This is a genomic window from Streptomyces sp. NPDC050147 (assembly GCF_040660195.1).
Classification (GTDB): Bacteria; Actinomycetota; Actinomycetes; order Streptomycetales; family Streptomycetaceae; genus Streptomyces.
The window spans coordinates 1-48,709 of the sequence record NZ_JBFALJ010000043.1; the positions used below are offsets into that span (position 1 = coordinate 1).

Below are 48,709 nucleotides of genomic sequence, written 5' to 3' on the forward strand. Positions count from 1 at the left end.
CTTTGTACTCACCCTCTCGGGCTTTCCTCCGGGCGCTTCCCTTCGGTGTTTCTTTTGTCTTGCTGTCTTGCGTTTCCGACTCTATCAGACTCTTTCGTGTCCGATTTCCTCAGTGCCTTTCCGGTTCCCGCTCCGGCCTTTCGGCTTTCGCGTTTCCCTTTCCGGCGAGTCCGACTTTATCAGAAGTTTTCGACCGGTCTTGCCGGCTGGACTTTCCGATTTATCGGGGTGGCTTCTTGGCTTATGAGAATCAAGAAGCAGGCAGATGCTAACTGCCACCGCTGGACTTGTCCAGCTCTAGGCAACTGTTCGAATCTACCTCCCCAGTCCTTCCGTGTCAACGGTTTTTCTGGGGCGTCGAGGACACTAGCAGGTCAGTAGGGGCGGACGCACATCACGCCGCAGTAGGGACCGTGGCGCTGCGTTCCGCGGGGTCCACGTCGCCCGTGGCACCGGCCCGTGCGGCTCTGCCGCCCACCACGTAGACGTAGACGAGGAAGGCCAGTTCAGCGGCGACGCCGATGCTGATGCGGGCCCAGGTGGGCAGGCCCGAGGGGGTGACGAAGCCTTCGATGGCGCCTGAGATGAACAGGACCAGGGCCAGGCCCACCGCCATGCCGAGGGCGGCTCTGCCCTCTTCGGCGAGGGCCGTTCGGCGTGAGCGCGGGCCTGGGTCGATGACCGTCCAGCCGAGGCGCAGGCCCGTGCCGGCGGCTACGAAGACCGCGGTCAGTTCCAGGAGCCCGTGTGGGAGAACCAGACCGAGGAAGGTGTCGAGGCGGTCGGCGGAGGACATCAGGCCGATGCCGACACCGAGGTTCAGCATGTTCTGGAAGAGAATCCAGATGACGGGGAAGCAGAGGAAGGCGCCCAGGACCAGGCACATGGCCGCTGCTTGAGCGTTGTTCGTCCAGACCTGGGCTGCGAACGATGCCGCCGGGTGGCTTGAGTAGTACGTCTCGTACTCGCCGCCTGGGCGGGTGAGCTCGCGCAGTTCGCTGGGGGCCGCGATGGAGGACTGGACCTCGGGGTGGGTGGCGATCCACCAGCTGATGATGGCCGCGAGGACCGTCGAGAGAAGCGCGGTGGGGACCCACCAGTGGCGGGAGCGGTAGACCGCTGCCGGGAAACCGTTGGCCAGGAAGTGCGTGGCGTCGCGCCAGGAGGCTCGGCGAGTGCCTGTCACCGCACTGCGCGCGCGTGCCACGAGGCGGGTGAGGCGGCCGGTGAGCTGTGGGTCCGGGGCGCTGGACTGGATGAGGGAGAGATGGGTGGCGGTGCGTTGGTAGAGGGCGACGAGTTCGTCGGTCTCGGCGCCGTTGAGGCGGCGCTGGCGGCGCAGCAGGGCGTCGAGTCGGTCCCACTCTGCTCGGTGGGCGGACACGAAGACGTCGAGGTCCATCAGGTGGCTGCTCCTCGTACTGCGGCGCGATGCTGCCTCAGCTTGGCAGACTGGCGGTTCCGACGGCAGGGCAGGGAAGGGCGGCTGGCGTGAGTGAGCTTGTGACGGGCGAGGCGGTGGCGCTTGAGCTGCGCCCGGCGAAGCTGCCGAGTCGTGGGCTCGCCGTACTGATCGACTTGGTGGTGGCCTGGGCGGTCTACCTGGCGGTGACGCTGGGAATCGTGGCCTCCACGTCCTCGTTGGACGACGCGGCGGCCGCGGCGGTCGCCGTGGCGGGCTTCGTGCTGATCCTGGTCGGTGGGCCGATCGCGGTGGAGACGCTCAGCCACGGTCGGTCGCTGGGGAAGATGGCGTGCGGGCTGCGGGTGGTGCGGGACGACGGGGGGCCGATTCGTTTCCGGCATGCGTTGGTGCGGGGTGCGGTGGGGGTCGTCGAGATTCTGCTGACGTTCGGGGCCGTCGCGTGCGTCGCTTCGCTGGTGTCGGCGCGGGGGCGGCGGCTCGGCGATGTGTTCGCGGGGACGCTTGTCGTACGGGAGCGGGTGCCGACCGGGCAGACGCCCTTCATTCCTCCGCCGCCGCCTTGGCTTGCGGGGCGGTTCTCCGGGCTCGATCTCTCCGGGGTGCCTGAAGGGCTGTGGCTCGCGATCAGGCAGTACCTGACGCGGATGGGGCAGTTGGATCCGCAGGTGGGGTGGTCGATGGCGGAGCGGCTTGCCGGGGATCTCGCGGAGCGTACGGGGGCTCCGGCTCCGCAGGGTGTTCCGCCGGCGGCGTACCTGGCGGCTGTCGTGCAGGAGCGTCAGGCGCGGGACGCTCGGCGGGCGTTCGGTGGGGGTAGTGGTGGTGCGGCGCCTGCTGCCGGGGTGGCGTACGCAGCGCCGTCTCCTCCAGCCGCCCCCGGCCATTCAGCCTCCCCCGCTCATCCTGCCTCCCCGGCTCATCCGGCTTACCCGGTCCGGCCGACGGGTGTCGCGGTCGGGCAGCAGGCGCCTGATGTGCCGCCGGGCGTACGGCGGGAGGGTGCTGAAGCGGCGCCTCCTCCCGGGAACGGGTTCGTGCCGCCCGCTTAGGGCGGGCGGGGTCAGGCGAACGTCGAGGGCGGGGACTCGAGGTTTTCGAGCTCCATGCCGGGGGCGGAGAGGACGACGTCGCCTGCGATGTGGATGGTGTGCTGCTCGCCCGTGTCCAGGGCTGTGACCTGGTATTCGTCCACGATTAGCGGGCCGTTGTCAGTGGCGTGTGCTTCGCTTTTCAGCAGGGCCCAGGACTGGTCGAGGGTGCGGGGGGCGAGGACCGGGTCGGTGAAGGCGACGAGGCGGACGCGGCTCGCGGGGGAAGCGGGGGTGAGGCGCAGGAGGCGTGTGGTCGCGACGAGGAACGCGGGGGAGGTTCCGGTAAAAGCGTGGGCGGGGGCGTTGTTCTCGGTGGCGTGGGTTCCGGTGGGGTCGGTGCGTACCCATGTGACGCCGTCGATCGCCGCGGCGCGGATCTGCCAGTCCCCCGCGTGCAGTTCGAGGCGAATGGGGCGGCCGAGTGCATCGAGGGCGAGGTCGACGGAGCCGGTGGGCTCGCCCGAGGGGGCGTTCCGCTGGGAGACGTAGCGCCAGCCGGAGGGGCCGGGTGCGCAGTGGAAGTGTTCTTCACCCAGGGGGGTGTGGTCGTGCGGATCGTGAAGCGAATAGTGGCCGCGGGGCATGGGGCTCGGTCCTTGTCGGGGGCGTGTTCTCGTCCGAGGGCCGGGGCGGGCTGTCGGTCGGCCGTGGGCTGGGGCCCGTTGTAGGGGGGCTTGCTCGGTCCGCCCCGGAGCCAAGGTAGGCCAGGCATGATTCTGGGGCGCTTCGGGGCCGGACTCGCTGTGGGGGCACGAGGGGGCCGGGCCTCGGCGGTCGGTGGTGCTGGGCGGGGGCCGTGGGTCGTGGGCCCGGTCCGTCGACCTTCAACCGGGGCCATGGCAAGGGGAGGCTGCCGATCGGACGCTGCCCGCCCAGTCATAGTCAGAGGTGGAGCAGCCGGGGGGCGCCCTGCGGCTGGGCGACTTCGGTTCCAGGTACCTGTGGGTGAGGTGCGAGTCCGCTGGGCCTCGGGTCGGCCAGCCGCGCTGGGCGGGAACTGGGCGGCTTCGGTTCCAGGTACCTGCGGGTGAGGTGCGAGTCTGCTGGGCCTCGGGTCGGCCAGCCGCGCTGGGCGGGAAGTGGAGGCCCTGCCCGGTTGTGCCCGTCGTTGTCGCCACGAGCACAGGCCCCCGCCCGGGTGGGCGAGGGCCTGTGGGTGGAGCTGGACGCCGTAGCCGCGGCGCGGGGGCGGTCAGTAGCGGTAGTGGTCCGGCTTGTACGGGCCCTCTACCTCGACGCCGATGTACGCGGCCTGCTCGGGGCGCAGCGTCGTCAGCTTCACGCCCAGCGCGTCCAGGTGGAGGCGGGCGACCTTCTCGTCCAGGTGCTTGGGGAGGACGTAGACGTCGGTCGGGTACTCCTCCGGCTTGGTGAAGAGCTCGATCTGGGCCAGGGTCTGGTCCGCGAAGGAGTTGGACATCACGAAGGACGGGTGGCCCGTCGCGTTGCCCAGGTTCAGCAGGCGGCCCTCGGACAGGACGATGAGGACCTTGCCGTCGGGGAACGTCCACGTGTGGACCTGCGGCTTGACCTCGTCCTTGACGATGCCGGGGATCTTCGCGAGGCCGGCCATGTCGATCTCGTTGTCGAAGTGGCCGATGTTGCCGACGATCGCCTGGTGCTTCATCTTGGCCATGTCCGAGGCCATGATGATGTCCTTGTTGCCGGTCGTCGTGACGAAGATGTCGACCTTGTCGACGACCTCGTCCAGCGTGGTGACCTGGTAACCGTCCATCGCCGCCTGCAGTGCGCAGATCGGGTCGACCTCGGTGATGATCACGCGCGCGCCCTGGCCGCGCAGCGACTCGGCACAGCCCTTGCCGACATCGCCGTAACCGCAGACCAGCGCGGTCTTGCCGCCGATCAGGACGTCCGTGGCGCGGTTGATGCCGTCGATCAGCGAGTGGCGGCAGCCGTACTTGTTGTCGAACTTCGACTTCGTCACGGCGTCGTTCACGTTGATCGCCGGGAAGAGGAGCGTGCCCTCGCGGTGCATCTCGTACAGGCGGTGGACGCCCGTCGTGGTCTCCTCCGTCACGCCGCGGATCTCCGAGGCGAGCTGGGTCCACTTCTGCGAGCCCTCGGTGATGGTGCGGTTGAGGACCTGCAGGACGACGCGGTGCTCGTCCGACTCGGCGGTGTCCTCGGACGGGACCTTGCCGTCCTTCTCGAACTTGACGCCCTGATGGACGAGCATGGTGGCGTCGCCGCCGTCGTCAAGGATCATGTTCGGGCCGCCGGTGGGGGTGTTCGGCCAGGTCAGCGCCTGCTCCGTGCACCACCAGTACTCCTCGAGGGTCTCGCCCTTCCAGGCGAAGACCGGGATTCCCTGGGGGTTGTCCGGGGTGCCGTTCGGGCCGACGGCGATGGCCGCTGCCGCGTGGTCCTGGGTCGAGAAGATGTTGCAGGAGACCCAGCGGACCTCGGCGCCCAGGGCGACCAGGGTCTCGATGAGGACGGCGGTCTGCACGGTCATGTGCAGCGAGCCCATGATGCGGGCGCCGGCCAGCGGCTGAGTGGCGGCGAACTCCTTGCGGATCGACATCAGGCCGGGCATCTCGTGCTCGGCGAGGGTGATCTCCTTGCGGCCGAACTCGGCCAGGGAGAGATCGGCGACCTTGAAGTCCTGGCCGTTGATGAGAGTCGTCATTGGCGAGCTGCTCCTCGTGGGGTTGATCGAGGGTGGGTGGACATGGCTGACCTGCGACGACGGCACAGAGAAGCACCGGCGCACAGCAGCGCAGTCCGTCGGAGGCCCTCTCTCCCTCGGCCGGCGCCCGTAGAGGCACCGCCCGACCGCCATCAGCAGCGACGTCTGGCTCGGTCACAAAGCTACACCGATTGGCCCAGCGAGCCCCAGCCCGCCTTCCCGGGGGCGGAACGGGTCGGGGAGGCGCGAGCAGGGACAAGGGCGAGGCTGCAGACCTGCCCGTTCAGGTTCTTCGCGCTTTTGAACCTGTGCTCGCGTGTTGCAGGATGCCTTGAGATCGGGAACATTTGCGCGATCTTGTTTGACGAAGGTGTTAGGAGATCCACGTGACCCACCCGGCCGATCCCCCCATGGGCGGGAGCAGCGGCGAGCGCAAGAAGCTCAAGCTGCTCGCCGTGACCGCCTGTCCGACCGGTATCGCCCACACGTACATGGCGGCGGAGAAGCTCTCGCAGGCGGCGGAGAGCCTCGGCATCGAGATGAAGGTGGAGACGCAGGGCTCCATCGGTGCCGAGAATGTCTTGACTGACAACGATGTCAGAGAAGCTGACGGCATCATCATCGCGGCGGACAAGGACGTCGACCGCGGCCGCTTCGTGGGCAAGCGCGTGCTGTCCGTCGGGGTGTCCGAAGGAATCAGCCGTCCCGAGCAGTTGATCGAGCAGGTGCGGAGCGCGCCCGTGCACGGCGGAGGCGGTGGCGGCGGGTCCGCCGAGGCGGCTTCCACCGGTGGCGGGGGCGGCAAGGAGCGGAGTCTCGCGTACAAGGCGCTGATGAACGGCGTCTCGTACATGATTCCGTTCGTCGTGGTCGGCGGTCTGCTGATCGCGATCTCGCTGGCGTTGGGCGGTGACGCGACCTCCAAGGGTTACGTGATCCCTGAAGGCACCTTCTGGGCGCATGTCAACGCCATCGGAGTCATCGGCTTCACCCTGATGGTGCCGATCCTCTCGGGTTATATCGCGTATGCCATCGGTGACCGGCCCGCGCTCGTGCCCGGCATGATCGGCGGCTGGATCGCCAACACCGGGGAGCTGTACGACTCCAAGGCGGGGGCCGGTTTCATCGGGGCCATCGTGACCGGCTTCCTCGCCGGTTATCTGGTGCTGTGGATCAAGAAGGTCAAGGTCCCCAAGTTCGTCCAGCCGATCATGCCGATCATCGTGATCCCCATCGTCGCGACGACGGCCCTCGGTCTCTTCTTCATCTACGTCATCGGCAAACCGATCTCGTGGGTCTTCGAGCATCTGACCGACTGGCTCAGCGGCATGACCGGGACCAGCGCGATCCTGCTGGGCGCGATTCTCGGGCTCATGATCGCCTTCGACATGGGCGGGCCGGTCAACAAGACGGCGTTCCTGTTCGGTACGGGCCTCATCGCCACCGGCAACCAGACCGTCATGGGCATGTGTGCCGCGGCGATCCCGGTCATGCCGCTCGGCCAGGGCCTGGCCACGCTGATCCGGCGCCGTCTCTACTCCGAGCAGGAGCGGGAGACCGGCATGGCGGCCCTGTTCATGGGCTTGTTCGGCATCTCGGAAGGTGCGATCCCCTTCGCCGCCGCGCGGCCGGCCCAGGTCATCCCGGCCAACATGCTCGGTGGCGCCGTCGCCGGTGCCATCGCGGGTATGGCGAGCGTCGAGGACGCTGTCCCGCACGGCGGTCCGATCGTGGCCGTGCTCGGCGCGGTCGGCGGCGTGCCGATGTTCTTCCTCGCCATCGCCGTCGGGACCGTGGTCACCGCCCTCACCACGGTCACCCTCGTCGACATCAGCGAGCGCAAGCGGCGCGGCCGACCGGCCGACGGCGTGCCGGGCGGGCCCGAGCCGGTGCTCGCGGGTGTGGGTGTGGGCGCGGGTAGTGGAGCTGTCGGCTCCGGGGCGTCCGCGGCCCCGCCGAAGGCCGTCGGCTCCGAGGCGTCCGCGGCCCCGCAGAAGGCTCCTGTCACGTCTGCCCCGGCGGCAGCCGCGCCCGTCGCCTCCCCCGAGGCCGCCTCCCCCGAGGAGGACGAGGTCCTCTCCGGTTATCTCACCGAGCAGACCGTGAAGGTACGTCTCGACTCCGCCGACAAGGACTCCGCGATCCGCGAGATGGCGAACCTCCTCGCCGCCACCGGCAAGGTGAACGACGTCGAGGAGCTCGTGCGGACCGCTCTGCGCCGCGAGGCCCAGGGCACCACGGGGCTCGGCGAGGAGATCGCCATCCCGCACGCCAAGACCGACGCGGTGACCTCGCCGGTCGTCGGGTTCGCGCGGTCGGCCGAGGGCATCGAGTGGGGCGCCCTCGACGGCACCAAGGCCAAGCTGGTCTTCATGATCTCCGTGCCGGAGGCAGCCGCGGGCGACGAGCACCTGCGGATTCTCGCGCTGCTCTCGCGGAAGCTGATGGACACCGGCTTCCGCGAGCGGCTCGAGGCGGCGCCCGATGAGGCGGCGGTCCTCGAGGTGCTGCGCGAGGTCCGGTAGCCCGTGGTCGAGTTACGCCGATGGGGCCCCGCACCAGCACGGTGCGGGGCCCCATCGGCGTACGAGAGCGTCAGAAGACGAGAACGGCGGAAGGTCAGTGGCCGCCCGGCGTCTTTCCGGGGTTCGTGCCCTCGGCGGCGGCCGTCTCGCTGTAGATGTCCGGCTCCAGGTAGATCACGCGGGCGATCGGGACCGCCGCGCGGATGCGCTCCTCGGCGGCGTTGATCGCGGAGGCCACCTCGGCGGCCGTCTCGTCGTGCCGTACGGCGATCTTGGCTGCGACGAGGAGCTCCTCGGGGCCGAGGTGCAGCGTGCGCATGTGGATGACGCGGCTGACCGTCTCGCCGTCGACGAGCGCGGCCTCGATCTTCCCGACCTCGTCCGTGCCCGCGGCCTCGCCCAGGAGCAGGGACTTGGTCTCCGCGGCCAGGACGATCGCGATCAGGATGAGCAGGATGCCGATGCAGAGGGTGCCGATGCCGTCCCAGACGCCGTCACCCGTGGCGAGCGCGAGGCTGACGCCGACCAGGGCCAGGATCAGACCGACCAGCGCGCCCAGGTCCTCCAGGAGCACGACCGGCAGCTCGGGAGCCTTCGCGCGGCGGACGAACTGCGTCCAGGTGAGGTTGCCGCGCGTGAGGTTCGACTCCTTGATGGCCGTACGGAAGGAGAAGCTCTCGGCGATGATCGCGAACACCAGGACGCCGACCGGCCAGTACCAGTGGTCGATCTCGTGCGGGTGCTTGATCTTCTCGTAGCCCTCGTAGATCGCGAACATGCCGCCGACCGAGAAGAGCACGATGGAGACCAGGAAGGCGTAGATGTAGCGCTCGCGCCCGTATCCGAAGGGGTGTTGCGGGGTCGCCTCGCGCTTCGCCTTCTTGCCGCCGAGGAGCAGCAGCCCCTGGTTGCCCGAGTCCGCGAGCGAGTGCACGCTCTCGGCGAGCATCGAAGACGATCCACTGAAGATGAACGCGACGAACTTCGCCACCGCGATCGCGAGGTTCGCGACGAGTGCCGCGACAATCGCCTTTGTTCCGCCTGACGCGCTCATGTGTGCCCGTTGTCCCTTCGCCTGCGTACGTTCTTGTCCACTGCCGCTTTGCCCGGCCTTTGCGGTGGGTCATTGTTGCAGCACGAGTCGCTGGTGGTGAGTCAGGCCACCACAGTGGCACGGAAGAGCGTGCCGACTCCGGACACTTCGGCCTTTTCGTCGGCGGGGACGAACACGGACTGGCCGGGCGTGAGTTCGCCGGCATCGCCCGCGCGGACGGAGCCCGCGACGCAGAGCAGGATCTGCGGGGTGGCGGCGGTCAGGTCGCGCGGTGCCGCGCCCTCGGGCAGGACGAAGCGGGAGAGGCGGAACTCGTCGATCGGGGTGGCGTAGATTTCTTCGCCGTCGGGTGCGGCCTCAGGGCGCAGGACGCCGGGGTCGGTCGCCTCGAAGCGGACGACGCGCAGGAGTTCGGGTACGTCGACGTGCTTGGGGGTCAGGCCGCAGCGCAGGACGTTGTCCGAGTTCGCCATGATCTCGACGCCGAGGCCGTCGAGGTAGGCGTGCGGGACTCCGGCGCCGAGGAACAGGGCCTCGCCGGGCTGCAGTCGGACGTGGTTCAGGAGCATCGCCGCGATGACGCCGGGGTCGCCCGGGTAGTGGTGCGCGATGCCCGCGTACGGGGTGTAGGCGCCGCCGAGCCGCCGGGCTGCCTCGGTGACCTCGGTGACGGTCGCCGCCATCTCCTCGGGGTCCGCGGTCAGGACGGCTGTCAGGACCTCGCGCAGCGCGCCCTCCTCGGGCTTGGCGTGCAGCAGATCGACGTACGGCTTCAAGGAGTCGACGCCCAGACCGGCCAGCAGATCCGCGGACTCGGCGGGGTCGCGGAAGCCGCAGAGGCCTTCGAACTCCGTGAGGGCGCAGATCAGTTCGGGCTTGTGGTTGGCGTCCTTGTAGTTGCGGTGCGGGGCGTCGATCGGGACGCCGCGCTCCTCCTCGTCCTCGTAGCCCTCCCGCGCCTGTTCCAGGTCGGGGTGCACCTGGAGGGAGAGCGGGGCGCCCGCGGCGAGGAGCTTGAGGAGGAAGGGCAGGCGCGGGCCGAACCTGGCGACGGCCGCCCGGCCGAGCTCGTGCCCCGGGTCCTCGTCGATCACCTCGTCGAGCGGACCGCGCTCGGTGCGCGAGGGCGCGCCGGGGTGGGCGCCCATCCACATCTCGGCCTGCGGTTCACCGGTCGGCTCGACGCCGAGGAGCTCCGCGATGGCGGTGGTGGAACCCCAGGCGTAGGGGCGGATGGTGTTGGTGAGGCGGTCCACGGAGGGGTTCTCCCTTACGTACGTACGTGCGCTCTTGCCTGATGTGGGCTCTTGCGTGAGTCGGCTGACGGCTGCCAGGTCATGACCGGGCTGTGGTCATGATCCGTCCCTCGGGGCGAGCGCCAGGTAAACGGCGGCGAAATCCGTGACGGCGATCAGCTCCGCGAGGGTCTCCAGGTCGTCGCCGCCCTCCGGTTCGAGCTCGCTGATCGCGATGTCGTGGCCGTGGGCGAGTTCGCGGGCCGCGGGCGCGGCGCTGAGGCCCCCGGCGTCCACCGGACGGTCGCGGAGCAGGACGACGCGGGCGCGCAGCTGCTGGGGTTCGTCGACGCGGTCGCGGAAGAAGTCGTCGCCGTCTTCGCTCGGGGCGAGGTTGCCGGCGAGCAGGGCGCCGTGCGCGGGCAGGGCCTCGGGCAGTTCGCCCGCGACCGCGGGGTGTCCGGCGAGCTCGGCGAGGCCGGCGGCGAAACGGCGGCCCACGGGGCCCGCGAGGCCGCCCTCGGTCCAGATCACCGGGAGGGCTTCGGCGAGTTCGGCGGCGAGCGTCTTGGCGGGGTTGCTGTACGTCGCGATGACCGGGCCGCAGCGTTCCGCGACGCTGTCGAGGCGGTCGGCGATCTTCTCCAGGGTCTCGGCCGGTGCGGTGATCAGGCCGGTGCGGTCCAAGAGGATGAGGAGCGGGGTGAGCAGGGCCCAGAGGGTGGCGGGGGCGGAGGCGGCGGCCTCGTCGTCCAAGCGGCGGGCCTCGTACGCCTCGGAGGCGCGTTCTCCGTCGTGCGGGGCTTCGTACTCCCCGTACGGGGAGGTGGCCATCGGGACCGTGAGGCCGTGTGAGCCCTCGACGCCCTCCGCCAGCGGGGAGCGGGCCGGGGCGACGGCCACGACCGTGCAGCCGCGGCGGTAGGCCTGGCCCGCGAGGAGTTCGAGGCCCGGTTCCGTGCCGTCCGGTGTGGCGATGAGCAGCAGGTCCAGGGGGCCCGCCCAGCCGGGGAGCGCCCAGCGCAGGGCGCCTGCCGCGGGGGCCACGCCGGTGGGGGCGAGGCGGATCACGGGGCAGTTCGCCCCCGCGAGGGTGCCGAGCAGATCCGCCACGCAGGTGGCGGCGGTGCCGGGGCCCGCGATCAGGATGGCGCGCGGGCGGCCGTCCGGCTTGAGCTGCGTGAGCCCGGCCTCCGTGGCGTGCCGCACCGCTGTGCGGACGCGGGCGCCTGCCTCTGCGGCACAGCGGAGGAGGCCGCGGCGGTCGGCCACCGCGAGGGCCTCCGGGGCGTCAAGCAGCGATTCGTCGAGCATGGGGTCGGGCCTCCGATTCGCCGGGCGACGGGGCGGGGCGCGCCGCCGCTCGCACTTCTTGTCGTTACGCCGGGGTCCTGCGGGGCTGGCCTTGGGGGGCCTTGCGGGGCTGGCCTTGCGGGGCTTTGTTGTGCCTGCGTGGCTTCTGTCCGGGGTCCTGCGTGCCTTGCGGGGTTTCGTGCGGCCCCTGGCGGGCCCTGCGGGGCTCGCCTCGGACAGGCCTTGCGGAGCCTTACGCGGGGCGGCGGGCCTCGTCGACGAGGAGTACGGGGATGCCGTCGCGGACGGGGTAGGCGAGGCCGCAGTCCTTCGCGTCTGCCGTGCAGACCAGCTCCGTGTCCGCCTCCTTGAGGGGGGCGTGGCAGGCCGGGCAGGCGAGGATCTCCAGGAGGCCGGCTTCGAGCGGCATGGGGTGGGTCCCTTCGAGCGGTTGGGCGAGGAATGTCGCCTGGTCAGCCTACCGCTGGCCCCGGGGCCTGGGCGTGTTTACGGCCGGGGCTTCGCCCCAGGGCCCCTGGGGTGGGGTTGGACCGGGGCTTCGCCCCGGCCCCGGCCCCGGGGTGGGCCGGCGGTCGTTGGTCGTCTGCGGGCCGGTGGGCGTTTGTGCCCACCCGATCCGCCCTGCGGAACGCCTGCCCACAAACGCGCGGGCGGGAGGGGTGGAACGGGTGCCCACGAACGCGCGGGCAGGAGCCGCCGGACGATGACCGCCACCGCCCCGGCCGGGGCGGTGGCACGGTGGAGCGGCTCTCTGCTGTTGCGGTCCGGGACCCGGGTGGGTTCGCGTCGTGGCACTTCGGCCCGCCCGGGACCGGTTGCCGCGGCAGGCCCGAGGCGTGGGTCAGGCGCGGATGATCGACAAGGCTTCGTCCCTCGCCTTTGTCATCGTTGCCGCGTCCCTTGCCTCCACGTTCAGGCGCAGCAGCGGCTCCGTGTTGGAGGCTCGGACGTTGAACCACCAGTCGGTGGACGTCACCGTGAGGCCGTCGAGTTCGTCGACGGTGACGCCCTCCTGGTCGGCGTACTTCGCCTTGATCGCGGCGAGGCGGGCCGTCTGGTCGTCCACCGTGGAGTTGATCTCGCCGGAGCCCGCATAGCGGTCGTACTGCGCGACGAGGGCCGACAAGGTCCCGCCCTGGCCGCCGAGTGCCGCGAGGACGTGGAGCGCGGCCAGCATGCCCGTGTCCGCGTTCCAGAAGTCGCGGAAGTAGTAGTGCGCCGAGTGCTCGCCGCCGAAGATGGCGCCCGTCCTGGCCATCTCCGCCTTGATGAAGGAGTGGCCGACGCGGGTGCGGACCGGCGTGCCGCCGTTCTCGCGCACGACCTCGGGGACCGACCACGAGGTGATGAGGTTGTGGATGACCGTGCCCTTGCCGCCGTTGCGCGCGAGCTCGCGCGAGGCGACCAGGGCGGTGATCGCCGACGGGGAGACGGGGTCGCCGTTCTCGTCGACTACGAAGCAGCGGTCCGCGTCACCGTCGAAGGCGATGCCGAGGTCGGCGCCCTCTGCCCGCACCCGCTCCTGGAGGTCCACGATGTTCTTCGGGTCGAGGGGGTTGGCCTCGTGGTTCGGGAACGTGCCGTCCAGCTCGAAGTACATCGGTACGAGCGTGAGCGGCAGGCCCTCGAAGACCGTCGGGACGGTGTGCCCGCCCATGCCGTTGCCCGCGTCGACGACGACCTTGAGGGGGCGGATGGAGGTCAGGTCCACCAGGCCGCGCAGGTGCGCCGCGTAGTCCTTGAGGGTGTCCCGCTCGGTGAGCGTGCCGGGCGTGGCCACCGGTTCCGGGGCGCCCGTCTGCGACCACCCCTCCACGAGGGCGCGGATGTCGGCGAGGCCGGTGTCCTGGCCGACGGGGGCGGCGCCCGCGCGGCACATCTTGATGCCGTTGTACTGCGCGGGGTTGTGCGAGGCGGTGAACATGGCGCCCGGCAGGTTCAGCGCACCCGACGCGTAGTAGAGCTGGTCCGTGGAGCAGAGGCCGATCTCCGTGACGTCGACGCCGAGCTTCGCGGCCCCGCGCGCGAAGGCGCGGGAGAGGCCGGGCGACGACGGCCGCATGTCGTGTCCGGTCACGATCGCGTCCGCGCCCGTCACCTTCGCGAAGGCCGCACCGAACAGCTCGGCCAGCGACTCGTCCCACTGGTCCGGGACCACCCCGCGCACGTCGTACGCCTTCACGATCTGGGACAGATCAGCAGTCACGGCCAACCCTCTCTGCAGGTTCTGCGAGTTCAGCGGTTTTCGAAAAGTACTCATCAAGACTCATCAAGTACTCGTCGGTCACCCCAAACTACCCGCAACACCTGACAACCAGCTGTGAGCGACGTCAAGCCGTCGTCAGCGCAATGGCAGCGGCTGGCAACGGATGGCTGCGGATGTCAGGCCCGCGTCACGGCAGCATCCAGCCGAGCACCACCGTGCTCTGTCCGACCACGATCAGGCACATCACAAGGAGCAGGGCGAGGCTCCAGGGCAGCACCTTGCGCAGCAGATCGCCCTCCTTGCCCGCGAGTCCGACGGCCGCGCACGCGATCGTCAGGTTCTGCGGGGAGATCATCTTGCCGAGCACTCCGCCCGAGCTGTTGGCGGCGGCGAGCAATTCGGGCGAGAGACCGGACTGCTGAGCCGCCGTCACCTGGAGCGCGCCGAAGAGCGCGTTGGCCGAGGTGTCCGAGCCGGAGACCGCGACGCCGAACCAGCCGAGCACCGGCGACAGGAAGGCGAGCCCCGCGCCCGCCGCCGCCACGAAGTGGCCGATGGTGGCGGCCTGTCCGGACAGGTTCATCACGTACGCGAGGGCGAGCACGGACGTCACGGTGAGGATCGCGAACCGCAGTTCGTGCACGGTCGCCAGCCACTCCCGCACCGCCACGCGCGCGTGCACGCCGATGACGGCGGCGGTGCCCACACCGGCGAGCAGGACGAGCGTTCCGCCCGTCGCCACGAGCGGCAGCGAGAAGAGATTGCCGCCCACCGGGTCCCCGCCGGGATCGGCGACGTTCAGGAAGGGCCAGTCGAAGGTCTGCGTCGCCTTGGCCAGCAGGTCCTTGACCGGCGGGATCTGGGCGACCGAGAAAATGGCGACGATCAGGGCGTACGGGGCGTAGGCGCGCAGGATCTCGGGGCGCGGGTCGTCCTGGTCCAGGTCTTCACTGCGTACGCCGGTGAGGACGGCGACGCGTACGGGTTCCGCGGCGGGTTTGCGCGCGCTGGGCACCGCCATCAGGGCGCCCGCGCCGGCCAGCGCCGCCCCGATGTCGGCCAGCTGGGCGGAGACGTAGTTGGACGCGGCGAACTGCGCGACGGCGAAGGCGAAACCGCAGACCAGGGCGGGCACCCAGGTCTCGCGCAGACCGCGCCGCCCGTCCACCAGGAAGACCAGGAGCAGCGGCACGACCAGGGCGAGCAGCGGCGTCTGGCGGCCGACGACCGTGGCGACGGTGTCCAGCGGAAGCCCGGTGACCTGCGCGAGCGTCACGACGGGGGTGCCCATGGCGCCGAAGGCGACGGGCGCGGTGTTGGCCACCAGAGCGACGACGGCGGCCTTGACGGGGTCGAAGCCGAGCGCCACCAGCATCACCGCGGAAATGGCGACGGGCGCCCCGAAGCCGGCGAGTGCCTCGAGGAGCGCCCCGAAGCAGAAGGCCACGACGAGTGCCTGGATGCGCGGATCGTCCGAGAGCCGTCCGAAGGAGCGGCGCAGGATGTCGAAGTGCCGGGTACGGACCGTCATCCGGTACACCCACAGGGCGTTGACGACGATCCACAGGATGGGGAAAAGCCCGAAGAGGGCTCCTTGCGCTGCGCCGGAGCCGGTCTGGCCGAGCGGCATCCCGTACGCGATCCAGGCGACCAGGGCGGCGACACCGAGGCCGATGAGTCCCGCGAGGTGGGCCTTCATGCGGACGGCGCCGAGCAGGACGAGGACGGTCAGGAGGGGCAGGGTCGCGACGAGGGCGGACAGGCCGAGCGAATCGGCGACGGGCTCCAGTTGCTGCACGTACACGGGCGGCTCCCCCGGTTCCGTTTCCGTATTCCGCGATGCGGAACGTGATCTCTCACGGGTGGGGGAAATGGTCATGTCGCCGCCATGCGCACGTCAATGGGGCGTACAGGGAAACTTGTTCAGCGATGAACGACAGAGGTCTCCGGAGAGGGCCCGTTCAGGAATCCGGTGAGCGCAGCACCCGCAGATGGCCGCGGCGCGCGACCTCCATCGGGTCCGCCCTGCGCGCCCCACCGCCGGCCTCCGCGGCACGCTCCTGCGGGCGGGCCGCCTCACGCACCGCGTTGGCGAGCGCTTCGAGGTCGTCACCGCTGGGGCGGGCCGGACCGGAGGCGTCGGCGAGGCGGACGACCTCCCAGCCGCGGGGCGCGGTGAGGCGCTCGGAGTGCTCGGCACACAGGTCGTAGCAGTGGGGTTCGGCGTAGGTGGCGAGGGGGCCGAGGACCGCGGTCGAGTCGGCGTAGACGTACGTCAGCGTCGCGACGGCGGGACGGCCGCAAGCGGTGCGCGAACAGCGACGTACAGGGCTCACGATGTTGGACGGTACCGCACTCTTGAGCGGGCCGCGACGACTCTCCGCGAGGTCACCCCACCGTGTCGTGCTGTGATCCCCGCCACGGAGCGCTCCCGCGGCGCCCCGCTGACCTGCGGTGACACAAGGGGCCCGGGTGACCGGTGGTGTTGGATCCGGTCACTACTTGGCGCAAATCCCGTCATTCATCGCGAGATCGTCGGTCCTGGAGAGATACGAAATCGGGCCCAACCCTGGTCGGAATGGTCATCGGGCGACATGCCGCGCGGCCGGACGGAAGCAGCGCGGAAGCGGTACGGAAGCCCGGGGGAAGCAGTGCGGAAGCCTGGCTGACGCAGCACGGAAGGCCCGGGGGAAGCAGTACGGCAGCCCGGCGGAAGCTGTGCGAAAACGCCGATGCCGAGGACTACTCTTCGTCAGTGATGGACGACCCCGTACAGCCCCGCACCGCAGACCCGAGGCCCCGCCGCCGCGACCGCCACGGCAGGGGCATGCGCGGCCCCGTGGCGCCGCCCCAGGTGCCGCTGTCCGCCAGCCGTGCCGAGGTCTTCACCGACCTGGTGCAGGACTCCGTGGAACGCCTCGAGCGGCGATGGCCGCAGCTGAGCGAGATCGACTTCCTGGTCCTCGAGGTTCCCGCGCTGGGGCGGGACGGGAGCGCGGGCGAGGACGCCTGGAGCGATGGTGTCGTGCCGCTGGGGGGCACGATCGAGGCCTCCGACGACCGGCCCGCGCGGGTGGTCATCTACCGGCGTCCGGTGGAGATCCGCACCAAGGGGCGCGACGAGCGGGCCGCGCTCGTCCACGAAGTGGTGGTCGAGCAGGTCGCCGAGCTCCTCGGGCTCTCGCCCGAGTCGGTCGACCCGCGGTACGGGGAAGACTGAGGGCTCATCCCCCGCCCCCTCATCCCTCGGCCCCCTCATTCCTCGGCCCCCTCATCCCCCGGCCCCCTCGGCCCGCGGGCCGAGGCCTCGATGGCCTACTTCTGCAGCACCTTCAGATCCTGTTCCGCCTCCGGCACCGACACCGTGCCCCTGTCGTCCGGCAGGGTCTGCACGGTGAACATCGGGATGCCGTCCTCCGGGTCCTCCAACATGCGCGAGGCATGGACGTCGCCCCCGGACACCGGCTCCACCGTGAGCGCGTACGTGCCCTTGAGGCCGCTCGGCACGGGCGCCTGGACCCCGAGGGTCGTGCCGCCCTTGACCGTGTACGTCTTGGTCGTCGGCGAGCCGCCTTCGCTGCCCTCCGACGCCGTGACCCTCACCTTTCCGGTCCTGCCGGGGGCCACGAGGGACAGCGTGGAGCCCTTGGCCCGGTTGTCGGCCACCGTCGCGCGCGTGCCGGCCGCGTTCGTCGCCGGGATGAACGCCGTCTCCTGGTCGGCGCCCTTGCCCCGGGTCACGCGCAGGGCCGCCACCACAGGCGCCGCTTCCTGCGTCGGCGTCAGGATCAGCGAGCCCGCCTCCCCCTTGGTGACGTCGCCGAGATCGACGGCGGTCGTCATGCCGGACTTGACGTGCAGGTTCGCGTGTCCGGCCGGGCTGATCAAACCGGTGGGCGAGGCCAGTTGCACCTTCAGGTCGGCGTCGTCGGCGCCGGGCGCGAAGGCGACCAGACGTACCGAAGTGGCGTCCTTGGGGATGCCGGGCAGGACCACGCGGCTCGCGGGGTCGGCGGACGCGGGCAGCCAGTCGCCGCCGAGCTTGTCGTCCGATGACTGCACGGCGGCCGCGACCCTGCCACTGCGCGCGGTCACGTGCATCGTGATGTTCGTCTGCTCCTTGGGCGCGAGCGTGGACAGCAGGACCGGGACGCTGGAGTGCGGCTGGACCTGGACCGCCTGCCCCACCTCGGCCTTGATGGCGCCGTCCTTGCCGTACAGCTCGATGTCGACCACGGCGGCCGAGTCGTCCGGGTTGGTCAGGTGGACGTAGTCACTGCGGTCCTTGGCGGTGCTGGCGCCCGGGAACCAGAAGTCCGTGCCGGGCGCCGTGCAGTTGGTGCCCTGGAGGCCGCGGCCGCTGCCCACGGCGTACTTGGTGGTCTGCTGGACGGTCCAGCCGGGGGCCAGCCGGCCGTCCGCGGTGCCGAGAAGCGCGGGCGACTCGCCCCCGGACTCCTCGCCGGTGACGGGCTTACCCGGTGTCTTCGATGTCAGGAAGGGCTTGACGGCCTTCTCCTTGCCGTGGGCGCCGCCCTTCGGGGCGTCCGTCAGCTCCTGTGTGGCGGGCAGCAGTTCCGCCTTGCCCGCATCGCCGGAGCCCTCGCCCTTGGGCGTGAACGCCGCGTAAGAGGTCTCGGCGAGGTCGGACGCGCTGGGCACCGGGCAGAGCAGGCTGGTGCGCTCGACGGGCAGCCGCGCGGCGGCTTTCGCGCCGTCGTCGCCGCTGCCGTCGGGCGCGTTGGCCACGGCGAACCCGGTGACCGCGGCGAGCGCGGCAGCGGCGGCGATCAGGGACTGGGTCGTGCGGTTCACTGCTGGCTCCCGTCGGGGCGCTCACTGTCGGTGCCGTGCGGCGGCTGCGGCGGCTGGGGCGGCATCGGGGGCTGCTGCCCGTACGCGGCGTCGTACGACTGCCCGTACTGCTCGCCGCCGCCCTGTGCTCCGTAGGCGTACGGGTCGTACTGACCGCCCTGGTAGGGGTCCTGGTACGCGGGCTGGTCGTACGAACCCGCGGGGTACGGCGCGTCCTCGTACCTCTGCTCGCCCTGGTACGTGCCGTAGTCGGCGCCCGCGTGGGCGGGAGCCTGCCACTCCTCGGGTGACTGCGACTGCTGCTGGGGCACCGCGGCGTAGGCGCCTTCCTCCGCCGGAGGAGGAGGCGGAGTGCCGGCGTCGTCCTGCCCGGCGCCCGCCCGCGCGGCGTCCTGCTGCTCGGCCTGCGCGGCCCGCAGCCTGCGGGCCCTGCGCCCCTCCCCCTCGACCGGCTGCGCCGGGATGACGGGCTCGTCGGGGAGGTCGTCGTCCACGTCACGGCGGCGGCCGGGAAGGGCGAGGACCACCAGGACCACGGCGAGCGCGCCCTGCGCCCACAGCCATCCCGTGTGGCCCACGGGCGTCGCGTGCGTGACGTCCAGTCGGCCGCCGGACGCGGGCAGTTCGAAGCCCTGGGCCCAGCCGTCCAGCGTGGTCGGGGTCAGCGCGCGGCCGTCCAGGGTCGCCGTCCAGCCCTCGTCGACGGCGTCGGCGAGCCGCAGGGTGCGGCCCTCCTCGCCCGCGGGGATGTTCGTGTGCAGTTCGACGGGGCCCGCGGCCACCGGCAGCGGGTCGCCCGTCTCGGGGACGATCGCGGCGCGTGAGACCTGCCGGTCCACGCGCCACAGGGCGCTGCCGTCCTCCTGGCTGAGCCGGGTGAGGCCGGGGGTGGCGTCCAGGGTGCGGCTCATCTGGCGCGGCGCGCCGTCGCGTACGAGGACGTAGCGCACGGCGAAGCCGCCGAGCTGGTCGGCCTGGTCGGCGCCGGACCCCGCGAGGAGCCGGGAGACGATCTTGTCGAGGTGCTGGTTCGAGCCGCCCGCGTCGGCGAGTTCGGCGTCACCCAGGCGGGCGCCCGAGCCGCGGACGAGGGTGTACGACACCTGGGCGGCCGACTCGCTGTCCAGGACGAGCGTGCGGGCCTGGTCCTGCGTGCCGCTCTCCTCGGCGACGAACGCGGGCACCTGCACCGGGTCGCGCCGCTCCAGGGGTCCGTCGGCGCCGCGGATCATCCACCCGGCGGCGACGAGCAACGGCCCGGCGGCCGCCGCGAAGGCGATGAGGACGGCGACCGGCTGACGCCACCCGAAGCTCTGCTCGGCGACACGCGTGCGTGCCCCGTCGGCGCCCAGTGCGGCGGCGGCCAGGAGCGCGAGGCCGTACCCGAGGGTGGCCGGGCCCGCCCACGCCGAGCCGTTCGAGAGCGCGGCGAAGACCAGGGAGACCAGTGCGGCGATCCAGGCGGTGCGGACGGCGAGCTGCCGCTCGGTACGCAGGAGCGCGGCCAGGGCGGCGAGCACGATGCCGATGAGCAGCAGCCCGTCCACGGTTCCGGGACCGCCGGGGCTGCCCCCGAGCAGGTCGAGCCCGGTCGCGGAACCGGTGCCGAATTCGAGCCCCGCCTCGCCGAAGAAGCCGAAGGGCAGCAGCGAGAGGGACCAGGGCGCGAGGATCAGGAGCGGGGTGCCGAGCGCGGCGAGGAAGCGAAGGCCGTACGCCGTGATGTCGCGCCTGCGCACCACGAGGAGCGCGAGGCCGAGCACCAGGGCGATCGGCCACACGATCGGCGTGAACGCGGTGGTGAGCGTCAGGAGCAGGGCGAACGCCCACGTGGCGCGCCAGCTTCCGCGCACGCCCTCCTGGGCGGTCAGACCGCTCGCCGCGATGGCCGCGCGCGCCATGAGCGGCAGCAGGATCGCGAGGACGGCGGTGCCGACGCGCCCGCCCGCGAGCGCGCCCGTGGCGGCCGGCAGGAAGGCGTAGGCGACCGAGGCCCAGGCGCGCAGCAGGCGTGACTCGACCAGGGGCCGCGAGGCGAAGTAGGCGGCGAAGCCGGCCAGCGGCACGGAGCCGACCAGGAGCACCGTGACCGCGAGGCCGGTGGACCCGAACAGCAGGCTGCTGAGACCCGCGACGAGCGCGAGGTAGGGCGGCGCCGACTGCGTGCCGCCGGTGCCGACCGGATGCCAGACGTCGAGATAGCGCGCCCAGAGGGCGGAGGAGTCGCCGGGGGCGGGCAGCAGCGCGCCGCCCGCGAGCGCACCGCTGCCGAGGAGTTCGCGGCAGGCGATGAGCGAGGCGAACAGGAGCACCACGAAGAGCATCGGTCCCGGCTTGCGGGCGAGGCGCTTGAGCCGTGCGAACTGCTCGACCTGAAGGAAGTCCGCGTCGTCTCCACCGGGGCCGGACTCGACGGCTCCGTGCCGCCCCGCGCCGGTGACGGCTTCGGGGTCGGAGCGGCCGACGATGTCGCCGGCGACCTGTTCCACGGTGGCGCGCACGGTGGCGCCCGGCGGCGGGAAGAGAGGCCGCATCTCGGACGGTTCGAGCGCCGACTTGCCGCGCTCCTTGCGGGCGCTGACGATCCGTCCGGGCCGCAGCAGTGTCCCGAGGAGACCGGCGACCTCGTCGACCGCCTGGCCCGGGACCTTGCCGACCAGATACGCCACGGTGCGCAGCAGGGTGCCGAAGACGAGCCGGAAGAGCACCCAGGGCAGCACGGCCGTGCGGGCGTTGACGAGCAGGGTGTAGGCGGCGCCCGCCTTGTCCACGCGGTGCGGCGACGTCGACGTACGCCCCACGCAGTCGACGGTTCGGCGCTCGCGCGAGGAGGCCTCGGCGTGCCGGACGACGGCTTCGGGGGCGACGAGGACGCGGTGGCCCGCGTTCTGGGCGCGCCAGCACAGGTCGACGTCGTCCCGCATGAGCGGAAGGCGCCGGTCGAACCCGCCGAGTTCGTCGAAGACGTCACGCCGGATCAGCATGCCCGCGGTGGACACCGAGAGGACGGGCCGTACGTGGTCGTGCTGGCCCTGGTCCTGTTCGCGGCGGTCGATGCCGGTCCAGCGGCGGCCGCTGTTGGCGATGGAGACGCCGACCTCGAGGAGCTGGCGGCGGTCGTACCAGCCGCGCAGCTTGGGGCCGACGATCGCGACGTCCTTGCCGACCTCGCGTTCGTTCTCCACGACGCGGAGCAGTTCGGCGAGGGCGCCGGGCTCGGGCGCGCAGTCGTCGTGCAGCAGCCACAGCCACTGCTCGGGCTCGCCGTGGGGCAGTTCGGGGAGGTCGTAGGCGTCGTCGCGCCAGCTCCGGCTGACCGGGTCCCAGCCGCTGGGGCGTTTGAGATACGGCAGTTCTTCCGGGGTCAGCACGCCGGCGGTGCGGTTCGCCTCCTCAACGGCGGTGCCGAAGCCGGATCGCCGGGCCAGGTGCAGGACGCGGTCGGGTCCGAGCGCCTCGGTGACCAGGCGGGCGGAGTCGTCCGCGCTGCCGGTGTCCGCGGCCACGGCGTTCTGCACCGGGCGCTCCTGGCCGAGCAGGCCGGCGAGGGCGTCGGGCAGCCAGCGGGCGCCGTCGTGGGTGACGATCACGGCGGTGACGACGTGCCGCGGGAACTCAGGGGCGGCAGCGGCGTCGTGGTGACTGGCTGCCGGATGGCTGTGCACGGACATCGAGGTACGGGCCCCGGTTCGATGGACTGCGGTGGACGCCTGCGCTTCATGGGGGCGCCGGGGCGTCTCGGACGGGGCCCCACACTAACGGCTGGCACCACAACAGCCCGCCGCCTGTGGATAACCCACGGGCAACGGGCTGTTCCTTACGTAGGGGTGTGTGCCGTTTGGTCGGGCGGAACCGGTTGGTGTCCGGCTGGTGTTCAGACGGCGGCCTTCTTCAGACGGCGGCGTTCCCGCTCCGAAAGGCCGCCCCAGATACCGAACCGCTCGTCGTTCGCCAGTGCGTACTCAAGGCATTCCGAGCGAACCTCACAGGCGAGGCAGACCTTCTTGGCCTCTCGCGTGGAGCCGCCCTTCTCGGGGAAGAAGGACTCGGGGTCGGTCTGGGCGCACAGCGCGCGCTCCTGCCAGCCGAGTTCCTCGTCCGCGTCCTCGACCAGCAGTTCCTGAACCAGCTCGGTCATGTGCGCCCCTCGTCTGTCTGTGCGTCCCCGTCGTGCTTGCCGTTACCGATTTCGGCTGAACGACACGAGTGAAATTACAAGTGTGCCGATCCGGGCCAGTCAAGCCGAGATCTGCTATTGGGCCCCTTATTCACCCTGCGGAACCAAGGTAATGCGGAAAGTGTTCAAATCGGCATAAACGTCGTCACTTGCCAGGGGCCCATCCCGAGGCGCCCCGCGACCGCCTTCACCAGGGAAGGACGTCGCGGGGATCAATCCCGTTGCGGCCGGTCCACCGAAGCGAAGGGGATCACATTCGGGTCACGGGAGTGCGCCGGGGTTTACGCGCCGGTTGATGTGTCCCCTGGTGTCCCGTGCATCTGCTGCACAAACCTTTCACCTGAGAGAACAACCGGATGAGGTGAAACATATCTCGCATAGCGGACAGAGAGTTGACAGACAAGGTGTGAGCCGCTGTTCTAGTGGGCATGCTCGCAAACTTGGCTCTCTCGACGACCCGCACCAGCGGGCTCCTCGGTGCTGCCCACGCGCGCTGTCTCTGTTCCTGTTCCAGCTGTTGAGCCGTCCCGCTTCCAGCTGTCGAGCCCGCTCCGGCGCTTCGTCGCCCGAGCCGCTTTCCCTTCTTTGGCCTTGTAGCCCCTTCTGTTCCCTCGCATTTGCTCCTAGCGACTCCTGGCACTCACGTTGAGGAACCACCGCACCATGAACAGCGACAGCGACCTCCAGATCGCCGGCGACATCCTCGAAGTCACCCACCTCCTGCAGCCCACACGCGAGCACCCGGCCACCGTGGCTGAGTTCGCCGGCCTGGCCCGCACCATCGCGGCCGACCGCGCCCAGTGGGCCCACCTCGTCGAGTACGACGCGACGAGCCGCTGGTACCACCGCCTGCGCACGGGGCCCGGTTACGAGGTCTGGCTGCTCTCCTGGGTCCCGGGACAGGGCAGCGGAACGCACGACCACGGCCGCTCCTCCGGCGTACTCACGGTCCTGGAGGGTGAACTGACGGAGCGTACGGAGCGCGGACAGCGCGCGCTCGGCGCCGGGTCCCAGCGCGTGTTCGCGCCCGGTTACGTCCACGACGTCGTCAACGACTCCCTGGAACCGGCCGTCAGCCTGCACATCTACTACCCCGGCCTGACCGACATGCCGATGCACGCGGCGCAGTGCGGCGTACGGGCCACCGCTCCGGCGGCCGGAGATGTCGTGACCGCCTGACGCGCTGTCGTACCTGCCTGACATGCTTGGCCCCATGCGCATTGTGGTCCTGGCCGGCGGTATCGGCGGCGCCCGTTTCCTCCGCGGGCTCAAGAAAGCCGCGCCTGACGCGGACATCACCGTCATCGGCAACACCGGTGACGACATCCACCTGTTCGGGCTGAAGGTCTGCCCCGACCTCGACACCGTGATGTACACCCTCGGCGGCGGCATCAACGAGGAACAGGGCTGGGGGCGTACGGACGAGACGTTCAAGGTCAAGGAAGAGCTCGCCGCGTACGGCGTCGGGCCCGAGTGGTTCGGGCTCGGTGACCGGGACTTCGCCACGCACATCGTGCGGACGCAGATGCTGGCCGCCGGGTTCCCCCTCAGCGCGGTGACACAAGCGCTGTGCGAGCGGTGGCAGCCCGGCGTGCGGCTCATCCCGATGTCGGACGACCGCGTCGAGACGCATGTCGCCGTCACGGTCGACGGCGAGCAGAAGGCCGTGCACTTCCAGGAGTACTGGGTGCGGCTGCGGGCGTCCGTGGACGCGCACGCCGTCGTGCCGGTCGGCGCGGACCAGGCCAAGCCCGCGCCCGGCGTCCTGGAGGCGATCGCCGACGCGGACGTCGTGCTCTTCCCGCCGTCCAACCCCGTGGTGAGCGTCGGGACGATCCTCGCCGTGCCGGGGATCCGCGAGGCCATCGCCGACGCGGGCGTGCCCGTCGTCGGGCTCTCCCCCATCGTCGGGGACGCGCCCGTGCGGGGCATGGCCGACAAGGTGCTCGCGGCGGTCGGCGTGGAGTCGACGGCCGCCGCGGTCGCCGAGCACTACGGAAGCGGGCTGCTCGACGGATGGCTCGTGGACACCGTGGACGCCGGGGTCGTGGAGCGGGTCGAGTCGGCGGGCATCCGGTGCCGGGCGATCCCGCTGATGATGAGCGACGTCGACGCGACCGCCGAGATGGCGCGTGCGGCACTCGCCCTCGCGGAGGAGGTGCGGGCGTGAGCGCTTCCGCGGCCGACGCGGAGGCCGGGGCTTCGCGGTCCTTCCGCGTGTGGGCCGTCCCCGGGCTGCCCGAGGTGCGGCAGGGGGACGACCTCGCCAAGCTGATCGCCGCGGCCGAGCCGGGTCTCGCCGACGGGGACGTGCTCCTCGTCACGTCGAAGATCGTCAGCAAGGCCGAGGGCCGGATCGTCGAGGCGAGCGACCGCGAGGCGGCCATCGACTCCGAGACCGTGCGGGTCGTGGCGCGGCGCGGGACCCTGCGCATCGTCGAGAACCGGCAGGGCCTGGTGATGGCCGCCGCCGGGGTCGACGCCTCCAACACGCCTGCGGGGACCGTGCTGTTGCTGCCCGAGGACGCCGACGCCTCGGCGCGTGCGGTGCGGGACGGACTGCGGGACGCCTTGGGCGTGAACGTCGGCGTCGTGGTCACGGACACCTTCGGGCGCCCTTGGCGGAACGGCCTGACCGATGTGGCCATCGGGGCGGCGGGTGTGCGGGTCCTGGAGGATCTGCGGGGCGGCGTCGACGCGTACGGCAATCCGCTGAGCGCGACGGTCGTGGCCACCGCGGACGAGCTGGCCGCCGCCGGGGATCTGGTCAAGGGGAAGGCCGGGGGGCTGCCGGTCGCTGTGGTGCGTGGGCTTTCGCATGTGGTGGCTGAGGCCGGTGAGACCGTCGAGGGGGCTCGCGCCATGGTGCGCTCCTCGCGTGACGACATGTTCCGGCTCGGGACGTCCGAGGCCGTGCGGGAAGCGGTGACGCAGCGGCGGACCGTGCGGGAGTTCACCGACGAGCCGGTGGACCCCGGGGCCGTGCGGCGGGCCGTGGCGGCCGCGGTGACCGCGCCCGCGCCGCATCACACGACGCCGTGGCGCTTCGTCCTGCTGGAGTCCGAGGAGTCGCGGGTGCGGCTGCTCGACGCGATGCGGGACGCGTGGGTCCTCGACCTGGAGCGGGACGGGAAGTCCGCGGAATCCATCGCCAAGCGGGTGCGGCGAGGAGATGTGCTGCGCAAGGCGCCCTATCTGGTGGTGCCTTGTCTGGTGATGGACGGCTCCCATACGTACGGGGACGCTCGGCGGGACGCCGCTGAGCGGGAGATGTTCGTGGTCGCGGCCGGGGCCGGGGTGCAGAACTTCCTTGTCGCGCTCGCCGGGGAGCGGCTCGGGTCCGCGTGGGTCTCGTCGACGATGTTCTGCCGGGATGTCGTACGGGACGTTCTCGGGCTTCCGCAGTCGTGGGACCCGATGGGGGCGGTGGCCGTCGGGCACGGGGCGGTCGCGCCTGGCGCTCGGGGGGCGCGGGATGGGGGGGACTTCGTGGTCGTGCGGTGAGTTGTCTCGCCCCTGGGCGTTGGGCCGGGGGGTGCGTTTGGGCTCGGGGTCTTGATGCGGCTGCCGGTCCGTTGTGGTTGCTCGCGCCGTTCCTCGCGCCCCTTACCGGGCCGCTGCGGGTTTGTGGGGGCTTGTCGCGCCGTTCCTCGCGCCCCTTACGGGGCCGCTGCGGGTCCTCGTGGTTGCTCGCGCCGTTCCTCGCGCCCCTTACCGGGCCGCTGCGGGTTTGTGGGGGCTTGTCGCGCCGTTCCCCGCGCCCCTTACCGGGCCGCTGCCGGCCCGTTGTGGTTGCTCGCGCCGTTCCTTGCGCCCCTTGCGGGGGCGCTGTCCGTCCGTTCTGGGTGCTCCGCTGGTGGGCTACAGCAGGGCGATGTCCGTTTTGGGCATCTTTGGTTTTCTGCGGGGTGGGGTGTGGCCGCTCAGGAGGATCAGGCGGGCCGCCCTGTGGCGTTGGCCCTCGTAGGGGGCCAGGAGGCGCAGCATCTCCTCGTCGTCCGCCGTGCGGTTGTCCGCCAGCGCGTAGCCGATGATCCCCGGCAGGTGGAGGTCGCCCACCGTGACCGCGTCCGGGGCGCCGTTGCTGCGCTGGATCGTCTCCGCCGACGTCCACGGGCCGATGCCCGGGATCAGTTCCAGGCGGGCCTGGGCCTTGAGCGGAGGCATCTTCGCCGCCTCCTCCAGGCGTGCGGCCACTCGCGCCGCTCGCAGGATCGTCGACGCGCGCTTGTTGTCCACGCCTGCCTTGTGCCACTCCCAGGACGGGATCAGGGTCCAGGTCCTCGGATCCGGCATGACGTGCATGCGGAGCTGGGCGGGGACCGGGCCGGGAGCCGGTACGCCGTACTTGCGGACCAGGAGGCGCCACGCGCGGTACGCCTCGTCCGTCGTGACCTTCTGTTCCAGGATCGACGGGATCAGGGACTCCAGGACCAGGCCCGTGCGGATCAGGCGGAGGCCGGGCCTGCGGTGCGCTGTCGCCGCCAGGAGGCGGTGGCGGGGGGTGAAGTCCTCCGGGGTGTCCGACGCGCCGAGGAGCTGCGGGAGTTGGTCCAGGAGCCAGGTGGCGCCCTCGCCCCACGCTTCCGCCTCCACCGTGCCGCCGCGCGTGGCGACCCTGAGCGTGCCGGGGCCCTCCGGAGTCCGGCTCGCGCGCCAGGCCGAGCCGTCGGGGGTCACGCGGAAGGTGGGGTCCGCGGGCCCCCTGCGCAGGGGGCCCACCGTCAGACCCAGGTTCAGGGGGTAGGGCGGGGTCCAGGTGCGGGTTCTGGCGGCCTGGCGGGGCGTGCTGCCGCGGCCCGTGCCCTGGGGGATCGCCGTTTCGCCGCCGCGCACCGTGGTGCGGGTGGGGGTGGTGCGGGGGGCGAAACGGGATGACATCTGTACGAGGGTAGGGGCTTTTTTCGGCCCTCGATCCCGCACTCTCCCGACTGTGACACTTTGCGGCTCCGCCGCGAGCCGCCGGCGCAGGCCTTGGCCGCCGGCATCACCGACTCCGCCGAGTCCGCCCTCGAACGCCGGACCGGCCGAGAATCACTGGTCCGACGAGAACCGCACCGCCCTCGCCGGCAGCACGGCCCCGCACCACACCCGTACGCCGTCGCGCAGTTCGTTGTCGGCGCCGACGTCCGCGCCGTCGCCGATCACCGCGCCCGCGAGGACCGTGCGTGCGCCCACCCTCGCGCCCGCGCCGATCAGTGAGTCCGTGACGACCGCGTTCGGTTCGATGACCGCGCCCGCGAGGACCGTGCTGCCGTCCACGCGTGCGCCCTCGCCGATCACCGCGTGCTCGCCGACCACCGTGCCGCCGGTGAGCTTCGCGTCCGGGGCGACCGTGGCGGTGGGCAGGACCAGGCGGTCGCCGCAGCGGCCCGGGATCGCCGGGGACGGGGCGCGGCCGAGCACCAGGTCGGCGGAGCCGCGTACGAAGGCCTGGGGCGTGCCCAGGTCCAGCCAGTACGTCGAGTCGACCATGCCTTGGAGGTGGGCCCCGGAGGCGAGCAGATCGGGGAACGTCTCGCGTTCGACCGACACCGGGCGGCCCGCCGGGATCGTGTCGATGACCGAGCGGCGGAAGACGTACGCCCCCGCGTTGATCTGGTCGGTGACGATCTCCTCGGGCGTCTGCGGCTTCTCCAGGAAGGCCTGCACCCTGCCCGTCGCGTCGGTCGGCACGAGGCCGTACGCGCGGGGGTCGTCGACCTTCGTGAGGTGCAGGGAGACATCTGCTCCCGACTCCTCGTGGGTCGCGACCAGGGCACGGATGTCCAGGCCCGTGAGGATGTCGCCGTTGAAGATCAGGACCGGCTCGTCGGGCCCTGAGCGCAGGCGCGATGCCACGTTGCGGATCGCGCCGCCCGTGCCGAGGGGCTCGGTCTCCGTGACGTACTCGATGTGGAGGCCGAGGGCCGAGCCGTCCCCGAAGTACGGCTCGAAGACCTCGGCGAGGTAGGAGGTCGCCAGGACGATGTGGTCCACGCCCGCCGCGCGGGCCCGCGCCAGCTGATGGGTGAGGAACGGGACGCCCGCCGCCGGAACCATCGGCTTGGGTGTGTGCACCGTGAGCGGACGAAGCCGGGTGCCCTTGCCGCCGACCAGGAGGATCGCTTCTGTCACCTGTCGTCTCTGCTTCCTGCTGGGGCCGGCCGAACTTGAGTCGCGGCCGGCCAGTGTATGCAGATGGCTTTGCAGATAGTGCAGTGCGCTGTGCGGGTCGTGCGCTGTGCGGGTCGTGCGGTGTGCGGGTCGTGCGGTGTGCTTCGTGGTACGGGAGCGGTCTCAGCGGCCCTGGTAGCGGGCCGAGTCGGCACGGGCCTTGCCCAGCTTCTGGTACAGGCGACTACCGGGGCATTCCGTGGCGAAACCGTCACGGTGCCCGGAGATCACATGGAGCCGGACGTTGCGGCCTTTCTTGTAGAGGTTCCCTCCCCCGGACCTCAGGTATGTCTTTCCACGCGGGTTCGCGCCGTACAGGCCGAGCTTCCACGCGGTCAGCCGGGCGATGGCCTTCACGGAGGCCGCGGGCGGGCTGGAGGACCCGAAGCTACCGAGGACGGCGATGCCCATGCTGTTGCTGTTGAAACCGCGAGTGTGGGCCCCGAGGACGGGCTTGGCCACACCTCCGGCACGTCCTTCGTAGATGTTTCCGCACTTGTCGACCGCGAAGTTGTAGCCGATGTCACGCCAGCCGCTGCTCTTGACGTGGTAGCGGTAGATGCTCCGCAGCAGGGAGCTCGCCTGCGAGCAGCGGTAGTTGTTGCCGGACGCGCTGTGGTGCACGAAGGCGGCCTTCACGGTCTTCGTGTACGCGAAATTCCTCTCGCGGATCTTTTCGTTCGCGCCCCAGCCCTTGCGCGTGATGATCCGCGGTCGCGGCCCCACGTAGGGCTTGCCCTTCCCCGCAGCCTCGTCCGCGCGGCCGGGGGCGGCGATGAGGGCGGCCTCCGTCTCCTTCTTGCCGAGCTCCGGGATGACGGCGGCGCCGAGCGGGGCGAGGTCCGCGTTGACCGCGGACGCGGCGGCGGCCTCGGCGGTCAGGGCCGGGGAGCGGGGGCCTTCGGGCGTCGTGCCCTGCGGGGGCGGCTCGGCGCCCGGGTCGACGAGTTCGAGACGCAGGCCCCTCGGCAGGGCCTGCCCCGCGGAGGGCTGTGCGGCGCCGCGGTGCTGTTCCGCCTCACCCCGCACGCGGATCTCCACCCCGTCCGAGTCGCCGACCCACAGCGGTGCGGTGGAGCCGCGGACCCGGCCCGATACCCGCTCCGGATCGTCCGGATCGGCGGCGTGTTCGTGGTTGTGTGTCTCCACGGGCTGCCAGCCGGACCAGACGCCGGTGCCGCTCGCCCGGGTGCGGACCTGGACGCTGCCGTGCAGTTCGTCGTCCGGGTCGTCCCAGACGACGCCTACCAGGGAGAAGGGGCGGACCTCCCGCTGGAGCAGGCCCTGTTCGCCGGCCGCGCCGCCTGCCGAGCGGTCGGAGCCGAGTGGGACGAGCGGGAGTGACTGGGTAGTGCCCGGCACCGATTCCGCGGAGGGCACGGCGGGTGACTGAGCGGCCGGGGCCGCGGCACGGGCGCCGGACGACGGCAGGGTCAGGGGAAGGGCCAGGGCGACCGCGCACGTGACCCCGATCGAGGAAGCTAGAAATCCACGCATACGACTGATAGTTGGCACAGACGGACAAATATGTCCATTGGGGAATTGACGGCCCGTCGACTGCTGTCCGCCGAACCGGTGGCCGCCGCTCCACCGCCACGCCCGGGGCGACGCGGCACGCGCGTACCCTTGCGCCCGTGAACGCCACCGACCGCACCCCTGCCGACCTGCTGCGATCCGCGCTCGCCGCGGACCCGGGCCGCCCCCTCATCACCTTCTACGACGACGCCACGGGCGAGCGCGTCGAATTGTCCGTGGCCACCTTCGCCAATTGGGTGGCCAAGACCGCCAATCTGCTCCAGGACGACCTCGCCGCCCAGCCCGGCGACCGGCTCGCGCTGCTGCTGCCCGCGCACTGGCAGACGGCGGTCTGGCTGCTCGCCTGCTCGTCCGTCGGCGTCGTCGCCGACGTGGGCGGCGACCCCGCGGGCGCCGACCTCGTCGTCAGCGGCCCCGACTCGCTGGACGCGGCGCGGGCCTGCTCCGGGGAGCGGGTCGCGCTCGCGCTCCGGCCGCTCGGCGGGCGCTTCCCGCAGACCCCCGAGGGCTTCGTGGACTACGCGGTCGAGGTACCGAGCCAGGGCGACCGCTTCACGCCGTACGCGCCCGTGGACCCGGACGAGCCCGCCGTCGCCGTCGGCGGGGCCGGTGAGCTGACGGGCGCGGAGCTGGTGGAGCGGGCTCGCGCCGACGCGGCCGCGCTGGGGCTCGCGCCCGGCTCGCGGCTCCTGTCGGGGCTGTCGTACGACACCTGGGAGGGCGTCAGCTCCGGTCTGTACGCCCCGCTCGCGGCGGGCGGCTCCGTGGTGCTCTGCCGCCACCTCGACCAGCTCGCCGACGCGGGTCTGGCGAAGCGGATCGAGGACGAGCGGGTCACGGCCACCGCCAAGTGACCCACCCCGCGCCGGCCGCGCCCTCCCCTCCCCCGTTCGGCCCACGGGCGCCCCTGGCCCGCAGGCCACCGGCGTCACGCCGGTCCATGGTCGTAGGAGCGCACCATGCACCGACGTCGCGATGAGGGGTGGCCGTACACGTGTCCGACACCGCAGGCATGCCCGCCGGACCGGAGCGCCCGGACGCGGACGGCGGTCGGCCTGACCCGCCGGCCACGTACGCGCCCGGCACGGGCTCCAGCCCCACGGGTGAGGGCATTGCCCGGCGCAGGCGGCGCTGGCTGCGCTGGACGGCCATGGGCGCCGCCGGTCTTGTCCTGGTGGCCGGGGGTGTGGGCTGGGCGGCCTACAACAAGCTCGACGGCAACATCACCAAGGACACCGACGCCGCGGCGGAGCTGGCACGTTACGAGAAGGAGCGCCCGACGCCGCTGGCGCACGGCGCGCAGAACGTCCTGCTGATCGGCTCCGACACCCGGGCGGGGCGGGGCAACAAGAAGTACGGCCGGGACCGGGGCACCCAGCGTTCGGACACCACGATCCTGCTGCACCTCGCGGCCGACCGGCAGAGCGCGACCGCGGTCTCGATCCCGCGGGACGTGATGGTGGACCTGCCCAGCTGCCGCATGGCCGACGGCTCTCGGACACGGGCCCAATTCGCCCAGTTCAACTGGGCGTTCCAGTTCGGCGGGACGGCCTGCACCATTCGTACGGTCGAGAAGATGACGAAGATCCGCGTCGACCACCACATGGTCGTCGACTTCGCCGGGTTCAAGGACATGGTCGAGGCGGTCGACGGCGTACGGGTCTGCCTGCGGGAGCCGATCAACGACAAGGCCGCACATCTGAAGCTCCCCGCGGGCCGGCACACCCTCGACGGCGAGCAGGCGCTCGGTTACGTGCGGGCCCGCAAGAGCATCGGAGACGGCAGCGACACCGACCGGATGGACCGCCAGCAGCAGTTTCTCGCGGCGCTCGTCAACAAGGTGCAGAGCAATGACGTCCTGCTCAATCCGGCGAAGCTCTATCCGGTTCTCGACGCGGCGACTTCCTCGCTGACGACGGACCCGGCTCTCGCGAGTTTGCGTGGTTTGTACGAACTGGTGCGCGGCATGCGCAACATCCCCACAGAACAGGTGCAGTTCCTCACGGTGCCCCGGCGGTCGTATGTCTACGACGCCAATCGGGATGAACTCGTCGAGCCCGCGGCGGACGAACTCTTCACGCGACTCCGAACGGACGCACCCCTCCAAGTGACACGCGAGGAGCCCGGACCGGACCCCCGCGGCGAGCAGGCGGCCGACCCTTCCCGCACGCCGAGCCCCGCCCCCACTTTCCGCGGCAACACGGCCGCCGGAACGACCTGCGAGTAAACACATCCTCAAGCGCAAGACCGCCCGCACAAAGAAATGGGGCGGATTGCCCAGTTGTAGGGGAGTGGAATTTGTCACCGGCGTCGTTCGACGCCGAACTGGGCGGATAGTGTGAGCGATCCGGTGCGCAGGGCCCTTCGCGGCCGCGCACCACTGGACGACAGACCGAGCGCCTTTCTTGAGGGGGGAATGGCGCCGCGTGGCCCCGACGGAGGACGCAGACAACCGTGGACGCGCAAGGCCGTGGGCGGGCGGAGAACATCGACCCCGCAGACCAGTGGGTACTCAACCCGAACACCGGCGATTACGAACTGCGACTGAGCCCTTCCACAGGGCAATCTCCAGTGCCTGGACCCCGCAGAGCACCGCGGTCCTCGCCCCGCCAGGGAACGCGCGGCCGCGATGGCCGACGCGACGAGCGCCGTGACGAGCAGCGCGATGTGCCGCCGCAGCGCAGGCGGCGGGCTCCGCAGCCGGAAGCGGCGGGCGGGCGGCGCAAGCAGAAGCCGAAGAAGTCCAAGAGCAAGAAGATCCTGATGTGGACGGGCGGCTCGCTCGCCCTCGTCCTGGTCGCGGTGGGTGCTACCGCGTACTTCTGGTACGAGCACCTCAACGACAACATCAACTCGATCGCGGACGACGGCGCGAGCACCGGCGGCTTCAGCAAGGACCGCGCCATCAACATCCTGGTGATGGGCACGGACAAGCGCAGCGGCGAGGGCAACGAGAAGTACGGCGACAAGGGGAGCGTCGGCCACGCCGACACGACGATCCTGCTGCACGTCTCGAAGGACCGCACGAACGCCACCGCGTTGAGCATCCCGCGCGACATGATCACGGACATTCCGGACTGCCCGACCACGATGAAGGACGGCAGCAAGAAGACGATCACCGGCACGAAGGGCGCTCGCTTCAACGAGAGCCTCGGGCAGAAAGACCGCACGCCGAGCTGCACCATGCGTACGGTCACGAAGATCACCGGGATCGTGCCGGACCACTTCATGGTGGCCGACTTCAACGCGGTCAAGACGCTCTCCAGCGCGGTCGGCGGCGTCGACGTCTGTCTGGCCAAGGACATCGACGACCCGGACTCGCATCTGAAGCTGCCCGCGGGCAAGCACACCATCGAGGGCGAGGACGCGCTGGCGTTCGTCCGTACGCGCCACTCCGTGGGGACCGGCGGCGACTTGAGCCGCATCGAGCTGCAACAGCAGTTCCTCAGCTCGCTGATGCGCAAGCTCAAGTCCAACGACACGCTGACCAGCCCGTCGAAGATGATAAAGCTGGCCGAAGCGGGCACCGAGGCGCTCACGGTCGACTCCACGATCGCGGACATCATGAAACTCCGTGACCTGGGCATGGAGCTCGGCAAGCTCGACATGAAGAACCTCAGCTTCGCGACCGTGCCCGTGGTCGACAACCCGGCGGAGAAGGTCCACACGACCGTCGTCGTGAACGAGGCCAAGGCCGACCCGCTGTTCGCCATGATGCGCGCGGACGAGTCGCTGACCGCGGTGAAGAAGAAGGAAAAGAAGGAGAAGGCAGCGGTCGCCGCCCGTCTCAAGGGCAAGAAGTCCGACGCCTCCGAGGTACGGGTCAACATCTACAACGGCAGCGGCAAGACCGGCGCCGCTCAGGCAACTCTCACGTACTTGCAGAACACTGAGGGCATGTCCAAAGCCAGCCAGCTCGGCAACGCGCCGTCCGTCCTCAAGAAGACGACGCTGGAGTACGCCCCCGACCAGGCCGATCAGGCCCGGCGGCTCGCCGACGTCATGGGGCTTTCCGGTTCCGCGATGAAGCCCGGCAAGAGCGAGAAGAACTCGCAGGGGCTCCCCGCCATCAAGCTGACGCTCGGCGGCGACTTCAAGGGGGCCGGAGTGCCGATCAGCACCCCGTCGAAGGCGCCGGAGGGCATTCAGAAGGTCGAAGCGGACAAGACTGTGTGCGCCAAGTGACCTGGGGCGGCCATTCTGCGTCTGACTGGGCGCAGGATGGCCGTATTTCGGGGTAGCGCGGGGAGGGGCAGGGGATGGGGAAAAGCAGCGTGCGTGGGGAGGGGGCGCGAGAACGCGCCCCGCACGCCAGTGATCATGGCCTGGAAGGAGGCCCGTCGCACGAGGGAGGGGAGCCCTCGGCGGACGGCGGGCACCGCAGGCGTGGCCGTGAGGGCGGCCGTGGGGGCGGCGGCCGGGCCCCGCGTCCGAGGCGTCGGATACTGCGCTGGTCGGCGACGATCCTGTCGGTGCTGATCCTCGGCACGGCCGGCGCCGGATATCTCTGGTACCAGCACCTGAACGACAACCTGGAGACCGACGACCTGACCCTCGGCGAGCACCGGGCCCCCGAGCCCACGCCGAACGCTGCGGGCCAGACCCCGCTGAACATCCTCCTGATCGGTTCGGACGCGCGGGACTCCAAGGAGAACCAGAAGCTCGGCGGCGCCAAGGAGACCTTCGGGGGCACCCCGCTCGCCGACGTCCAGATGCTGCTGCACCTGTCGGCCGACCGCACGAACATGTCGGTCATCAGCATGCCGCGCGACACGTTGCTGTCCATTCCCAAGTGCACCGATCCGGACGACGGGAAGGTCTACGAGGCGTCGACGCAGCGGACGATGACGAACCAGACGCTCGGCCGCGGCGGCCCCGGCTGCACGGTCGCCACCTGGGAGAAGCTCACCAACATCCACATCGACCACTTCATGGAGGTGGACTTCGCGGGTGTGGTCTCCATGGCCGACGCCATCGGCGGCGTACCGGTCTGTGTGGACGCCAACATCCACTCGCGCGACAGCCAGGGCCACGGCTCGGGCCTGAAGCTCAAGAAGGGCACCACGGCCGTCAAGGGCGAGCAGGCCCTGCAGTGGCTGCGCACCCGCTACGGCTTCGACGGCGGCACCGACATCAGCCGCGCCAAGGCCCAGCACATGTACATGAACTCACTCGTGCGCGAGCTGCGGAACAACGCCAATCTGAGCAGCCCGAACAAGCTGCGCAGGCTCGCCGAGACGGCCACCAGCGCGCTCAAGGTCGACGACGGCCTCGGCAGCGTGAAGAAGCTCTACGACCTCAGCAACGAGCTCAAGAAGGTCTCGCCGGAGCGGACGACGATGACGACCATGCCGTACGAGTACGTGGGCGCTCGCGTCATCCCCAAGCCGGGCGACGCCGAACAGCTCTTCCGCCTCGTGCGCGACGACATCTCACTGGACGGCAAGGGCAAGAAGAAGCCCGCCGGGGAGAAGGTCTCGGACGACCCGGCGGCCGAGGACGGCGAGATCGCCGTGCAGGTGCAGAACGGCACCCGCACGGATGTCGAGCCGCCGGTCACCGGCCGCGCGAACACGGTCACGCAGCTCCTCGCCGGGAAGGGCTTCACCAAGGCGGCGGCCGACACGACGACGGCTCTCACGCAGGACAAGACCGTCGTCAAGTTCCCGAGCGCCGAGCTGGAGGGCGACGCCCAGAGGATCGCCAAGTCCCTCGGCATGAAGCTGAGTTCGGTGAAGAAGTCGACGGACGTCTCCGGGGTCACCCTGGTCGTCGGCGCCGACTGGCGGGAGGGAAACGCACCTCCCAAGTCGAAGCAGAACGACAAGACGCCGGACTCGGCCGAGGCGCTCAACGGCTCGGACAAGAAGGCGTGCATGCACGTGGACCCGGCGTTCACCTGGAAGTGAGAAACGGACCCGGCCCACCACTGGGTGGGCCGGGTCCGTACGGCTGTGCTCGGTGCCGCCTCAGGCCTCGCTGAGTACCGCCGGACGCCGGGAGGCGATGACCCTCTTGGCGAGGGAGCGCGGGCTGGTCAGAAAGCCCCAGCCCCACGACATGTGCATGGTCGCGAGGGCCACCGGGATCTGGAGGCGCGCCTTCAGCGGCAGCCCCTTGCCCGCGGGAAGTGACCCGGCCGTGATCGCCGCGAGGTAGCCCGCGGGGACGACGAAGCCCCAGGGCGTGACCAGGGCGCCCACGACGACACCCGCCGCTATCGCGCAGACGGCAGTCGGCGGCGCGAGGTAACGCAGGTTGATGGAGCCCTCGTGGTACCGGGCGACGACGTGCCGCCAGCGGCCGTAGTCCTTGTACTGCTTGGCGAGGGCCTTCACGCTCGGCCGCGGGCGGTAGCGCACCTTCAGCTCGGGCGAGAACCAGATCAGGCCGCCCGCCTCGCGGATGCGGAAGTTCAGCTCCCAGTCCTGGGCGCGGATGAACTCCTCGTTGTAGCCGCCCTGCTGTTCGAGGGCTTCGCGGCGGAAGACGCCGAGGTAGACGGTCTCCGCCTGCTGGGCCTCACCGCCGGTGTGGAAGGCCGCGTTGCCCACGCCGATCTTCGACGTCATGGCGGCGGCGACCGCGTGCTCCCAGTCGTTCTCGCCCTCGGCGTGCATGATGCCGCCGACGTTCTGCGCGCCGGTCTCCTCAAGGAGGCGTACGGCGGTCGCGATGTAGCCGGGCGACAGGATGCCGTGGCCGTCCACACGCACCACGATCGGGTGGCTGGAGGCCTTGATGGCGGCGTTCAGGGCGGCGGGCGTGCGTCCCGTGGGGTTCGGGACGGTCTGCACCCTCGCGCGGTGGCCCGCGGTCTCGGCGACCAGTTCGGCGGCGATCTCGTCCGTGCGGTCCGTGGAGGGGCCAAGGGCGACGACGACCTCCATCTCACCGTCGTACTCCTGCTCGAGGATCGCGGAGACGGCAGCACGCAGATGCCGTTCCTCGTTGAGCACCGGCATGATCACGGATACGGCAGGAAGCTGCTCGTCAGGCGTCGCGTTCATCGGCGCCACGTTACCGCGAACGGGGGACACGGGCGCGCGCCGCCCGGCCTGCTGCCCCGGGTCGCAGATCGTATGGGCCTACGGTTCTCGCATCCCCAGGCCCCGCACGACTCCCTCCACCTACCCGTCCGGCCCAGGCCCGTCACCGCGGAGGTGTCCCCCCACGTGCCCACACCGCCCCGCCGCTACCCCACCCCGCCACCGCGTGGACAGCGTCCGCCTCGTGCGAGGCAGCCGGCGCAGCAGCCCGCGGGGCGACCGGTCAAGCAGCGCAGGCGACCGCGGTGGGTCAAGCGGGCGGCGACGGGGTTCTCCGTGACGGTGCTCGCGGCGGCCGGGATCGGGCACGGCGTCGTCACCAGTCTCGACACCGAGATCGCACGGGTGGACGCCTTCAAGGACATGAAGAACCGGCCCAAGGGGGGCAACGGCATGAACGTCCTGCTCGTCGGCACCGACGGCCGGGACAAGATCACCAAGGTGGAGAAGGACAAGTACCGCCTCGGCGGAGCTCCCTGTCACTGCACGGACACGGTCATGATCGTGCACATCTCGGAGGACCGGGACCGCGCCAGCGTCGTGAGCCTGCCCCGGGACAGCTACGCCGAGATGCCCGAGCACGTCGACCGGAACTCCGGTGACCGGCACAAGGCGCACCCGGTCAAGCTGAACGCGGCGTACGCGGAGGGCGGCCCCAACCTCACCGTGCGGACCGTCGAGCACATGACGAAGGTCAAGATCGACCACTATCTGGAGGTCGACTTCACCAGCTTCATGAAGACCGTGGACGTGCTCGGCGGCGTCGAGATCTGCACGTCGCGCCCGCTTCAGGACTCGTACACCGGGCTCAACCTGCCCGTCGGCACGCACCGGCTGAACGGCGGCGCGGCGCTGCAGTACGTCCGCACGCGGCACGTCGACGGCTCGTCGGACCTGGGGCGGATGAAGCGCCAGCAGCGGTTCCTCGCGGCACTGATCTCGAAGGCGACCAGCAGCGGGGTGCTGCTCAACCCGCTGAAGTTCCGGGACGTGTCCAGGACGCTGCTCGGCTCGGTCCGGGCCGACAAGGGCTTCGGCACGAACGAGATGCTCGCCCTGGGCAGAGCGATGCGCGGCTTCTCGCCGAAGTCGTCCGAGTTCACCACCGTGCCGCTGCGCAGCGAGGGCGTACAGGTGCCGGGCATCGGGTCGACGCTGAAGTGGGACCCGGTCAGGTCCGCGAAGCTCTTCCAGGCGCTGCGCGACGACCGTCCCCTCGCCGCGCACAACCTCGGGCGCAAGGCCATCGTCGACGTGTCACCGCAGCAGATCCGGGTGCAGGTCGACAACGCCGCGGGCGTGCCGGGCCTGGGCAAGCGGGTCGACAACGCTCTGCGGGCCACCGGCTTCCGGACGTCACGGGTCCCGGGCAATGTGCCCGGCATGCTGCTGAAGCGCACGATCGTCGCGTACGACCCGCGCTGGGACCGCTCGGCGAAGTCTCTGGCCACGGCCCTGCCCGGCTGCCAGATGCGGGCGGTGAGGGGGCAGGGCGCGACCCTGAAGGTGCTCGCGGGCCAGGACTTCAAGCAGGTCAGGCCGGTGGGGGCGGAGGACGCCTACCAGGGCGAGTTCGGCGCGGTGACCGGTGACCAGGTGGTGTGCCAGAAGAGCTGAGGGCCCGGCGGGCATGTACGGCGTCCGCGCCGCTGAGGGCCCGGCGGGCACGTGCGTCCGCGCTCAGTCGTCGAGGCCCTCCGCGGCGCGCGCCTGCCGCAGCTCCTTGATCGCCCGGCGCCGTGCGAGTCGGTGCGTACGCCGGATCTGCGCCTCCTGATAGCGGCGGCGGTCCCGCTCAGTCTCCGGAAGGACCGGCGGCACGCCCCGCGGCTTGCCGTCCGCGTCGACGGCGGCGAAGACGAGGTAGGCCGACCCGACCTGCTGGGCGGGCGTCGACTCGTTCCAGCGCTCGGCCAGGACCCGGACGCCGACCTCCATGGAGCTGCGTCCCGTCCAGTTCACCTGCGCTTTCACATGGACGAGGTCGCCGACCCGCACCGGCTCCAGGAAGACCATCTCGTCCATGGACGCGGTGACCGCGGGCCCGCCCGAGTGCCGTCCCGCGACCGCCCCCGCGGCGTCGTCCACCAGTTTCATGATCACACCGCCGTGCACCGTGCCGAGGAGGTTGGTGTCGTTGTGGGTCATGATGTGGCTGAGAGTCGTGCGGGACGCCGAAGTCGGCTTGCCCGGAATCTCCGATTCCGTGCCAGGGGCCAGGTCTGTCATGCGCTCCACCCTATGTCGGACGTATGTCGGGCCCGCGCCCGGCCGCTTTGCATCAGCTCTGCAACAGCCCTGAACCGAAATCCCGTCTGCCCTGTGAGGCACGTAGGCAGAGACGGCAGACTGGGCCACATGAGCGATTGGCCTGACGACCAGGGCAACGGCCGCGCGTACGGCCGTGGCAGCGGGAACACCCAGCCTGAGGGTGCCCGCGTGATGCGGCATGTCCAGCGCGGCGGCCCCGGCCGTCCGGGCCGACAGCAAGGGGGCGGTGTCCCGCAGCAGCACTCGTACGACGACGGCTCCGGCCAGCGGTACGGCGACGCGCGCGACGACATGTTCGAGCCCCGCAGCTCCCGCCAGGAGAGCTACGACAGCGGCTACAACACCGGTCAGGTCTACGGCTCCCCGAACGCCGGCGGTCAGGGCGGCGGCTACCGCCAGGGCGGCGAAGGCGACGACGGGTACGGCACCCCTGCTCCCCGTCCTGCCCCGAACTGGCGCCGACGCCTCAAGATCGGCTCGATCACCCTCGTCGTCGTGCTGCTCGCGGTCTCGATCGGCACGTACTTCTGGGCCGACTCCAAGCTCAAGCGCGAGGTCGACCTCTCCAAGGTCATCGAGCGCCCCGACGGCGGCGACGGCACGAACTACCTGATCGTCGGCTCCGACAGCCGCGAGGGCATGTCCGACCAGGACAAGAAGGATCTCCACACGGGCTCCGCCGCGGGCAAGCGCACGGACTCGATGATGATCCTGCACGTCGCGGACGACGGCGGAAACACGATGATCTCGCTGCCGCGCGACTCGAACGTGACGATCCCCTCCTTCAAGGGCGCCCAGTCCGGGAAGCTCTACCCGAACCAGGGCCGCCAGACGAAGCTCAACGCGGCGTACGCGGAAGACGGCCCCGAGCTGCTCGTCCGCACCGTCGAGTACAACACCGGCCTGAGGATCGACCACTACGCCGAGATCGGTTTCGGCGGCTTCGCCAAGATCGTGGACGCGGTCGGCGGCGTCGAGATGGACATCCCCAAGGGCTTCAAGGACGAGAAGTCCGGCGCCGACTTCGAGGCGGGCAAGCAGACCCTCGACGGCAAGCAGGCTCTGGCCTTCGTCCGTACGCGCTACGCCCTGCCGGGCAGCGACCTGGACCGTACGAAGAACCAGCAGAAGTTCCTCGCGGCCCTGGCCAACCAGGCGGCGACGCCGGGCACGGTCATGAACCCGTTCAAGCTGTACCCCACGATGGGCGCGGGCCTCGACACGCTGATCGTCGACAAGGACATGGGCCTGTTCGACGTGGCGTCCATGTTCTGGGCGATGAAGGGCGTCACCGGCGGCGACGGCAAGTCCATGAACATGCCGCTCGCGGGCTCGACCGGCGGCAACCTCCTGTGGGACAAGGCCAAGGTCAAGCAGATGGTGAACCAGCTGAACAACGACGAGAAGGTCACCGTCTCGGGCGGCTGAGCCGTCTGTCGCACACACCGAAGGGGCCCCGCCGGACGATCGGCGGGGCCCTTTCGCGTGCCGCCGCCACTGCCTCGTACCCCGAACGCTTCGCCCGCCGCGAAGCCGCGGCCTGCGCGTGTCACGGTGGACCGGACCCACCCCGAAGCCTGGAGCACAGTCATGGCAGACCTGCAGGCCGAACTCGACACCGCCGCCGAAGCCGGAGAGCTGGACCGGCCGTCCGCGCGGTCCCCCGAGCCCCCGCCCATATCCGAGCCCCCACCGGCGCACGAGGCCCTACCGGCGCACGAGGCCGCGCCCGGAACGAGGACCGGGCCAGAGCCGCGGAAGCGGCAGCTCGGCCCCGAACCACCCGCGCCGGACCCGCTCCGGCTCGCCCGCGCGCTGCTCGCCGCGCACCCCGTCGCCGACGGCTGCAGCGGACTGCCCTGGGCGCTGCGCGGACTGCGCTGGTACGACCTGGAGTTGGGCGACAGCGCCGTGGAGGCCGACGTGCCCCGGCTGCGGGCGGGCGGCGTGGGCGCACAGTTCTGGTCCGTACACGTGCCGGAGAGCGTCACCGGCGACCGCGTGCTCGGCGCGACCCTCGAACAGCTCGACCTCGCCAAGCACGTCATCGCCCGGTACTCCGAGGGGCTGCGCCTGGCCCACACCGCGTCCGAGGTGGCCGACGCCCGGCACTGCGGGCGCATCGCCGCCCTGATCGGCCCGGCGCGCGGCGAGGCGATCGGTGACTCGCTCGCCACGCTGCGCGCCCTGCACACCCTCGGCCTGTGCTCGCTCACGCTTTCCGGCACGTCATGGGCGGGCCCGGAGGGTCTTACGCCGTTCGGCGAGGAAGTGGTCCGCGAGCTCAACAGGCTCGGGGTGCTCGCCGAGCTGTCCGGCGCCTCCGAGGCCACGGCACGCCAGGTCCTCACCATCTCCAGGGCGCCGGCCTTGTTCACCCGCTCGGGGGCCCGCGCGCTGCGGGACGCCCCGGGGAACCTCCCGGACGACCTGCTCGCCGCGGTCGGCGCCGCCAAGGGCCTGTGTCTGGTGCCCCTGGCGGCCGAGCAGACGGGTTCCTCGATCAGCGAGGTCGCGGACCACCTCGACCACGTACGCCGCCTCGCGGGCCCGGAGTGCGTGGGCCTGTCGGGGACGTACGACACCTCGGCCCCGCACCCCGAGGGCCTGGCCGACACCTCGCGCTACCCGCATCTCGTCGCCGAGCTCATGGAGCGCGACTGGCCCGACGACGACCTCGCCCGCCTGACGTGGGGCAATGTCCAACGGGTGCTGCGTGGCGCGGACTTCGCGGCACGGGCGGCGCGGGAGCGGCTGCGGCAGCAGACGCAGGGGTGAGCTCAGTCCGCGTCGATCCGGCAGAGGCAGAAGGGATGCCCTGCCGGATCGGCGTAGACGCGGAAGTCGCGCTCGCCGTTGTCGTCGTCGATGTCGAGCGGCTTGGCGCCCAGGGCGATGACGCGTTCCTGGGCTCGCTCGACGTCCTGGACGGTCGGGCCCACGTCGATGTCGAGGTGGGCCTGCTGGGAGCCGGAGTCCACGTGTGGCCGCCAGTCGGGCGGGCGGTGGCCGGGGGCTTCCTGGAAGCAGAGGCGCAGACCGCCGGGGGCCTGGAGGGTGATCCAGTCGTCGTCCTCCTCGGCATCGCTCTCGATCTCACCGCCGATCAAGTGGCCGTAGAACTCGGCGAGTTGGTAGGGGTCCTGGCAGTCGAGCACGACGTTGCGCAGGCGTCCGACGGGTGCCATGGGCGTTCCTTTCTCCGTCTCCGGTCTCCGGTCTCCGCCAAGTGGAGGTGCGGCGGGCACGGGTTGGTTCAGCAGGCGCAGAGACAGAACGGGTGCCCAGCAGGGTCGGCGTACACGCGGAAGCTCCGCTCGCGGTCCTCGGCGTCCAGCGCGGTGGCGCCGAGCGCGAGCACCTCCTTCTCGACGGCGTCCAGCCGCGCCCGCTCCACGTCGAGGTCCAGATGGAACTGCTGCGAGTGCGTGGCTTCCGGCCACTGCGGCGGCACGTGGCCGGGGGCGGCCTGGAACGCGAGCGGTGTGCCGCCGTGACCTTCGAGGGTCACCCAGCCGTCCCCGTCGGACTTGGGGGTGCCGCCGAGTACGGCCGCGTAGAAGGTGGCGAGCGCGAGGGGGTCGGGACAGTCGAGTACGACGACGCCGAGTTTTGCGAGGGGCATGGCTTCTCCTCGGTTGGTTACCGGTAGGTGAGTTCTAGCAGTAACGGTTACTGCATACTCCCGCATTGGCGGTAACGTCGCAAGCATGAATGACAGAGCACCTGCTCCCGGGGGCCTCGCGCTGATCCAGGCGCTGGTGAACACCCTGGACCTGGAGTCGGGCGCGGACGCGCTGGAAACGGCGGAGGGGTGCGCGCCGTTCTGCCTCGCGCCGGGGGCGGAGGTGGCGGCGGCGCGAGAACTGCGGGAGTCGCTGCGGGTGGCGTGCCTCGCCCATGCGGGTCACGGGCCGCACGCGGTCGCGCCGCCGCTGGATCAACTCCTCTCGGCGGCGCCCCTGTTGGTACGGGTCGACGCGGAGGACGGCTCGGCCTCGCTCGCGCCGGCCGACCCCGCACCACTGGTGTCACGGGTGGCCGCGGCCATCGCGGAGGCGGTCGCGGCAGGAACCTGGACCCGCCTCAAGGCGTGCGAAGCCCCGGACTGCCACTGGGCGTACTACGACCGGAGCCCTGCCGGGCGGAGCCGGTGGTGTGACATGGGGGTGTGCGGGGCCCGCGCCAAGATGCGGGCGTACCGGGCACGGAAGGGCGCGGCCGGGAAGGGCTGACGCCCCCGGGCCGACGCCCGTCCGCCGCGCTGCCCCTCAGGCCGACGGCCGCCCCATCGCCCGGTAAGTCCAGCCCGCCGCGCGCCACACCGTGGGGTCCAGTGCGTTGCGGCCGTCCAGGATCAGGCGTTCCGCGGTCACCTCGCCCAGCGTCGCCGGGTCCAGCTCGCGGAACTCGCGCCACTCGGTCAGGTGCAGCACGACGTCCGCGCCCCGCACCGCCTCCACGGCCGAATCCGCGTACGCCAGCGTCGGGAAGAGGCGGGCCGCGTTCGCCATTCCCTTGGGGTCGTACACCGTGACCTGGCCGCCCTGGAGGTGGATCTGCCCGGCGACGTTCAGCGCGGGCGAGTCCCTGACGTCGTCCGAGTCCGGCTTGAACGTGGCGCCGAGGACCGCGACCCGCTTGCCCAGGAAGGACCCGCCGCCCAGCGCCTCGCGCGCCATCTCCACCATCTGCCCGCGCCGCCGCATGTTGATGGAGTCGATCTCACGGAGGAAGGTCAGGGCCTGGTCCGCCCCCAGCTCGCCCGCCCGCGCCATGAACGCCCGGATGTCCTTCGGCAGGCAGCCACCGCCGAACCCGATACCGGCCCGCAGGAACTTCTTGCCGATCCGGTCGTCGTACCCGAGCGCCTCGGCCAGCTTCACGACGTCACCGCCGGCGGCCTCGCACACCTCGGCCATCGCGTTGATGAACGAGATCTTCGTGGCGAGGAAGGAGTTGGCCGCGGTCTTCACGAGCTCGGAGGTCGGGAAGTCCGTCACGACGAAGGGTGAACCCTCGCCCACCGGACCCGCGTACACCTCGCGCAGGAGCTTCTCGGCGTGCGCGCTGCGTACGCCGACGACGATGCGGTCCGGGTGCAGCGTGTCCTTGACGGCCAAGCCCTCCCGCAGGAACTCCGGGTTCCAGGCCAGCTCGGCCTCCGCGCCCACCGGCGCGTTCGCGGCCAGCTCGCGCGCGAGGCGGTCCGCGGAGCCGACCGGCACGGTCGACTTGCCGACGACCAGCGCGGGGCGCGTCAGATGCGCGGCGAGCTGAGCGAAGGCGCTGTCGACGTAGCTCATGTCGCAGGCGTACTCGCCGTGCTTCTGCGGGGTGTTCACGCAGACGAAGTGGACGTCGCCGAAGGCCGCGACCTCGGCGAAGTCCATGGTGAAGCGCAGCCGCCCGCTGGAGCCCTCGATCCCGGCGACGTGCTTGCGCAGCAGTTCCTCCAGGCCGGGCTCGTACATCGGGACCTCGCCCCGCTGCAGCATCTCGATCTTCTCGGGCACGACGTCGAGGCCGAGCACCTCGAAACCGAGCTCGGCCATGGCCGCGGCGTGCGTCGCACCGAGGTAGCCGGTGCCGATCACAGTGATCTTGAGGGCCATGCGGTGCTCCAGGGGTCTACGGCCGTCAGTGCGGTGCCCGAGCATAGTCGGGCCCTTGACCGGGAACATTTCCGCCATCGCGGTCGGCTGCACCGAGGGCCCGCCGGAGGGCTCGCCACCCGCTGTCGGCAAGCTCACGTATCCCTCGCCGGTGCCGCCCTCTAAAATTCGGGTTACTTAACGGTAATTAGCATCCTTGGAGCGTGAGAGACCTTGGCCGGATCGGCTGATTTCGACCTGTACCGCCCGTCCGAGGAGCACGACATGCTCCGCGACGCGATCCGTTCGCTCTCCGAGGCGAAGATCGCGCCCTTCGCCGCCGCGGTGGACGAGGAGGCCCGCTTCCCGCAGGAGGCGCTCGACGCCCTCGTCTCCTCCGACCTGCACGCCGTGCACGTACCGGAGAACTACGGCGGCACGGGCGCCGACGCGCTCGCCACGGTCATCGTGATCGAGGAGGTGGCGCGTGTCTGTGCCTCGTCCTCCCTCATCCCGGCCGTGAACAAGCTGGGCTCCCTCCCCGTGATCCTCTCCGGGTCCGAGGAGCTGAAGAAGAAGTACATGACGCCGCTCGCCAAGGGCGAGGGCATGTTCTCGTACTGCCTCTCCGAGCCGGACGCCGGTTCGGACGCGGCGGGCATGAAGACGAAGGCCGTCCGCGACGGGGACTCCTGGGTCCTCAACGGCGTGAAGCGCTGGATCACGAACGCGGGCGTCTCCGAGTACTACACGGTGATGGCCGTGACCGACCCGACCAAGCGCTCGAAGGGCATCTCCGCCTTCGTCGTCGAGAAGTCGGACGAAGGCGTCTCCTTCGGCGCCCCGGAGAGGAAGCTCGGCATCAAGGGTTCGCCGACCCGCGAGGTCTACTTCGACAACGTTCGCATCCCCGCGGACCGCATGATCGGCGAGGAGGGCACGGGCTTCGCCACCGCGATGAAGACCCTGGACCACACCCGCATCACGATCGCGGCCCAGGCGCTCGGCATCGCGCAGGGCGCCCTCGACTACGCCAAGGGATACGTCCAGGAGCGCAAGCAGTTCGGGAAGCCGATCGGCGACTTCCAGGGCGTGCAGTTCATGCTCGCGGACATGGCCATGAAGATCGAGGCCGCGCGGCAGCTCACGTACGCCGCCGCGGCCAAGTCGGAGCGCGGCGACGCGGACCTCACCTTCCAGGGCGCGGCCGCCAAGTGCTTCGCCTCGGACGTCGCCATGGAGGTGACCACGGACGCCGTCCAGCTCCTCGGCGGCTACGGCTACACCCGTGACTACCCGGTCGAGCGGATGATGCGCGACGCGAAGATCACGCAGATTTATGAAGGCACGAACCAGGTCCAGCGGATCGTGATGGCCCGCAACCTGCCGTAGCCCGGAGCCGTATCCCGGGGCCATTTCCCGGAGCAGTAGCCCGGAGCAGTAGCCCGGAGCAGTACGCGTCGCCCTCTCCCTGACACAGGGAGAGGGCGTTCGCGTTTCCCGGGGCGGCGGGGGTGCTCAGCCCTTGGGCGGGCCGAGGACCGGCGGGCTGCCCCACGGGAGTTCCAGTGCCGCCCGCAGCGCGCGCACCGTCTGCTCGCCGATCCGGTCGGCCAGCTCCTGCTCGACGCGGCGCAGGACCCCTTCCGCCCTGCGGTGCGTGCGCTCACCCTCCGCGGTGCGCCGGATGAGCCGCTGCCGGCCCGACGAAGGGTCGGGGACCTGCTCCAGGAGGCCCGCCGCGACCAGGCCGTGCACCGCCTGGTGGGCGGTCTGCCGGGTGACGCCCATTCGGCGGGCCAGCTCGGAGACCGTCGTGCCTTCCTGGTCGAGTACGGCGAAGAGGCCCGCCTGGGTCGGCGAGACATGGATCTCCCCCGCCTCCTCCAGGGTCGCGAGGAGCGCGTCCTCGAACCAGCGCCGGGCGTCGCCGAGGAGGTGGGGGAGGTTACGGGCGGTGGCGTGCATGTCGAAAAGTTTATGGGTTCGAGGGTGGTCCCTTGCCTGCGTCGGACTCATTATGTCAGGCTACCTGACGTTCCCTGTTTCCCAGCCATCCCCGGGAGAGCCCCCATGACCATCGAGTACGCCACCCGCCACCGACGCTCCTCACGCATCCCCGCCGAGCCCGGCAAGCCCTACGTCATCGAGAAGGGCGAGGGCGACCGCGCCCATCTGTTCGGCGACCTGATCACCATCTACGCGGGCGGCGAGCAGACCGAGAACGGCTTCAACTTCTTCACCGTCGAGGGCCCCAGGGGCAACGTCATCCCGGCCCACCTGCACCCCGACACGTACGAGGTCTTCTACGTCACCCAGGGCGCCGTCCGTCTCTTCGTCGAGGACCTGGAGGGCGAGCAGATGGAGAAGCTCCTGACCCCCGGCGACTTCGGCTTCGTGCCCAAGAACTGTCCGCACGCCTACCGCATGGAGCGCCACCACAGCCAGGTCGTCGGTGTCGCCGCGGGGCCGGGCGGCACCTTCGAGCGCTTCTTCGAGAACCTCGGGGCGCCCGCCGACGCGCTCGGCCTGCCGCGCGAGCCCGTCATACCCACGCCCGACAAGTTCGCCACCGTCCCCGAGCAGTACGACGTGCGCTTCCTGCCCGAGCACCAGTGGCTCACCCGGTGAGCGACGCCGTGCGGGCCCTGATCGCCGCGCCCCACCCGGACGTCGCACCGCTGCCGGCCGCGGACCCGCGGCTCCTTCGCGGCGTCCCGTACGCCGAGGTCGAGGGCGGCCGGCCGCTGGAGCTCGACCTCTGGCTGCCGGACACCGGGAGCCGGCCCGCGCCTCTCGTGCTCTTCGTGCACGGCGGCGCATGGCGGCGGGGACGCCGTGACGACATGGGGATGCGGATCCGGCACTGGGTCCCGGGCCCCTTCGCGCGCCTCGCGGCAGCGGGCTTCGCGGTGGCCTGCGCCGACTACCGGCTCAGCGGCGAGGCCACCTTCCCCGCCCCGCTCGACGACCTGCGGGCCGCGCTGCGCTGGCTTGAGCTGCGAGCGCCGGAGCTCGGCGTCGACACCGCACGGACCGTGGTGTGGGGCGAGTCCGCGGGCGGGCACCTGGCCTCGCTCCTGGCGCTCGACCCGGCGGTCCCGGCCTCCGGAGCCGTGATCTGGTACGCCCCGAGCGACCTCACCGTCCCCTGCGGCCCGTTCGACCCCCGCAGCGCCACCACACCGGAGGCCCTGCTGCTCGGCGCGGCCCCCGCGAACGTGCCCGAGCGTGCCAGGGCGGCCAGCCCCGTCGCCCGGGTCCACCGCGACGCCCCGCCCTTCCTCGTGGTCCACGGCGAACAGGACACGATGATCCCGGTGGCGCACGGTGAGGCGCTCGCCGCACGGCTGCGGGACGCGGACGTGCCGGTGGAGCTGCGCACGGTGCCGGGCGCCGACCACGGCTGGTACGGAGCGTCCGACGAGGCGGTGGAAGAGATCTTCGCCCACTCGCTGCGTTTCGCGCGGGAGCGCGTGGGCCCCTGACCTGTGGCCCGGGGCCCGGGGACACGCGAAGGGCGGGGGCGGCCGATCGGCCCTGCCACTGGTCACACCCCCTGCCCGGCTGTCCCGTCCCAGTTGGCCACGATCACCAATACCCGCACAGG

39 protein-coding genes are annotated in these 48,709 nt (G+C 71.1%); 17 read left to right on the top strand and 22 right to left on the bottom strand.

Going from position 1 to position 48,709, the window contains the following annotated elements:
- Positions 1-394 precede the first annotated feature (394 nt).
- Positions 395-1,402, bottom strand: coding sequence for a stage II sporulation protein M (locus AB0I94_RS40045; protein ID WP_363314741.1), 1,008 nt, complete (start codon positions 1,400-1,402; stop codon positions 395-397).
- 89 nt (positions 1,403-1,491) lie between these two features.
- Here AB0I94_RS40045 and AB0I94_RS40050 point away from each other — a divergent pair, with 89 nt between their 5' ends.
- Entirely contained in the window at positions 1,492-2,475 is a 984-nt protein-coding gene (locus AB0I94_RS40050; RefSeq protein ID WP_363314742.1) for an RDD family protein, read from the top strand.
- An 11-nt stretch (positions 2,476-2,486) separates the two neighbouring features.
- On the opposite strand, the gene AB0I94_RS40055 is transcribed toward AB0I94_RS40050, so the two are convergent.
- The gene (locus tag AB0I94_RS40055; protein ID WP_363314743.1) at positions 2,487-3,101 is read right to left on the bottom strand and encodes a hypothetical protein; all 615 of its coding nucleotides are present in this window, start codon (positions 3,099-3,101) and stop codon (positions 2,487-2,489) included.
- 608 nt (positions 3,102-3,709) lie between these two features.
- Positions 3,710-5,167: an adenosylhomocysteinase gene (ahcY, locus tag AB0I94_RS40060; RefSeq protein ID WP_363314744.1), complete on the bottom strand. Its 1,458-nt coding sequence runs from the start codon at positions 5,165-5,167 to the stop codon at positions 3,710-3,712.
- Between the two features lie 410 nt (positions 5,168-5,577).
- Between ahcY and AB0I94_RS40065 the strand changes: the two genes are divergently transcribed.
- Positions 5,578-7,692 carry a fructose-specific PTS transporter subunit EIIC gene (locus tag AB0I94_RS40065; RefSeq protein ID WP_363314776.1) on the top strand — a complete coding sequence of 705 codons (2,115 nt, stop codon included), beginning with the start codon at positions 5,578-5,580 and terminating at the stop codon, positions 7,690-7,692.
- Positions 7,693-7,786: 94 nt separating this feature from the next.
- On the opposite strand, the gene AB0I94_RS40070 is transcribed toward AB0I94_RS40065, so the two are convergent.
- The 7 genes from AB0I94_RS40070 to AB0I94_RS40100 form a co-directional block, all read right to left on the bottom strand.
- Entirely contained in the window at positions 7,787-8,746 is a 960-nt protein-coding gene (locus AB0I94_RS40070; protein ID WP_363314745.1) for a cation diffusion facilitator family transporter, read from the bottom strand.
- A gap of 101 nt (positions 8,747-8,847) precedes the next feature.
- Complete coding sequence (manA, locus tag AB0I94_RS40075) at positions 8,848-10,002, bottom strand: mannose-6-phosphate isomerase, class I (RefSeq protein WP_363314746.1); 1,155 nt, start codon at positions 10,000-10,002, stop codon at positions 8,848-8,850.
- A gap of 96 nt (positions 10,003-10,098) precedes the next feature.
- The gene (locus AB0I94_RS40080; RefSeq protein ID WP_363314747.1) at positions 10,099-11,295 is read right to left on the bottom strand and encodes an SIS domain-containing protein; all 1,197 of its coding nucleotides are present in this window, start codon (positions 11,293-11,295) and stop codon (positions 10,099-10,101) included.
- A 232-nt stretch (positions 11,296-11,527) separates the two neighbouring features.
- On the bottom strand, positions 11,528-11,704 hold the full coding sequence (locus AB0I94_RS40085; RefSeq protein WP_361832750.1) for a Trm112 family protein: 177 nt from the start codon (positions 11,702-11,704) through the stop codon (positions 11,528-11,530).
- 432 nt (positions 11,705-12,136) lie between these two features.
- Complete coding sequence (locus AB0I94_RS40090; RefSeq protein WP_363314748.1) at positions 12,137-13,501, bottom strand: phosphomannomutase/phosphoglucomutase; 1,365 nt, start codon at positions 13,499-13,501, stop codon at positions 12,137-12,139.
- Positions 13,502-13,688: 187 nt separating this feature from the next.
- A complete protein-coding gene (locus tag AB0I94_RS40095; protein WP_363314749.1) occupies positions 13,689-15,305 on the bottom strand; it encodes an L-lactate permease in 1,617 nt (538 codons plus the stop codon).
- Positions 15,306-15,462: 157 nt separating this feature from the next.
- On the bottom strand, positions 15,463-15,837 hold the full coding sequence (locus AB0I94_RS40100; protein WP_030793262.1) for a DUF3499 domain-containing protein: 375 nt from the start codon (positions 15,835-15,837) through the stop codon (positions 15,463-15,465).
- 422 nt (positions 15,838-16,259) lie between these two features.
- On the opposite strand from AB0I94_RS40100, the gene AB0I94_RS40105 reads away from it, so the two are divergent.
- Positions 16,260-16,721, top strand: a complete 462-nt coding sequence (locus AB0I94_RS40105; RefSeq protein WP_363314750.1) for a metallopeptidase family protein — start codon at positions 16,260-16,262, stop codon at positions 16,719-16,721.
- A gap of 95 nt (positions 16,722-16,816) precedes the next feature.
- On the opposite strand, the gene AB0I94_RS40110 is transcribed toward AB0I94_RS40105, so the two are convergent.
- From AB0I94_RS40110 to AB0I94_RS40120, 3 genes are all read right to left on the bottom strand, one after another.
- Entirely contained in the window at positions 16,817-18,316 is a 1,500-nt protein-coding gene (locus tag AB0I94_RS40110) for a DUF5719 family protein (protein ID WP_363314751.1), read from the bottom strand.
- On the bottom strand, positions 18,313-21,987 hold the full coding sequence (locus tag AB0I94_RS40115) for a glycosyltransferase family 2 protein (protein ID WP_363314752.1): 3,675 nt from the start codon (positions 21,985-21,987) through the stop codon (positions 18,313-18,315). The genes AB0I94_RS40110 and AB0I94_RS40115 overlap by 4 nt, the downstream gene beginning before the upstream one ends.
- A gap of 203 nt (positions 21,988-22,190) precedes the next feature.
- A complete protein-coding gene (locus AB0I94_RS40120) occupies positions 22,191-22,454 on the bottom strand; it encodes a WhiB family transcriptional regulator (RefSeq protein ID WP_016642094.1) in 264 nt (87 codons plus the stop codon).
- A 702-nt stretch (positions 22,455-23,156) separates the two neighbouring features.
- Between AB0I94_RS40120 and AB0I94_RS40125 the strand changes: the two genes are divergently transcribed.
- From AB0I94_RS40125 to AB0I94_RS40135, 3 genes are read left to right on the top strand one after another with little or no spacing between them, the layout of a single operon-like run.
- Complete coding sequence (locus tag AB0I94_RS40125; RefSeq protein WP_363314753.1) at positions 23,157-23,672, top strand: cysteine dioxygenase family protein; 516 nt, start codon at positions 23,157-23,159, stop codon at positions 23,670-23,672.
- 34 nt (positions 23,673-23,706) lie between these two features.
- Positions 23,707-24,663, top strand: coding sequence for a 2-phospho-L-lactate transferase (gene cofD, locus AB0I94_RS40130; protein WP_363314754.1), 957 nt, complete (start codon positions 23,707-23,709; stop codon positions 24,661-24,663).
- Positions 24,660-25,997, top strand: coding sequence for a coenzyme F420-0:L-glutamate ligase (locus tag AB0I94_RS40135; RefSeq protein ID WP_363314755.1), 1,338 nt, complete (start codon positions 24,660-24,662; stop codon positions 25,995-25,997). The genes cofD and AB0I94_RS40135 overlap by 4 nt, the downstream gene beginning before the upstream one ends.
- Positions 25,998-26,354: 357 nt before the next feature.
- Here AB0I94_RS40135 and AB0I94_RS40140 read toward each other — a convergent pair whose 3' ends face one another.
- The 3 genes from AB0I94_RS40140 to AB0I94_RS40150 all read right to left on the bottom strand — a co-directional run bounded on the left by AB0I94_RS40140 (position 26,355) and on the right by AB0I94_RS40150 (position 30,146).
- On the bottom strand, positions 26,355-27,374 hold the full coding sequence (locus AB0I94_RS40140; RefSeq protein WP_363314756.1) for a DNA-3-methyladenine glycosylase 2 family protein: 1,020 nt from the start codon (positions 27,372-27,374) through the stop codon (positions 26,355-26,357).
- A 153-nt stretch (positions 27,375-27,527) separates the two neighbouring features.
- Positions 27,528-28,610 carry an NDP-sugar synthase gene (locus AB0I94_RS40145; RefSeq protein ID WP_363314757.1) on the bottom strand — a complete coding sequence of 361 codons (1,083 nt, stop codon included), beginning with the start codon at positions 28,608-28,610 and terminating at the stop codon, positions 27,528-27,530.
- 162 nt (positions 28,611-28,772) lie between these two features.
- Positions 28,773-30,146 (bottom strand): peptidoglycan recognition protein, encoded by a 1,374-nt coding sequence (locus AB0I94_RS40150; RefSeq protein WP_363314758.1) that lies wholly within the window; start codon positions 30,144-30,146, stop codon positions 28,773-28,775.
- 137 nt (positions 30,147-30,283) lie between these two features.
- Between AB0I94_RS40150 and AB0I94_RS40155 the strand changes: the two genes are divergently transcribed.
- The 4 genes from AB0I94_RS40155 (at position 30,284) to AB0I94_RS40170 (ending at position 36,094) form a co-directional block, all read left to right on the top strand.
- Complete coding sequence (locus AB0I94_RS40155) at positions 30,284-31,039, top strand: TIGR03089 family protein (RefSeq protein ID WP_363314759.1); 756 nt, start codon at positions 30,284-30,286, stop codon at positions 31,037-31,039.
- A 140-nt stretch (positions 31,040-31,179) separates the two neighbouring features.
- Positions 31,180-32,412, top strand: coding sequence for an LCP family protein (locus AB0I94_RS40160; RefSeq protein ID WP_363314760.1), 1,233 nt, complete (start codon positions 31,180-31,182; stop codon positions 32,410-32,412).
- Between the two features lie 227 nt (positions 32,413-32,639).
- Positions 32,640-34,370: an LCP family protein gene (locus AB0I94_RS40165; protein WP_363314761.1), complete on the top strand. Its 1,731-nt coding sequence runs from the start codon at positions 32,640-32,642 to the stop codon at positions 34,368-34,370.
- Positions 34,371-34,444: 74 nt separating this feature from the next.
- Positions 34,445-36,094: an LCP family protein gene (locus AB0I94_RS40170; RefSeq protein ID WP_363314762.1), complete on the top strand. Its 1,650-nt coding sequence runs from the start codon at positions 34,445-34,447 to the stop codon at positions 36,092-36,094.
- A gap of 60 nt (positions 36,095-36,154) precedes the next feature.
- Here AB0I94_RS40170 and AB0I94_RS40175 read toward each other — a convergent pair whose 3' ends face one another.
- Positions 36,155-37,195: a glycosyltransferase family 2 protein gene (locus AB0I94_RS40175; RefSeq protein WP_363314763.1), complete on the bottom strand. Its 1,041-nt coding sequence runs from the start codon at positions 37,193-37,195 to the stop codon at positions 36,155-36,157.
- Positions 37,196-37,267: 72 nt separating this feature from the next.
- On the opposite strand from AB0I94_RS40175, the gene AB0I94_RS40180 reads away from it, so the two are divergent.
- A complete protein-coding gene (locus AB0I94_RS40180) occupies positions 37,268-38,851 on the top strand; it encodes an LCP family protein (protein ID WP_363314764.1) in 1,584 nt (527 codons plus the stop codon).
- A 63-nt stretch (positions 38,852-38,914) separates the two neighbouring features.
- On the opposite strand, the gene AB0I94_RS40185 is transcribed toward AB0I94_RS40180, so the two are convergent.
- Entirely contained in the window at positions 38,915-39,463 is a 549-nt protein-coding gene (locus AB0I94_RS40185) for an acyl-CoA thioesterase (RefSeq protein WP_363314765.1), read from the bottom strand.
- Between the two features lie 129 nt (positions 39,464-39,592).
- Between AB0I94_RS40185 and AB0I94_RS40190 the strand changes: the two genes are divergently transcribed.
- Positions 39,593-40,933 carry an LCP family protein gene (locus AB0I94_RS40190; RefSeq protein ID WP_363314766.1) on the top strand — a complete coding sequence of 447 codons (1,341 nt, stop codon included), beginning with the start codon at positions 39,593-39,595 and terminating at the stop codon, positions 40,931-40,933.
- Positions 40,934-41,095: 162 nt separating this feature from the next.
- Positions 41,096-42,283: a dipeptidase gene (locus tag AB0I94_RS40195; protein WP_363314767.1), complete on the top strand. Its 1,188-nt coding sequence runs from the start codon at positions 41,096-41,098 to the stop codon at positions 42,281-42,283.
- A gap of 2 nt (positions 42,284-42,285) precedes the next feature.
- Here the strand turns inward: AB0I94_RS40195 and AB0I94_RS40200 are convergent, their stop codons facing one another.
- The gene (locus tag AB0I94_RS40200) at positions 42,286-42,693 is read right to left on the bottom strand and encodes a VOC family protein (RefSeq protein WP_363314768.1); all 408 of its coding nucleotides are present in this window, start codon (positions 42,691-42,693) and stop codon (positions 42,286-42,288) included.
- A gap of 68 nt (positions 42,694-42,761) precedes the next feature.
- A complete protein-coding gene (locus AB0I94_RS40205) occupies positions 42,762-43,130 on the bottom strand; it encodes a VOC family protein (RefSeq protein WP_363314769.1) in 369 nt (122 codons plus the stop codon).
- Between the two features lie 85 nt (positions 43,131-43,215).
- Between AB0I94_RS40205 and AB0I94_RS40210 the strand changes: the two genes are divergently transcribed.
- Positions 43,216-43,740, top strand: coding sequence for a CGNR zinc finger domain-containing protein (locus AB0I94_RS40210; protein ID WP_363314770.1), 525 nt, complete (start codon positions 43,216-43,218; stop codon positions 43,738-43,740).
- 36 nt (positions 43,741-43,776) lie between these two features.
- On the opposite strand, the gene AB0I94_RS40215 is transcribed toward AB0I94_RS40210, so the two are convergent.
- A complete protein-coding gene (locus AB0I94_RS40215) occupies positions 43,777-45,120 on the bottom strand; it encodes a UDP-glucose/GDP-mannose dehydrogenase family protein (RefSeq protein WP_363314771.1) in 1,344 nt (447 codons plus the stop codon).
- Positions 45,121-45,333: 213 nt separating this feature from the next.
- Between AB0I94_RS40215 and AB0I94_RS40220 the strand changes: the two genes are divergently transcribed.
- The gene (locus tag AB0I94_RS40220; RefSeq protein WP_363314772.1) at positions 45,334-46,491 is read left to right on the top strand and encodes an acyl-CoA dehydrogenase; all 1,158 of its coding nucleotides are present in this window, start codon (positions 45,334-45,336) and stop codon (positions 46,489-46,491) included.
- Between the two features lie 126 nt (positions 46,492-46,617).
- Here AB0I94_RS40220 and AB0I94_RS40225 read toward each other — a convergent pair whose 3' ends face one another.
- Complete coding sequence (locus AB0I94_RS40225; RefSeq protein ID WP_363314773.1) at positions 46,618-47,067, bottom strand: MarR family transcriptional regulator; 450 nt, start codon at positions 47,065-47,067, stop codon at positions 46,618-46,620.
- 105 nt (positions 47,068-47,172) lie between these two features.
- Here AB0I94_RS40225 and AB0I94_RS40230 point away from each other — a divergent pair, with 105 nt between their 5' ends.
- Together AB0I94_RS40230 and AB0I94_RS40235 are read left to right on the top strand one after the other, a co-directional pair.
- Positions 47,173-47,730 (top strand): quercetin 2,3-dioxygenase, encoded by a 558-nt coding sequence (locus tag AB0I94_RS40230; RefSeq protein WP_363314774.1) that lies wholly within the window; start codon positions 47,173-47,175, stop codon positions 47,728-47,730.
- Positions 47,727-48,587 carry an alpha/beta hydrolase gene (locus AB0I94_RS40235; RefSeq protein WP_363314775.1) on the top strand — a complete coding sequence of 287 codons (861 nt, stop codon included), beginning with the start codon at positions 47,727-47,729 and terminating at the stop codon, positions 48,585-48,587. The genes AB0I94_RS40230 and AB0I94_RS40235 overlap by 4 nt, the downstream gene beginning before the upstream one ends.
- Positions 48,588-48,709 lie beyond the last annotated feature (122 nt).

Excerpts from the sequence above, each read along its gene's own strand:
- AB0I94_RS40150 (WP_363314758.1), bottom strand. The coding sequence starts at position 30,146 with ATGCGTGGATTTCTAGCTTCCTCGATCGGGGTCACGTGCGCGGTCGCC.
- AB0I94_RS40210 (WP_363314770.1), top strand. The coding sequence starts at position 43,216 with ATGAATGACAGAGCACCTGCTCCCGGGGGCCTCGCGCTGATCCAGGCG.
- AB0I94_RS40180 (WP_363314764.1), top strand. The coding sequence starts at position 37,268 with ATGGGCCTACGGTTCTCGCATCCCCAGGCCCCGCACGACTCCCTCCAC.
- AB0I94_RS40205 (WP_363314769.1), bottom strand. The coding sequence starts at position 43,130 with ATGCCCCTCGCAAAACTCGGCGTCGTCGTACTCGACTGTCCCGACCCC.
- AB0I94_RS40230 (WP_363314774.1), top strand. The coding sequence starts at position 47,173 with ATGACCATCGAGTACGCCACCCGCCACCGACGCTCCTCACGCATCCCC.
- AB0I94_RS40120 (WP_016642094.1), bottom strand. The coding sequence starts at position 22,454 with ATGACCGAGCTGGTTCAGGAACTGCTGGTCGAGGACGCGGACGAGGAA.
- AB0I94_RS40065 (WP_363314776.1), top strand. The coding sequence starts at position 5,578 with ATGGGCGGGAGCAGCGGCGAGCGCAAGAAGCTCAAGCTGCTCGCCGTG.
- AB0I94_RS40115 (WP_363314752.1), bottom strand. The coding sequence starts at position 21,987 with ATGTCCGTGCACAGCCATCCGGCAGCCAGTCACCACGACGCCGCTGCC.
- AB0I94_RS40070 (WP_363314745.1), bottom strand. The coding sequence starts at position 8,746 with ATGAGCGCGTCAGGCGGAACAAAGGCGATTGTCGCGGCACTCGTCGCG.
- AB0I94_RS40195 (WP_363314767.1), top strand. The coding sequence starts at position 41,096 with ATGGCAGACCTGCAGGCCGAACTCGACACCGCCGCCGAAGCCGGAGAG.
- AB0I94_RS40125 (WP_363314753.1), top strand. The coding sequence starts at position 23,157 with ATGAACAGCGACAGCGACCTCCAGATCGCCGGCGACATCCTCGAAGTC.
- AB0I94_RS40085 (WP_361832750.1), bottom strand. The coding sequence starts at position 11,704 with ATGCCGCTCGAAGCCGGCCTCCTGGAGATCCTCGCCTGCCCGGCCTGC.
- ahcY (WP_363314744.1), bottom strand. The coding sequence starts at position 5,167 with ATGACGACTCTCATCAACGGCCAGGACTTCAAGGTCGCCGATCTCTCC.
- AB0I94_RS40045 (WP_363314741.1), bottom strand. The coding sequence starts at position 1,402 with ATGGACCTCGACGTCTTCGTGTCCGCCCACCGAGCAGAGTGGGACCGA.
- AB0I94_RS40225 (WP_363314773.1), bottom strand. The coding sequence starts at position 47,067 with ATGCACGCCACCGCCCGTAACCTCCCCCACCTCCTCGGCGACGCCCGG.
- AB0I94_RS40170 (WP_363314762.1), top strand. The coding sequence starts at position 34,445 with ATGGGGAAAAGCAGCGTGCGTGGGGAGGGGGCGCGAGAACGCGCCCCG.
- AB0I94_RS40080 (WP_363314747.1), bottom strand. The coding sequence starts at position 11,295 with ATGCTCGACGAATCGCTGCTTGACGCCCCGGAGGCCCTCGCGGTGGCC.
- AB0I94_RS40215 (WP_363314771.1), bottom strand. The coding sequence starts at position 45,120 with ATGGCCCTCAAGATCACTGTGATCGGCACCGGCTACCTCGGTGCGACG.
- AB0I94_RS40140 (WP_363314756.1), bottom strand. The coding sequence starts at position 27,374 with ATGTCATCCCGTTTCGCCCCCCGCACCACCCCCACCCGCACCACGGTG.
- AB0I94_RS40105 (WP_363314750.1), top strand. The coding sequence starts at position 16,260 with ATGGACGACCCCGTACAGCCCCGCACCGCAGACCCGAGGCCCCGCCGC.
- cofD (WP_363314754.1), top strand. The coding sequence starts at position 23,707 with ATGCGCATTGTGGTCCTGGCCGGCGGTATCGGCGGCGCCCGTTTCCTC.
- AB0I94_RS40055 (WP_363314743.1), bottom strand. The coding sequence starts at position 3,101 with ATGCCCCGCGGCCACTATTCGCTTCACGATCCGCACGACCACACCCCC.
- AB0I94_RS40200 (WP_363314768.1), bottom strand. The coding sequence starts at position 42,693 with ATGGCACCCGTCGGACGCCTGCGCAACGTCGTGCTCGACTGCCAGGAC.
- AB0I94_RS40190 (WP_363314766.1), top strand. The coding sequence starts at position 39,593 with ATGAGCGATTGGCCTGACGACCAGGGCAACGGCCGCGCGTACGGCCGT.
- AB0I94_RS40185 (WP_363314765.1), bottom strand. The coding sequence starts at position 39,463 with ATGACAGACCTGGCCCCTGGCACGGAATCGGAGATTCCGGGCAAGCCG.
- AB0I94_RS40175 (WP_363314763.1), bottom strand. The coding sequence starts at position 37,195 with ATGAACGCGACGCCTGACGAGCAGCTTCCTGCCGTATCCGTGATCATG.